Origin of the sequence: Arthrobacter sp. UNCCL28 (assembly GCF_900102805.1) — a bacterium.
Classification (GTDB): domain Bacteria; phylum Actinomycetota; class Actinomycetes; order Actinomycetales; family Micrococcaceae; genus Arthrobacter; species Arthrobacter nicotinovorans_A.
In genome coordinates, this window is the sequence record NZ_FMWE01000003.1 from 746,208 (window position 1) to 803,878 (window position 57,671).

General features: G+C 62.4%; 52 protein-coding genes (2 of these 52 cut by a window edge). 11 read left to right on the forward strand and 41 right to left on the reverse strand.

What is annotated here, in order from left to right:
* The 5 genes from BLQ01_RS11945 to BLQ01_RS11965 all read right to left on the reverse strand — a co-directional run.
* A protein-coding gene (locus BLQ01_RS11945; protein WP_026540768.1) for an LCP family protein crosses the window boundary here: on the reverse strand, window positions 1–1,296 show its 5' portion. Its footprint begins 264 nt before the window's first position; 1,296 of the gene's 1,560 nt are visible here — the first part of the coding sequence; it begins with the start codon at window positions 1,294–1,296; the stop codon falls past the left edge of the window.
* A 105-nt stretch (window positions 1,297–1,401) separates the two neighbouring features.
* Complete coding sequence (gene era / locus BLQ01_RS11950) at window positions 1,402–2,364, reverse strand: GTPase Era (RefSeq protein WP_026540769.1); 963 nt, start codon at window positions 2,362–2,364, stop codon at window positions 1,402–1,404.
* The gene (locus tag BLQ01_RS11955; RefSeq protein ID WP_026540770.1) at window positions 2,348–3,679 is read right to left on the reverse strand and encodes a hemolysin family protein; all 1,332 of its coding nucleotides are present in this window, start codon (window positions 3,677–3,679) and stop codon (window positions 2,348–2,350) included. The genes era and BLQ01_RS11955 overlap by 17 nt, the downstream gene beginning before the upstream one ends.
* Window positions 3,676–4,149, reverse strand: a complete 474-nt coding sequence (ybeY, locus tag BLQ01_RS11960) for an rRNA maturation RNase YbeY (protein WP_089595199.1) — start codon at window positions 4,147–4,149, stop codon at window positions 3,676–3,678. Before ybeY ends, BLQ01_RS11955 begins: the two co-directional genes overlap by 4 nt.
* The gene (locus BLQ01_RS11965) at window positions 4,146–5,228 is read right to left on the reverse strand and encodes a PhoH family protein (RefSeq protein ID WP_035760675.1); all 1,083 of its coding nucleotides are present in this window, start codon (window positions 5,226–5,228) and stop codon (window positions 4,146–4,148) included. The genes ybeY and BLQ01_RS11965 overlap by 4 nt, the downstream gene beginning before the upstream one ends.
* A 426-nt stretch (window positions 5,229–5,654) precedes the next feature.
* Between BLQ01_RS11965 and BLQ01_RS11970 the strand changes: the two genes are divergently transcribed.
* Window positions 5,655–6,527 carry a GerMN domain-containing protein gene (locus tag BLQ01_RS11970; RefSeq protein ID WP_091552007.1) on the forward strand — a complete coding sequence of 291 codons (873 nt, stop codon included), beginning with the start codon at window positions 5,655–5,657 and terminating at the stop codon, window positions 6,525–6,527.
* A gap of 18 nt (window positions 6,528–6,545) precedes the next feature.
* Here the strand turns inward: BLQ01_RS11970 and BLQ01_RS11975 are convergent, their stop codons facing one another.
* From BLQ01_RS11975 to hrcA, 3 genes are read right to left on the reverse strand one after another with little or no spacing between them, the layout of a single operon-like run.
* On the reverse strand, window positions 6,546–7,310 hold the full coding sequence (locus BLQ01_RS11975; RefSeq protein WP_026546864.1) for a 16S rRNA (uracil(1498)-N(3))-methyltransferase: 765 nt from the start codon (window positions 7,308–7,310) through the stop codon (window positions 6,546–6,548).
* 2 nt (window positions 7,311–7,312) lie between these two features.
* Window positions 7,313–8,440, reverse strand: coding sequence for a molecular chaperone DnaJ (gene dnaJ, locus BLQ01_RS11980; RefSeq protein ID WP_026540775.1), 1,128 nt, complete (start codon window positions 8,438–8,440; stop codon window positions 7,313–7,315).
* 50 nt (window positions 8,441–8,490) lie between these two features.
* Complete coding sequence (hrcA, locus tag BLQ01_RS11985; protein WP_026540776.1) at window positions 8,491–9,498, reverse strand: heat-inducible transcriptional repressor HrcA; 1,008 nt, start codon at window positions 9,496–9,498, stop codon at window positions 8,491–8,493.
* Between the two features lie 179 nt (window positions 9,499–9,677).
* Here hrcA and BLQ01_RS11990 point away from each other — a divergent pair, with 179 nt between their 5' ends.
* Complete coding sequence (locus tag BLQ01_RS11990) at window positions 9,678–10,529, forward strand: DUF3097 domain-containing protein (protein ID WP_091551884.1); 852 nt, start codon at window positions 9,678–9,680, stop codon at window positions 10,527–10,529.
* Window positions 10,530–10,649: 120 nt separating this feature from the next.
* Window positions 10,650–11,063, forward strand: coding sequence for a DUF4870 domain-containing protein (locus BLQ01_RS11995; protein ID WP_026540778.1), 414 nt, complete (start codon window positions 10,650–10,652; stop codon window positions 11,061–11,063).
* An 84-nt stretch (window positions 11,064–11,147) separates the two neighbouring features.
* Here BLQ01_RS11995 and hemW read toward each other — a convergent pair whose 3' ends face one another.
* Both hemW and lepA read right to left on the reverse strand, forming a co-directional pair.
* Complete coding sequence (gene hemW, locus BLQ01_RS12000; protein WP_091551886.1) at window positions 11,148–12,377, reverse strand: radical SAM family heme chaperone HemW; 1,230 nt, start codon at window positions 12,375–12,377, stop codon at window positions 11,148–11,150.
* Window positions 12,378–14,231 (reverse strand): translation elongation factor 4, encoded by a 1,854-nt coding sequence (gene lepA, locus BLQ01_RS12005; RefSeq protein ID WP_026540780.1) that lies wholly within the window; start codon window positions 14,229–14,231, stop codon window positions 12,378–12,380.
* A gap of 159 nt (window positions 14,232–14,390) precedes the next feature.
* On the opposite strand from lepA, the gene BLQ01_RS12010 reads away from it, so the two are divergent.
* Both BLQ01_RS12010 and rpsT read left to right on the forward strand, forming a co-directional pair.
* Window positions 14,391–14,918 carry a type II toxin-antitoxin system PemK/MazF family toxin gene (locus BLQ01_RS12010; protein ID WP_091551887.1) on the forward strand — a complete coding sequence of 176 codons (528 nt, stop codon included), beginning with the start codon at window positions 14,391–14,393 and terminating at the stop codon, window positions 14,916–14,918.
* Window positions 14,919–15,096: 178 nt separating this feature from the next.
* The gene (gene rpsT, locus BLQ01_RS12015; RefSeq protein ID WP_026540782.1) at window positions 15,097–15,357 is read left to right on the forward strand and encodes a 30S ribosomal protein S20; all 261 of its coding nucleotides are present in this window, start codon (window positions 15,097–15,099) and stop codon (window positions 15,355–15,357) included.
* 106 nt (window positions 15,358–15,463) lie between these two features.
* Here the strand turns inward: rpsT and holA are convergent, their stop codons facing one another.
* The 8 genes from holA to BLQ01_RS12055 form a co-directional block, all read right to left on the reverse strand.
* Window positions 15,464–16,480 carry a DNA polymerase III subunit delta gene (holA, locus tag BLQ01_RS12020; protein WP_091551889.1) on the reverse strand — a complete coding sequence of 339 codons (1,017 nt, stop codon included), beginning with the start codon at window positions 16,478–16,480 and terminating at the stop codon, window positions 15,464–15,466.
* Window positions 16,393–18,135, reverse strand: a complete 1,743-nt coding sequence (locus BLQ01_RS12025; RefSeq protein ID WP_254779389.1) for a ComEC/Rec2 family competence protein — start codon at window positions 18,133–18,135, stop codon at window positions 16,393–16,395. Before BLQ01_RS12025 ends, holA begins: the two co-directional genes overlap by 88 nt.
* Window positions 18,128–18,688: a helix-hairpin-helix domain-containing protein gene (locus BLQ01_RS12030; RefSeq protein ID WP_254779391.1), complete on the reverse strand. Its 561-nt coding sequence runs from the start codon at window positions 18,686–18,688 to the stop codon at window positions 18,128–18,130. Before BLQ01_RS12030 ends, BLQ01_RS12025 begins: the two co-directional genes overlap by 8 nt.
* Before the next feature lie 337 nt (window positions 18,689–19,025).
* On the reverse strand, window positions 19,026–20,060 hold the full coding sequence (locus BLQ01_RS12035) for a DegV family protein (RefSeq protein ID WP_043432214.1): 1,035 nt from the start codon (window positions 20,058–20,060) through the stop codon (window positions 19,026–19,028).
* Window positions 20,061–20,068: 8 nt separating this feature from the next.
* Complete coding sequence (gene leuS / locus BLQ01_RS12040) at window positions 20,069–22,597, reverse strand: leucine--tRNA ligase (protein ID WP_091551892.1); 2,529 nt, start codon at window positions 22,595–22,597, stop codon at window positions 20,069–20,071.
* Between the two features lie 304 nt (window positions 22,598–22,901).
* Window positions 22,902–24,416, reverse strand: a complete 1,515-nt coding sequence (glpK, locus tag BLQ01_RS12045; RefSeq protein WP_026540788.1) for a glycerol kinase GlpK — start codon at window positions 24,414–24,416, stop codon at window positions 22,902–22,904.
* 78 nt (window positions 24,417–24,494) lie between these two features.
* Window positions 24,495–25,247: an MIP/aquaporin family protein gene (locus tag BLQ01_RS12050; RefSeq protein WP_091551894.1), complete on the reverse strand. Its 753-nt coding sequence runs from the start codon at window positions 25,245–25,247 to the stop codon at window positions 24,495–24,497.
* A gap of 170 nt (window positions 25,248–25,417) precedes the next feature.
* Window positions 25,418–27,202 carry a glycerol-3-phosphate dehydrogenase/oxidase gene (locus BLQ01_RS12055; RefSeq protein WP_091551895.1) on the reverse strand — a complete coding sequence of 595 codons (1,785 nt, stop codon included), beginning with the start codon at window positions 27,200–27,202 and terminating at the stop codon, window positions 25,418–25,420.
* Window positions 27,203–27,324: 122 nt separating this feature from the next.
* Here BLQ01_RS12055 and BLQ01_RS12060 point away from each other — a divergent pair, with 122 nt between their 5' ends.
* The 4 genes from BLQ01_RS12060 to BLQ01_RS12075 are packed head-to-tail and all read left to right on the forward strand — an operon-like array spanning window position 27,325 to window position 31,252.
* The gene (locus BLQ01_RS12060; protein WP_026540791.1) at window positions 27,325–28,287 is read left to right on the forward strand and encodes a sugar-binding transcriptional regulator; all 963 of its coding nucleotides are present in this window, start codon (window positions 27,325–27,327) and stop codon (window positions 28,285–28,287) included.
* A gap of 34 nt (window positions 28,288–28,321) precedes the next feature.
* Complete coding sequence (locus BLQ01_RS12065; RefSeq protein ID WP_026546873.1) at window positions 28,322–29,218, forward strand: aldo/keto reductase; 897 nt, start codon at window positions 28,322–28,324, stop codon at window positions 29,216–29,218.
* A gap of 10 nt (window positions 29,219–29,228) precedes the next feature.
* On the forward strand, window positions 29,229–30,173 hold the full coding sequence (locus tag BLQ01_RS12070; RefSeq protein ID WP_091551897.1) for an alpha/beta fold hydrolase: 945 nt from the start codon (window positions 29,229–29,231) through the stop codon (window positions 30,171–30,173).
* Window positions 30,170–31,252 (forward strand): glycosyltransferase family 4 protein, encoded by a 1,083-nt coding sequence (locus tag BLQ01_RS12075; protein ID WP_091551898.1) that lies wholly within the window; start codon window positions 30,170–30,172, stop codon window positions 31,250–31,252. The genes BLQ01_RS12070 and BLQ01_RS12075 overlap by 4 nt, the downstream gene beginning before the upstream one ends.
* 9 nt (window positions 31,253–31,261) lie before the next feature.
* On the opposite strand, the gene BLQ01_RS12080 is transcribed toward BLQ01_RS12075, so the two are convergent.
* The 13 genes from BLQ01_RS12080 to pyrR all read right to left on the reverse strand — a co-directional run bounded on the left by BLQ01_RS12080 (window position 31,262) and on the right by pyrR (window position 46,327).
* Window positions 31,262–33,352, reverse strand: coding sequence for a primosomal protein N' (locus BLQ01_RS12080; RefSeq protein ID WP_091551900.1), 2,091 nt, complete (start codon window positions 33,350–33,352; stop codon window positions 31,262–31,264).
* A gap of 178 nt (window positions 33,353–33,530) precedes the next feature.
* Window positions 33,531–34,760 (reverse strand): methionine adenosyltransferase, encoded by a 1,230-nt coding sequence (gene metK / locus BLQ01_RS12085; protein WP_026540796.1) that lies wholly within the window; start codon window positions 34,758–34,760, stop codon window positions 33,531–33,533.
* 76 nt (window positions 34,761–34,836) lie between these two features.
* Window positions 34,837–36,087 (reverse strand): bifunctional phosphopantothenoylcysteine decarboxylase/phosphopantothenate--cysteine ligase CoaBC, encoded by a 1,251-nt coding sequence (gene coaBC, locus BLQ01_RS12090; protein WP_026546877.1) that lies wholly within the window; start codon window positions 36,085–36,087, stop codon window positions 34,837–34,839.
* Between the two features lie 26 nt (window positions 36,088–36,113).
* Window positions 36,114–36,374, reverse strand: coding sequence for a DNA-directed RNA polymerase subunit omega (rpoZ, locus tag BLQ01_RS12095; protein WP_017197559.1), 261 nt, complete (start codon window positions 36,372–36,374; stop codon window positions 36,114–36,116).
* A 39-nt stretch (window positions 36,375–36,413) separates the two neighbouring features.
* Window positions 36,414–36,986 carry a guanylate kinase gene (gene gmk, locus BLQ01_RS12100; protein ID WP_026540798.1) on the reverse strand — a complete coding sequence of 191 codons (573 nt, stop codon included), beginning with the start codon at window positions 36,984–36,986 and terminating at the stop codon, window positions 36,414–36,416.
* 21 nt (window positions 36,987–37,007) lie between these two features.
* Window positions 37,008–37,334 carry an integration host factor, actinobacterial type gene (gene mihF / locus BLQ01_RS12105; RefSeq protein ID WP_024816819.1) on the reverse strand — a complete coding sequence of 109 codons (327 nt, stop codon included), beginning with the start codon at window positions 37,332–37,334 and terminating at the stop codon, window positions 37,008–37,010.
* A 158-nt stretch (window positions 37,335–37,492) separates the two neighbouring features.
* The gene (gene pyrF, locus BLQ01_RS12110; protein WP_026546878.1) at window positions 37,493–38,365 is read right to left on the reverse strand and encodes an orotidine-5'-phosphate decarboxylase; all 873 of its coding nucleotides are present in this window, start codon (window positions 38,363–38,365) and stop codon (window positions 37,493–37,495) included.
* On the reverse strand, window positions 38,358–41,666 hold the full coding sequence (gene carB, locus BLQ01_RS12115; protein WP_026540800.1) for a carbamoyl-phosphate synthase large subunit: 3,309 nt from the start codon (window positions 41,664–41,666) through the stop codon (window positions 38,358–38,360). The genes pyrF and carB overlap by 8 nt, the downstream gene beginning before the upstream one ends.
* On the reverse strand, window positions 41,666–42,913 hold the full coding sequence (carA, locus tag BLQ01_RS12120) for a glutamine-hydrolyzing carbamoyl-phosphate synthase small subunit (RefSeq protein WP_026540801.1): 1,248 nt from the start codon (window positions 42,911–42,913) through the stop codon (window positions 41,666–41,668). The genes carB and carA overlap by 1 nt, the downstream gene beginning before the upstream one ends.
* The gene (locus BLQ01_RS12125) at window positions 42,894–43,415 is read right to left on the reverse strand and encodes a PH-like domain-containing protein (RefSeq protein WP_091551902.1); all 522 of its coding nucleotides are present in this window, start codon (window positions 43,413–43,415) and stop codon (window positions 42,894–42,896) included. The genes carA and BLQ01_RS12125 overlap by 20 nt, the downstream gene beginning before the upstream one ends.
* Window positions 43,408–44,739 carry a dihydroorotase gene (locus BLQ01_RS12130; RefSeq protein ID WP_026546879.1) on the reverse strand — a complete coding sequence of 444 codons (1,332 nt, stop codon included), beginning with the start codon at window positions 44,737–44,739 and terminating at the stop codon, window positions 43,408–43,410. The genes BLQ01_RS12125 and BLQ01_RS12130 overlap by 8 nt, the downstream gene beginning before the upstream one ends.
* Window positions 44,739–45,746, reverse strand: coding sequence for an aspartate carbamoyltransferase catalytic subunit (locus tag BLQ01_RS12135; RefSeq protein WP_026540804.1), 1,008 nt, complete (start codon window positions 45,744–45,746; stop codon window positions 44,739–44,741). Before BLQ01_RS12135 ends, BLQ01_RS12130 begins: the two co-directional genes overlap by 1 nt.
* Window positions 45,743–46,327, reverse strand: a complete 585-nt coding sequence (pyrR, locus tag BLQ01_RS12140; RefSeq protein WP_026540805.1) for a bifunctional pyr operon transcriptional regulator/uracil phosphoribosyltransferase PyrR — start codon at window positions 46,325–46,327, stop codon at window positions 45,743–45,745. Before pyrR ends, BLQ01_RS12135 begins: the two co-directional genes overlap by 4 nt.
* Before the next feature lie 110 nt (window positions 46,328–46,437).
* On the opposite strand from pyrR, the gene BLQ01_RS12145 reads away from it, so the two are divergent.
* Window positions 46,438–47,727 (forward strand): PrsW family intramembrane metalloprotease, encoded by a 1,290-nt coding sequence (locus BLQ01_RS12145; protein WP_026546881.1) that lies wholly within the window; start codon window positions 46,438–46,440, stop codon window positions 47,725–47,727.
* Between the two features lie 104 nt (window positions 47,728–47,831).
* Here BLQ01_RS12145 and nusB read toward each other — a convergent pair whose 3' ends face one another.
* The 8 genes from nusB to mltG form a co-directional block, all read right to left on the reverse strand.
* Window positions 47,832–48,242 (reverse strand): transcription antitermination factor NusB, encoded by a 411-nt coding sequence (gene nusB / locus BLQ01_RS12150; RefSeq protein ID WP_026540807.1) that lies wholly within the window; start codon window positions 48,240–48,242, stop codon window positions 47,832–47,834.
* The gene (gene efp, locus BLQ01_RS12155) at window positions 48,242–48,805 is read right to left on the reverse strand and encodes an elongation factor P (RefSeq protein WP_011774957.1); all 564 of its coding nucleotides are present in this window, start codon (window positions 48,803–48,805) and stop codon (window positions 48,242–48,244) included. The genes nusB and efp overlap by 1 nt, the downstream gene beginning before the upstream one ends.
* 153 nt (window positions 48,806–48,958) lie before the next feature.
* Window positions 48,959–49,480 (reverse strand): tetratricopeptide repeat protein, encoded by a 522-nt coding sequence (locus BLQ01_RS12160; protein ID WP_091551903.1) that lies wholly within the window; start codon window positions 49,478–49,480, stop codon window positions 48,959–48,961.
* Window positions 49,477–50,568, reverse strand: coding sequence for a 3-dehydroquinate synthase (gene aroB / locus BLQ01_RS12165; protein WP_091551905.1), 1,092 nt, complete (start codon window positions 50,566–50,568; stop codon window positions 49,477–49,479). Before aroB ends, BLQ01_RS12160 begins: the two co-directional genes overlap by 4 nt.
* Window positions 50,565–51,116 carry a shikimate kinase gene (locus BLQ01_RS12170; RefSeq protein ID WP_035760767.1) on the reverse strand — a complete coding sequence of 184 codons (552 nt, stop codon included), beginning with the start codon at window positions 51,114–51,116 and terminating at the stop codon, window positions 50,565–50,567. The genes aroB and BLQ01_RS12170 overlap by 4 nt, the downstream gene beginning before the upstream one ends.
* A gap of 14 nt (window positions 51,117–51,130) precedes the next feature.
* Window positions 51,131–52,330, reverse strand: a complete 1,200-nt coding sequence (gene aroC / locus BLQ01_RS12175; RefSeq protein WP_026540811.1) for a chorismate synthase — start codon at window positions 52,328–52,330, stop codon at window positions 51,131–51,133.
* A gap of 26 nt (window positions 52,331–52,356) precedes the next feature.
* Window positions 52,357–53,211: a shikimate dehydrogenase gene (locus BLQ01_RS12180; RefSeq protein WP_091551907.1), complete on the reverse strand. Its 855-nt coding sequence runs from the start codon at window positions 53,209–53,211 to the stop codon at window positions 52,357–52,359.
* Window positions 53,208–54,347, reverse strand: coding sequence for an endolytic transglycosylase MltG (mltG, locus tag BLQ01_RS22890; RefSeq protein ID WP_309803276.1), 1,140 nt, complete (start codon window positions 54,345–54,347; stop codon window positions 53,208–53,210). The genes BLQ01_RS12180 and mltG overlap by 4 nt, the downstream gene beginning before the upstream one ends.
* On the opposite strand from mltG, the gene BLQ01_RS22895 reads away from it, so the two are divergent.
* Window positions 54,330–54,668 carry a hypothetical protein gene (locus BLQ01_RS22895; protein WP_309803274.1) on the forward strand — a complete coding sequence of 113 codons (339 nt, stop codon included), beginning with the start codon at window positions 54,330–54,332 and terminating at the stop codon, window positions 54,666–54,668. The genes mltG and BLQ01_RS22895 overlap by 18 nt on opposite strands.
* A 386-nt stretch (window positions 54,669–55,054) precedes the next feature.
* Here BLQ01_RS22895 and ruvX read toward each other — a convergent pair whose 3' ends face one another.
* Window positions 55,055–55,645, reverse strand: a complete 591-nt coding sequence (ruvX, locus tag BLQ01_RS12190) for a Holliday junction resolvase RuvX (protein WP_026540815.1) — start codon at window positions 55,643–55,645, stop codon at window positions 55,055–55,057.
* Between the two features lie 2 nt (window positions 55,646–55,647).
* Window positions 55,648–57,671, reverse strand: partial view of an alanine--tRNA ligase gene (gene alaS / locus BLQ01_RS12195; protein ID WP_026546884.1) — the 3' portion only. It continues 655 nt past the right edge of the window; the window shows 2,024 of its 2,679 coding nt (coding positions 656–2,679); the start codon falls outside the window, past its right edge — the gene reads right to left on this strand; it ends in the stop codon at window positions 55,648–55,650.

Here is a 57,671-nt window from a genome sequence, read left to right on the forward strand (position 1 = left end):
GGACACAGCCTGGGTGAAGCCATTGCCCGTCAGTACGGCCATGATCTCCTGGGCACGTGCAGCAACGCCGCTGCCGTTGGCGACCGCCACAGGTTGGATGGCCTTGTCATAGGCGGGGGCCGCGGGGGTAGAGGCTGTGGGCTGCGCTCCGGGAGTTTCAGTGGCGGCAGGAGACGACGTCGCACCGGGTGTAGTCAGGTCAAGGTCGGCACGCAAGGCTGCAAACAACTGCGAAGCCTGTGGCTCAACAAGCTCAAGCCTGTTTGGATCCACTGCTGCGGCCTGGGTGGGTACGGCAACGAAGGCAACTTTGGACACATCGATGTCCTTCAGTCGTCCGCCAATGGTCAGCAACGAAGGCACCGACGCGAGGCCCTCATCAACGGTGAGGTTCTGGGTGACGACGTCGGCGATCTGCAGGAGTCGCTGCGGGTTGCCCAGCGTTCCTTCGCCCTTAAGCTTCCTCGTCAAGGATGAAAGGAAGGCCTGCTGTCCCTTGATGCGCCCAAGATCGCCACCATCGCCGAAAGCGTGGCGGGTCCGAAGGAAGGCCAGGGCCTGTTCGCCTTCGACCAAGGAATCACCCTTCGGCAAGCGAAGGCGTGAGTCCGGATCAAATACGGGGTCACTGACGCAGACATTGACACCGCCAACAGCGTGGGACAACTCCTTGACGGCATTGAAGTCAGCCATCATGAAGTGGTCGATTTCCAGGCCGGTCAGTTTGTTCACCGTGTCAACGGCGCAACCAATACCCGCTTCCGCCATGGCCTCGTTGATCATCACGCCGCTACGGGCGGGGAACGTCTGGTTGTTGGTCCGGTCCGTGCACTGGGGCACGTCCACCAGCAAGTCACGCGGGAAGCTCATGACGCTGACACGCTTGTTGTCTGCTGAAATATCCAGCATCATCATGACGTCCGAATGGCCGTAGCCGGTGGAGTCTTCCGTGCTTCCGTACTCCGAGTTCTTCCCGTCACGGGTATCGGAACCGAGGATAAGGATTTGCAGGCGATCGGATTTGTCGTTGGCAAGGGCATCCCCGCTGTCGCGGGTTTCACCTGCACTGAGCGGAGCCTTGGTGATATTGCTCTGCAACCGGATGAACCAAAATGCGGCAAAGGCAACACCTGCAACCAGAGCCACTGAGACTACGCCGGTGACGATCTTCAGCCACAACGGAAGGCCCTTGCGGGGCCTCATGTGGCGGGGAGTGCCTTCGGCATCCTCTCCATGGCGACCCGCAATGGAGTCAGCGGTGCCGGTGCCCTGCGGGCGGGCGTCACGACGTCGCACTATTCGGTTTACCTTTCCTCAAACACGTGGATTCCCGCAATCATAGTTGCCGAGTCTGGGAAGTTCCTTATCGCGTCTCCATGATGCCGGGGCGTGTCCCTGCCCCTAGAACCCCAGTTTGACCAATTGCTTGGGGTCGCGCTGCCAGTCCTTGGCCACCTTTACGTGAAGATCCAGATAGATCCGCGTGCCAAGAAGGGTCTCAATGCCCTTGCGGGCGTTGGTTCCAACTTCACGGAGCCGGCTTCCACCCTTACCAATGATGATGGCCTTCTGCGAGGGTCGCTCAACATAGAGGTTGACCCGAACATCCAGGAGGGGGTTGTCTTCGGTGCGGCCCTCACGCGGAACGATCTCTTCGACCACCACGGCCAGGGAATGGGGAAGTTCGTCCCGGACACCTTCCAGGGCGGCCTCCCGGATAAGTTCGGCAATCATGACGGCCTCGGGTTCGTCCGTCAGTTCACCATCCGGGTACAGCGGTGGCGACGACGGCATGTGGCTGATCAAGACGTCCGCGACTGTGGACACTTGGAAGCCGTCCGCAGCGGAAACGGGCACAATGTCGGCCCAGCCCTGCTCGCCCAGGACGTCCCGTCCCAGGGCAGCGACTGCGAGCAGCTGCTCCGTCAATGCCTGACGGTCTACAAGGTCGGTTTTGGTCACCAGGGCAACGATCGGCTTCCTGCCCACAGCAGCCAGCTGAGCTGCGATGTATTTGTCGCCGGGACCGATTTTCTCGTTGGCCGGCAGGCAGAATCCGATGGCGTCCACTTCGGCCAACGTGTCAGCCACGAGTTCGTTGAGGCGCTTACCCAGCAATGTGCGGGGCCTGTGCAGCCCAGGGGTGTCCACCAGGATCAGCTGCGCATCGTCGCGGTGGACGATGCCACGGATCGTATGCCGGGTGGTCTGCGGTTTGGCCGAGGTAATGGCCACCTTCTGGCCGACCAAGGCGTTGGTCAAAGTCGACTTGCCCGCGTTCGGCCGGCCCACCAGCACAGAGAAGCCTGCGTGGAAGCCACCGAAGTCACTATCGGCATCGAACATCTTATTTTGCTTGCTCACGTGGAACTCCCTGTTGCGTTGAGTCGGCGTCATCGAGTAGGTCTTCAAAGTCAGTGTCTTCCTTTGGCATGGCTGCCGCAATGATGTGGCTGACCCTGTTTCGGCGACCCTCAAGCCTATCGGCCCTGAGCGATATTCCATCCACATCAACGGAACTGCCCACAATCGGGACCTGCCCCAAGGCCTTGGCGAGGAGTCCGCCCACGGTGTCAACCTCGTCGTCGTCGAGATCGATGTCGAACAATTCGCCGAGGTCATCGATGCTCATGCGGGCGCTGACCCGGAATGTTCCATCGCCAAGGTCCACCGCTTCTTCCGCGGCAGCATCGTATTCGTCCACGATCTCGCCCACGATTTCCTCGATGAGGTCTTCAAGGGTCACCAGGCCGGCGGTACCACCGTACTCATCGATCACGATCGCCACGTGGGTTGATTCCTGCTGCAATTCGCGGAGGAGGTCACTGACGAGCTTTGACTCGGGGACGTACCGGACGTCCCTGGCGAGCGAGTCGACGTCGTGCGCTTGCAGCCCGGGCTCGCCCCGGTACATGGCCGCTGCCACGTCCTTCAGATAGAGGATTCCACGGATTTGGTCCGTATTTTCACCGATGACGGGAATCCTGGAATACCCGGACCGCAGAAAGAGGCCCATGGCCGTCTCCAGGTCCGAGCCCGTGCCGATGCTGACGATATCGGTGCGGGGAACCATGACGGAACGTACCAACGTGTCACCGAAATCAAAGACGGAATGGATGAGTTCGGCCTCATTGTCCTCGATCATGTCCGACTCGGCGGCGCGGTCCACGAATTCGCGGAACTCTTCTTCGCTGACGAATGCGTCGTCGCCGCTGGGGGCGCCGGGAGCTACTGCCTGGCCCAAAGCCACGAGCCAGCCGGGGATGGGTCCGAGAATCCAGCAGAGGAAACGGATCAGTGGTGCAGTGAACCGGACCACCGGGCCGGAATGTGCCCTGCCGAGTTGCCGTGGCGACACCCCGACCAACACAAAGCCAATCACGGCCATGATGCCGGTGGCTGCGAGCCCTGCAAGCCAGACGTTGTCCAGCAGGCTGTGCAGCACGACAGCCACGGCTACGGCAGCAGCCATTTCGAACCACACCCGCCAGAAACGCAGGGCGCGCATATGGGCAATGGGGGCCTTCAGTATCCCGCTGAGGGCTTTGCCCTTGCTGCGGACTATTGATTGCTCGGCTTCATGCCGGGGCAGGAAATTGAAAGCAGCCTCGGCGGCTGTCAGCAGGGCGACAAAGCTGAGGAAAACCAGCGCCATGCCGACCAGGATGATCCAGGTCACTGCATGGTCTCCATGGGGGCATCCTTGCCCAGGAATTCAGACAGCAGTTCCCGCTGCAAACCGAACATTTCTTCTTTTTCCTCAGGTTCGGCGTGGTCGAAGCCAAGGAGGTGAAGGATGCCATGCGTGGTCAGGAGCAGCATCTCATCCTGCGTGGGGTGGCCGGCGTTGCGTGCCTGGACTTCGGCCACCTGGGGACAGATGGCAATGTCCCCCAGCATTCCCTGCGGAGTGGGCTTATCCGGAGTTCCGGGGGTCAGTTCGTCCATGGGCACCGACAGAACGTCAGTGGCACCAGGCTCATCCATCAGCTCGATGTGGAGCTTCTCCATGGCAGGCTCATCGACCAGGAGAATGGAAAGCTCGGCCTGCGGATGGATGTAGAGCCTTTCGAAGATGAAGCGGGACAACGTCACCAGCTGGGCTTCGTCCACCGCCACACCGGACTCGTTGTTGACTTCAATACTCATTGACGTTCTCCACGTTTGTAATGGTTGGCTGGTGCGTCCTTGCGGTGCGCGTCATCCCAGGTGCTGTAGGCGGAGACGATGTCGGCCACGAGGCGGTGGCGAACGACGTCGGCCGCCTCCAGGATGGAGAAGTTGACGTCGTCTATGCCGGTCAGGATCTCCCGCACAATCCGAAGGCCCGACGTCGATCCCAGCGGAAGGTCGATCTGGGTGACATCCCCGGTGACCACCATCTTCGAACCGAAACCCAGACGGGTCAGGAACATCTTCATCTGTTCGGGTGTGGTGTTCTGCGCTTCATCAAGAATGATGAAGGCGTCATTAAGGGTGCGTCCACGCATGTACGCCAAAGGTGCCACCTCGATGGTGCCGGCAGCCATCAGCCTGGGGATGGATTCGGGATCCATCATGTCGTGGAGGGCGTCATAGAGCGGGCGAAGGTACGGATCGATCTTGTCGCTCAACGTACCTGGCAGGAATCCGAGGCGCTCCCCGGCCTCTACGGCCGGGCGCGTCAGGATGATCCTGCTGACTTCCTTCATCTGGAGCGCCTGCACAGCCTTGGCCATGGCAAGGTAGGTCTTGCCCGTGCCGGCCGGGCCGATGCCGAAAATCACCGTGTTGGCATCGATCGCATCCACGTAGTTCTTCTGGTTCAGCGTCTTGGGACGGATAGTCTTGCCCCGGCTGGAGAGAATGTTGTGCGTCAAAACATCGGCGGGATTCTGCACAGACTGGGTCCTCAACAGGGACACCAACTGTTGGAGAATATCGGGGGTCACCACAGTCCCCTTCGCCACCAACCCGCGCACTTCCTCAAGGAGGCGCATGATACGGGGAATCACCGTGGAGGGACCGGTCATGGAGAGCTCGTTGCCACGAACATGGAAATTGACGTCCTGGAACTGTTCCTCAATGAACCTCAGGGCTTCGTCGTGGCTGCCCAGCGAGTGAACCATCTGGTCGGAGTTGTCGAACGTGACGACTTCCGTGCGCGTGCCCGGTAAAGTGTGCGGGAACTCGTTGGGCTGCTGGTTGCCGTTGCCGGTCCTGAGCCGCCCGTTCAAAGATTCACTCATAGTGTTGGCCCTCAGGCCTTTTCTCCTCCGGTTGGTCCTTACTAACACCATCGATTCGACATTCGCTGCGGACTCTCGCAGAACGCTTTGATGCCGGAATCTCTTCAATCCTACGCCAGCCCGGCCCCGGGCGAACCTGTCTCCCCGGCCACATCCGGCACCCAGGGAGGAGGCGGACAGATTGTCTCAACTCGGCATCAAGCCGGTATCAATCATGTTTCAGTTGGCCTTCTCCCCCCTCAAACCCGGCTGACCGCCGTCGACGATGTGCCAAGCTGGCATAGCGGGTGGAATCAGATCCCCGCAACCCAGCCAAAGACGGCTGCAAAAAACCATGCAAGGCAGGACAGGAAACCCATCAGGAAAACAGCCAGCAACGCACCAGGCACCAACAAGCGGACCAAATCCGCCGTTGCCGTGCCTGCAATGCTTGCCGTCCTCCTCCTGACAGGTTGCATCGCCAACGGCGGCGGCTCCCAGGCCACCCCCACTCCCCCTCCGCTGACCGTTCAGGATGCCCCGGCCAGCAACGCACCGCTGGAAACCACCCAGGCGTCCACCAAGATTCCGGTCTACTGGATTGGACGGAGCAAGGAAGAGGTCTACCTCTACCGCGAGTTCAGGGACATTACGGGCGATGGAAATCCTGTGACAACGGCGCTGAAGATCATGATGGCGGAAAAGCCCTTGGATCATGACTTCTTCACACCGTGGCAGGAGCCCTCCAGCCTGGCGACTTCCATCTCGGGAAAAAACGTCATCACAGTCGATATTTCCCGCGATGCCTTCAACTCGAACCTGGACGCCGGAATGGCCCAGCGGGCCGTGCAACAACTCGTGTACACCGCGACCGCTGCAGCGTCATCGTCAGGGCTGATCAATTCGGGCCAACAGATCCAGGTGGTCGTCCTGGTGGACGGCCACAAGGACTACATGGCGTTCGGTCAAGTCCAGCTGGGCGAGCCCATGACCCGTGACGCATCCTTGGTGGCACCGCTGTGGATCATCGATCCCCAGGAAGACACCACCCTGCCCACCGGATTGGTCAAGTTCAACGGGCGGAGCACTGACAGCTCCAAACCGATCTCCTGGCAGGTCCTGCAGGACAACGGCAAGGGTGAGAAGACCAGCCTGCTCACCGGCCAAACGCAAGCCACTGGCGAACCCGGGCAATATGGCCTGTTCACCTTCGGCGCCACGTTGAAGGCGGGTCAGTACGAGGTACGCGTTTCCCAAGTGGACAATGCCGGCAACGCCATCGCGACAAGCACGGACACCCGGCTGTTCAGGGTCGGATAGCTGTTCAGGTCCGTCCGGCTACCAGCGGCCCAGGATGTCGCTCGCAAGAACGACGGCGGCCGGTCCCGCCGTCGAAGACCTCAAGACGTGATGTCCCAAGAGCGCGGTCACAGCACCGGCGTCACTGAGCCGCGTTACTTCCCGCGGTGAGATTCCCCCCTCAGGCCCGACGATCAAGAGCACTTCCCTGGGGACGGCAGCACCAGAGGCCGCCCAGGCCTCAAGGACGGTCCGCAACGGGTTCTTGGCGTCTTCGTGCAAAATGATGGCGAGGTCGCTGGCGGCAACGGCTTTGGCCAAGGACCCGGTGTCCACCATGGTCCTTACTTCAGGGATCCATGCCCGCCGTGCTTGCTTGGCCGCAGCCGCCACCACGGACTCCCACTTAGCATGGGCTTTTGCAGCACGGTCGGCCTTCCATCGAACAATGGAACGTTCTGACTGCCACGGAAGCACAGCATCTATTCCGAGTTCCGTAGCCGTCTCGATGGCCAGTTCGTCGCGATCGCCTTTGGCCAAAGCCTGGACCAGCACCAAACGGATGTCCGGCCTGTCTTCGAAGACTACGTCCGAGGCGGTGACTGTCAGGCCCGCGGGACCGGCCTCGGCCACCACACCGGTCAGCCTCGCGCCGGATCCGTCGGCTATGTCAACGGGTTCTCCCACCCCAAGGCGTTTGACCGTGACGGCGTGCCGCGCCTCCGGACCTTCCAGCACGAAGGTGCCTCCCGGGCGTACGTCGTCAAGGCTCCCGGCGGAGGTGAAGAAGACGGGGTTGCTCACCGCTACAGGTTACCGAGCTTGTCCCGAAGCTTGGCGAACATGCCGCCGCTGGCCACGAGCTTGCCTTCGGTGAACTGCTCCCCGCGAAGTTTCGCGAGCTGCTGCAAAAGCTCCTCCTGGGCAGGATCCAGCTTGCTGGGTGTTTCGACATGGAGGTGTACCTTGAGGTCGCCGCGTCCGTATCCCCGCAGGTGCGTCACACCCAGGCCCCGCAGGGTGATGATCTCGCCCGACTGGGTTCCGGCCTTGACGTCGATGTCCTGCGCGCCGTCGAACGTTTCGAGCTGCAACTCAGTGCCCAAGGCCGCCGCCGTCATAGGCACGCTGAGGGTGGCGTGGAGGTCGTCACCTTCGCGCATGAACATGGAATCGTTGTTGACGCGGATCTCCACGTAGAGGTCGCCGGAGGGCCCACCCGCGGGGCCGGCTTCACCTTGGCCGGACAACTGGATACGCGTGCCGGTGGCAACACCGGCGGGAACCTTGATGGTCAGGGAGCGGCGGCTGCGGATACGGCCCTGTCCGTTGCACTCGTTGCACGGGTCCTTGATGACCGTGCCGAAGCCCTCACAGGATCCGCAAGGAGCTGCGGTCATGACCTGGCCAAGGATGGAGCGGACGGCCCGCTGGACCTGACCACTGCCGCCACAAATGTCGCAGCGTTCCGGGTGGGTGCCGGGGCGGCAGCAACTGCCGTCACAGGTGGGACAGGTTACGGCCGTGTCCACTTCCAGCTTCTTGTTGACGCCAAAAACGGCGTCCTTAAGGTCAATCCGGACGCTGATGAGTGCGTCCTGGCCGCGTCGGACACGGGAGGCAGGCCCGCCATGACCACCGCCGCCCCCAAAGAAGGTGTCAAAGATGTCCTGGAACGCGAAGCCCTGGCCGGCGTAACCGCCACCATAGCCGTTGTCCGTTCCATTCTCGTTGCCGGTGGCATCGTAGACGCGGCGCTTCTGGGGATCGGACAGGACCTCATAAGCATGGGTCACGGCCTTGAACTGTTCCGCGACATCCTCTCCCGGGTTTACGTCCGGGTGGAGTTTCCGCGCCAACTTGCGGTACGCCTTTTTGATCTCTTCCCCGGTGGCTTCCGGCGAGACTCCCAAAACGTCATAGTGGCTGCTCAAAGTCGGTTTCTCTTCCTTGTTGTACTGCGGATGTTTCTTCGGACCGGCGTTCAGCCGCCGAGAATGCGTGAAAGGTAACGGGCCACGGCCCGGACTGCGGCCATGGTGGTTGGGTAATCCATGCGGGTCGGGCCCAGGATGCCCACTTTTGCACCGGATCCGTAACCGGTGGCCACCACGGATGCTTCCGCCAGTCCGTCGTAGGGATTCTCCCGGCCGATGCTCACGGTGACGCCGCGTGGATCATCTCCCATATCCGACAACAACCGGAGCATCACAACTTGTTCCTCGAGGGCTTCAAGCACCGGACCGATACTCAACGGGAAGTCCACATTGGACCTGGCGAGGTTGGCTGTACCGGCCATGAGGATACGTTCTTCGCGGCTGTTGTCACTGAGGGCCTGCAGCCCGTTCGCCAACGTTTGGGCCAGTCCCCGAAGCTCCGGCGGGCACAGGGCAACCACCGACGGCAGGACTTGCGGCAACAGGGCCAATTGCGTTCCGGCGATGCTTCCCAGGAAGCGCGACCTCAGTTGCATCAAAGCGTCGTCGCCCACGGCCGAACCGGTTTCAATGACCTTCTGGCCGACGCTGCCGGTATCGGCAATCAACACCACCAACACCTGTTGGGGGGCCAACAACACAAACTCTACGTGCCGCACCAGGGCGCGGTTCGAGTGGGGATACTGCACGACGGCGACCTGGTTGGTCAGTTGCGACAGGAGCCTGACTGTACGCTCCAGGATGTCGTCGACATCATCAGGGCCTTCAAGCAACGAATGGATGGCTCTCCGCTCGGCCGCTGAGAGGGGCTTGACCTGGGAGATGCGATCGACGAACAGTCGATAGCCCTTGTCGGTTGGAATGCGGCCGGCACTGGTATGGGGCGCTGCTATGAGGCCTTCTTCTTCAAGAACTGCCATGTCATTGCGGATGGTGGCGCTTGAAACACCAAGATGATGCCTTTCCACAAGGGCCTTTGATCCCACAGGCTCCCGCGAATGTACGTAATCTTCAACGATGGCACGCAGTACTTCCAATTTGCGCGGCTCACTCATTGCTCCACCTCCTGACAACTGCCATGGCCACCGGGGCCGGGTCCACTTAGCACTCAACATGCCCAAGTGCTAACCAGTCTAGTATGAGCCACCCCGTTGCTAGCATTGAACTTTCCCGGTCCAGCCCGATACAAAACAACGCGGCACAGAAATTAACCCAGCAAAAAGGTAGGAATTCCTTGGCATTCGACACGTGGGGTCCCCAGGACCTGTCAGCTCCTGCCAAACGTCAGCTGCCGGAAGTAGCAGTCCAGCGCGGGATGGTCCTTGAGGACGTCCAGTCGGGATGGGTGGGCGAAGTCACCCGCGTCGAAAAAACCGGCGGCACGCACATCGTGGCCCTTGAAGACAGGCGGGGCAAGACCAAGTCTTTCCAGCTTGGTTTCGGCTTCCTGCTTGAGGGGCAACCGATCCGGTTGATGCCCCCGGCTCCGCGCCAAGCGCCGTCGGCTGTCAGTAACGGGCGCACTGCTTCGGGTTCGGTACGGGTTCAGGGACACCGGGCACAGGTGGCCAAAGCCAGCCGTATCTGGGTGGAAGGCAAGCACGACGCCGAACTCGTCGAGAAGGTCTGGGGTGACGATCTCCGGGTAGAGGGCATAGTGGTGGAGCCCTTGCACGGTGTGGATGACCTCAAGTCTGCGATCTCCGCATTCAACCCCGGCCCCGGTCGACGCCTCGGCATCCTGGTGGACCACCTTGTGGACGGTTCCAAGGAATCACGGATCGCCGCGGACGCCATGGCGGTTCCCGGAGCAGCAGGCAACGTCCTCATTGTTGGACACCCCTACATCGATGTCTGGCAGGCCATCAGACCCAAAGTGCTGGGCATTGAGGCCTGGCCGTCAGTGCCCCGCGGGACTGACTGGAAGACCGGGATTCTCTCTGCGTTCGGCTGGCCCCACGAGAGCGCTGAGGACGTGGGCCTCGGCTGGCAGCGACTCCTTGGCGCCGTCCGAAGCTACGCCGATCTTGAAGCGTCACTACTGGGCCGGGTGGAGGAAGTCATCGACTTCCTCACTGTTCCGTGACGTTGCCCCCAAAGCAGCAGCAAGTAACGTGTCATCGAGGCGTTTGTCCCGTGAAGCTGGTCGGGGCCGGTATTCTGGGACAGCAACACCGCAGCATCTTTACAGTAAAGGGAACACACCGTGGCAGAGAACGCTCCTGAAGAACCGGGCAGCGCCGCAGGCCAGCCCCAGTACCATGGCGCGCCTGCAAACGCGCTGCCTTTGACTGCCAGCGAGGACAGGCAGTGGGCTACTTTGGCACACTTCGGCGGCATTCTGGGTTGCCTGCCCTCGCTGCTGATCTACCTGATCTTCCGCGACCGCGGACCGTTCACGGCGCAGGAATCCAAGGAAGCGTTGAACTTCACCCTGCCTCCAACCATCGCCGCCGTTGTGGCGAACATCCTGGTGCTGCTGCCGGTGGTGGGCAACATCTTCGCCGTGATCGCCACCGGCATCTGGGTAGCCTTGACCTGCTTCTCAGTCTCGGCCGGAATCAGGGTCAACCATGGCCAACCGCACCGCTACAAGATCAACCTGCGCTGGGTTAAGTAACCCACCACGCCGCTGCCCGGCCAGGAGCTGGCCGGGTGCGAAAGCGTCAGCCGGGCAAACAGGCATCAGCTGGGCAACCAGGCATCAGTCGGGAAGAATCCTGCGGACCACGGCGTCCGCCAAGAGGCGGCCCTTCAGCGTAAGGATCAGGCGGCCCTTGAAGGCCTGCACGGGATCCACCAGTCCGTCGGCGATCAGCCCGGCCATTGCATGGCGCCCCACCGCGTCCAGGGCATCTACTGACAACCCTGTGCCAAGTCGGGCTTCGAGCATGATCCGTTCGACTTCCCGGGTTTCGGCATCCAGTGTTTCCCGGCCCGCTGCCGGCGAGCTTCCGTTGCCCAAACGTCCGGCATACGCCGAAGGATGCTTCACGTTCCACCAGCGGACACCCCCAACGTGGGAGTGCGCTCCAGGGCCGACGCCCCACCAGTCGTCACCGCGCCAGTAGGCCAGGTTGTGCCTGCATGCCTGCTCCGGAGTCCGGGACCAGTTGCTGACCTCGTACCAGTCCAGGCCGGCTTTGGAAATCAATTCATCGGCCAACTCGTATTTGGCCGCGTGATCGTCGTCGTCGATTCCGGGTACCTCACCGCGGCGGATCTGGGCCGCGAGTTTGGTGCCGTCTTCGACGATCAATGCGTAGGCACTGATGTGATCGGGCTGATAGGAAAGAGCCGTCTCGAGGGACAACCGCCAGTCCTCCATGGACTCCCCCGGCGTACCGTAAATGAGGTCCAGACTCACTGCGAGCCCGGCCTCTCGGGCCCACTGGACCACCAGCGGCACCCGGCTGGGGCTGTGCGTGCGGTCAAGGACCTTCAGCACGTGCGGTACCGCTGACTGCATGCCGAAGGAGACCCGGGTGAAGCCGGCATCGGCCAGCACTTTCAAGGACTCAGGGGTCACCGAGTCGGGATTGGCTTCGGTGGTTACCTCGGCTCCGGGCTCAAGCCCCCAGTGGTTGACCGCGGAGCGCAGAATCAGGGCGAGGTCTTCGGCAGGGAGGAGCGTGGGCGTGCCCCCGCCAAAGAAAACGGTACTCATTGGGCGCCTTGGCAACCCTGATGACTCCAGCGCAACGGCCGCGAAGTCAAGCTCGGACACTGCTGTTGAAGCGTAGGCATCCTGCGAGGCCCCACCACCGAGCTCGGTGGCCGTGTAGGTGTTGAAGTCACAGTAGCCGCATCGAACGGCGCAAAACGGGATATGGACGTAGAGCCCGAACTTTCGGTGCTCGACGCCGGCCAGCACCTGCGGCGGAAGAAGTCCGTCCGCAGGTGCCGGATCGCCCAAAGGTAGGACGCTGGGCATCTACTTCTTGGCCTTGTCCTTGGACTCGTCGGTGGTCAGCGCTGCGATGAATGCCTCCTGGGGCACCTCGACGCGACCCACCATCTTCATGCGCTTCTTGCCTTCCTTCTGCTTTTCCAGAAGTTTGCGCTTACGGGTGATGTCACCGCCGTAGCACTTGGCAAGAACGTCCTTGCGGATGGCCCGGATGCTCTCGCGGGCAATAATGCGCGATCCGATGGCCGCCTGGATGGGAACCTCGAACTGCTGCCGTGGGATGAGCTCACGGAGCTTGCCGGTCATCATCACACCGTAGGCGTAAGCCTTGTCTCGGTGGGTGATGGCGCTGAAGGCATCGACTTGTTCACCCTGCAGCAGGATGTCCACCTTGACGAGGTCTGCAACCTGTTCGCCGTCGGCTTTCCAATCCAGCGAGGCGTAGCCGCGGGTCTTGGACTTCAGGAGGTCGAAGAAGTCGAACACAATCTCGGCCAACGGAATCCAGTATCGGAGCTCCACGCGGTCCTCGGAGAGGTAGTCCATGCCGCGCATCTGGCCGCGGCGGCTCTGGCACAGTTCCATGATGGACCCTACAAACTCGTTGGGTGCCAGGATGGTGGCCGAAACCATCGGCTCGCGAACCTCGGAGATCTTGCCCGTGGGGTACTCACTGGGGTTGGTGACGTGGATGACCTTTTTGTCTTCCAGGGTCACCTCGTACTCCACGTTGGGAGCTGTGGAGATAAGGTCCAGGTTGTATTCACGCTCAAGGCGCTCACGGGTAATTTCCAGGTGCAGCAAGCCGAGGAACCCCACGCGGAATCCGAAGCCCAGTGCCGCGGACGTCTCGGGCTCGTAGACCAGAGCGGCATCGTTGAGCATCAGCTTTTCAAGGGCGTCGCGAAGCACGGGGTAGTCGGTTCCATCCAGTGGATAGAGGCCGGAGAAGACCATCGGCTTTGCGTCAGCGTAACCGCTGAGTGACTCTGACGCCGGCTTGGCCAGATTGGTGACGGTATCTCCAACCTTGGACTGCCGGACATCCTTCACACCGGTGATCAGGTAACCGACTTCACCGACGCCAAGGCCCTTTGACGGAGTGGGCTCCGGGGAGCTAACGCCAATTTCCAGGAGCTCGTGCGTGGCCCTGGTTGACATCATCTGGATGCGCTCACGCGGGTGGAGCATGCCGTCCACCACGCGGACGTAGGTGACCACGCCGCGGTAGGTGTCATAAACGGAGTCGAAAATCATGGCGCGGGCCGGAGCATCGGGATCGCCCACGGGAGCAGGAAGATCGCGGACAATCTTATCCAGAAGGGCCTCAACGCCTACGCCGGTCTTACCCGAGACCTTGAGGACGTCCTCAGGGTCTCCGCCTATGAGATTGGCAAGTTCTGCCGCGTACTTCTCAGGCTGGGCAGCCGGAAGGTCGATCTTGTTCAGCACGGGAATGATGGTGAGGTTGTTTTCCATTGCCAGGTACAGGTTGGCAAGGGTCTGGGCCTCAATGCCCTGGGCAGCATCCACCAGCAGCACTGCGCCTTCACAAGCGGCGAGCGAGCGGGAAACCTCATAGGTGAAGTCGACGTGGCCGGGGGTATCAATCATGTTCAGGGCGTAGCTGTTGCCATCAAGTTCCCACGGCATGCGGACAGCCTGGGACTTGATGGTGATGCCGCGTTCACGTTCGATATCCATGCGGTCCAGATACTGGGCCTTCATGTCGCGTTGCTTAACGACGCCGGTGTACTGCAGCATGCGGTCGGCCAGGGTGGACTTACCGTGGTCAATGTGGGCAATGATGCAGAAGTTCCGGATGATGGCCGGATCTGTTGCGGCGGGCACCGGTGCGGTGCGGGCCATGGGAGACACGCAGGATCCTTACTGTCGACACTCACGCGGCAATTCCTGGAACCGGGCATAGGCCAGCCGGAACACGCCACGCATCTGATCCTCTAGTCTCCCATGAACCAGGGCTTCGCCGTACATTGCATGCCCGGCCTTGGCAGCACGCCGCTGTAGCGTGGTCACATGGCTTTCGACTTGCGCCCTTTGGGCAAACTTCTCCTGCGATCATTCAGGGCCCTCGGCGGCAACAGCACTAAAGCAGCCACTCCCCCAGGTGCCGGCAGGACGAAGGCCCTGCGGACCGACGTCGTACATCGGCAAAGCGCCTATCCCGGCGACTTCCGCGGTTCGCTCAAGGTCAGCTACTCCCCCAAACCCGATGGCCGGCCAGACCCCGGTGAGATTGTGTGGAGCTGGGTTCCCTACGAAGAGGACCACACCCAAGGCAAAGACCGTCCCGTCCTTTTGGTGGGGCGGGACAAGGAGTGGCTCCTGGGCCTGATGCTGACGTCCAAGGACCACGATAAAGGCGCGCGTTCGGACGACTACGTCGACATAGGAACCGGCCCTTGGGACCGGCAAGGGAGGCCGAGCGAGATCAACGTTGCGCGCGTCATCAGGCTGGATCCCGGTGCGATCCGGCGCGAAGGGGCCATCCTGGGGAAGTCCCGGTTCCGGGAGGTTGCCCGGGCCCTCCAGGCGCGACAATAGCTGGACTTGACCCGCGGTTCTGTGTTGAGTGCAACTTTCTGCTATCCTTTATAGCTGTGTGTCCGTGCAGGTCGACGGCCCCACATGGTTGGCTGCCATAGGTATCCCCACGCCGCTCAGTCGATGGCCAACCTGAAAACCCTCTAGACCATTTCCGCATTAAAAAGAGAGTTCATACGTGGCTAATATCAAGTCCCAGAAGAAGCGCATCCTCACCAACGAGAAGGCACGCCTGCGTAACAACGCAGTCAAGTCCGAGCTGAAGACGGCCATCCGCGCCGTAAGCACTGCCGTTGAGTCTGCTGACAAGGATGCTGCTGGAACTGCACTTGCTGCTGCCAGCCGCAAGCTGGACAAGGCTGTCAGCAAGGGCGTTATTCACAAGAACAACGCTGCAAACCGCAAGTCGGCGATCTCCAAGAAGGTCAACGCACTCTAAGGTTTTACAGTTCGACTGAGCTGATCAAAAGGCCGGCACCCATCGGGTGCCGGCCTTTGGGTTTAACCTGCCGTGGAAACGGCCGGGCTTCAATGCATGCCGGTCCTCAGCGGCGACTTGCCGAGGTCGCAATCACCGTCACGGCGTGTTCCACGGCGTACACGGGGTCCCGCGACTCGCCCTTCACCTGTGCGTCCGCTTCCGCGATGACCTGGATGGAGCGGATCAGACCCTCTGGGGTCCACCGCCGGACGTCCCGCTGTGCCTGCTCAACAAGCCAAGGCTGCATTCCCAAATTTTTTGCTATGGTCGCTGGCGAACCATTGGCCCCCGCAACTTTTGCCAACGTCCTCAGCTTGGCCGCCAGCGCTGCAACCAAGGGAACCGGGTCCACCCCCGTGGCAAGGGCATGCCTCAGGGTGGACAGTGCCACCGGTCCATTACCGGCCATCGCAGCATCCGCAACTTTGAATGCCGTTGCTTCGACCCTGCCGCCGTAGTAGCGTTCCACGGTCTCCGCCGTCACAGCGGTAGTGGCATCGGCGATCAACTGGTTGCACGCCGCTGCCAGCTCGGAAAGGTTGGCGCCCACAGCGTTCACCAGCGCCTGGACAGCTTCGCCCTCAATGCGGCGGCCTCCAGCCCTGAACTCCGAGACGACGAATGCTGTCTTGTCCGAGTCCTTCTTCAGCGGCTGGCAATCGATGACGGGCCAGCCGGCGGACTTCACGGCATCGAGCAACTTTTTGCCGCGCACCCCTCCGGCATGACGCAACACGAGGACGACGTCCTGGTCCGGATGCTGGAGATAGGCCAGCCCGTCCGCGAGGAAGGCGTCATTCATGGACTCGAGGCCCTCGACCTCAATCAGCTTGCCCTCACCGAAAAGGGACGGCGTGACGGTCATCGCCAGGGAACCGGCCTCGTAGGAGGCTGCGTTCAGCCGACTGAGCTCGACGTCAGGGGTGGTGCTTCGCACCTGGGTCCGGATGGCGTCGATGGCCCGGATACCGAGATAATCTTCCGGTCCCATGATCAGGACGACGGCGGCCGGTGCCGCATCCCGCCAACTGACGGTGTTCGCCGCGACGCTCTTGGCCCGGGTGTTTTGGGCAGCAGCCACAGGTGGTTCCTTCCGGACGTTTCTTTGCAGGATTCAAGTCTGCCATGTTTGGTAGTGCCCTGCTCCCGGGTTGCCAACAGAGCATCGAGTCGCGTTGCAACAACCCCGTGCAGTCCCATGACGCGACGCTTCACATCTGCAGGGTGCAGCGCCATCCAGACGGCCAGGAGTGTCACCACCGAGGAGAGCACCATTGCCGCTATCCCAACGGGCCCCTCGGCCCAGGCCAGAGCAGCTCCGGGTAATCCGGAAAAGAGCCGCGCCACTCCCGCAACCATCCCAGCGCAGGTCCCGGCGACAGCGATGGGCACCACCGCGAGCCAGGGCAGTGCAGTGGCCAGAGCCACGGCGATCGTACCGAAGATTGTTACCGGCGCTACCAAAGGACCGGCCACGACATTGGCAATCAGCGCGAACGTTGTGAACTGTGGTTGAAGAGCCACGATCACGGGGCCGCACAGCAGCTGCGCAGACAACGGCACGGCAATGCCGGCAGCCAACCACCGTGGTACCCAGTCAGGGATCCACGACGCGATGCGTGCCGCAAGCAGCACAATTCCGAGTGTCGCCAGGATCGAGAGCAGAAACCCCACGTTGGCGGCCATTGCTGGGTCCAGCAGTAGCAGGATGGTTGTGGCGAGGCAGAGGAAAGTCAAGGAGCGTCCACGCAGACCACCCGTCAAAGCAGCCAATCCCACCGCCCCCATGACTGCGGCCCGTAAGACGCTTGGATCCGGCCCCACCATCATGACAAAGGCAAAGAGGCCGCATGCTGCAAAGATCCCGGCTGCCGGGCGTGGAAGCCGAAAACACCGCGCCAACAAAATGAAGCCACCTAGGATAAGAGAACAGTTGGCTCCCGAAACGGCCGTTAGGTGCGTCATTCCCGTGGTCTGCATGGCCGTTTCCAGGCTTTCCGGCAAGGCGCTGGTGTCGCCTGTCACCATCCCGGGAAGCAAGCCCGCCGCATCCGGAGGCAGCCAGTCAGCAGCGGAGACAAACCGTTTCCTGACGTCGGCCGCAGTTTGCCTGGCATCGAACCCGGAGTCCGTCACGACAGGAGCAGAGGACGCGCTGAGAAGCGCTGCTTCTGGTTGCCCCTCCCGCACCTGCTTCAGCGTTCCGGTTGTTCTGACGCTCTGCCCCGCCCGCACATTCTGCCAGGCAGCACCACCCGTCACAACGATGTCGGCAGTTCCACGCACCACCCTCCCGTTGGACGTGAGATCTATCAGGCTCGCATCAACCGTCCACCTGCCGTCACTGGAATGCCCCGGTGCAGGCGCCGGCGCGGGGCTGCCCGTAATGAGTATGTGGATGACGATCCCGTCATCGGCTGCCATTGCCGGGGCCAGTGGTCCCTTCTCACGGTTGCCTGCAATGACGGCACAATGAACCGCAACAGCGGCGCCAAGCACACATGCGAGGGCGAGTGTGGCAAACAGCGTTCTGGGCCTTAGTCCGGAAGGCCTTTGTCGATGTCCCACAACCAGGAGCACCCCTCCCAGCAAGCCCAGGGCACCCGCCAACACAACAGACCAGACTGCATCACTGAAGCAACCCATCAGCGCAGCTGACCAGGTCATCACCGCCACCGGCACCAGCCTCAGGTCCAGGCGTTTTCCCGTTTCCGGACCTCCGGCAGACTCAGCCACCCTGCACCGTCACCAGCTCCTTCAGTGACTCCATGAGCTTGGGTCCGATCCCATCTATGGCGTCCAGTTCGTCCACCGACGCGAAGGCTCCGTGCTCTTTCCTCCAGTCGAGAATTCGCTGGGCAGTTACTGGACCCACCCGAGGCAAAGTCCCCAATTCCTCCAAGGTGGCTGTGTTGATATTGACCTTGGTTGTACTGCCGCTCGAGTTGCCGGTAGCGGCACCGCTGCCTTCAAGCGGGGAGGGGGCAGCATTCGGGGCCTCCCCCGCCACGGGAACAACCACCTTAACTCCATCGCTGAGAACCTCGGCAAGGTTCAGCCCGGAAAGTTCAGCCTCGGGAGTTGCACCCCCGGCGGCATCTATGGCTTGGAAGACGCGGCTACCGAGCGGCAACGAAACGACACCGGGCTTATTGACGGCTCCCGCGACATGAACAAGGAGACTCCCCCGGGGCTCTGTGGCTGCTGACTGCGTTGGTTCTGAGGAATCCGGAACAGCAGGGCCAACAGATGCAGAAGGATCCAGCGGTTCTGATGATGGCCGGTCCATTGACGACTGCCATATAGACCACGCAATGAGCCCTGCCCCTACGATGGCCAGGAGTACGGCCACTCGCCAGGGTGTCCGCCACCGAAGGCGGGGACCGCGAACCGAGGCGTCCTGCTCTTCCTCTTCACGAGCGGAAAAAAGCAGATCAGTGCCTGGCAGTTCCAACAAGGGAGAACTTGGACTGCCGCCCGCCATTCGGGAAGTAAAGCGCTGCCGTGCTGCCTGGGCTGCGGCATCTGGGGACGCATCCCGGTTCCGGCGTGGCATACAACGAGCCTATTGCCGGCAATCCGATGACTGCCGGGGCCAAAGGCGCTATGTGGATAAGAGGGACGAATCAGTCCGACGGCGTGCTGCTCTCCCCCACAATGACCGCCAGAACGCCCAAGCCCGCATGCGCAGCCAGTACAGCCGGAAGGGCACTGATCTGGGGCGGCGGGCACGTGGGACATTTCTCATTGAGCCTTGCAGCCAGGGCTTCGGCCTCCACCTGATTGCCAAAGTGGTGAACTGCCAGGCGTTGCTGCCCAGCCGGACGTGATGCGACATCCGCAGCAACGATCTCTTCCAACCGGGCAATGGCGCGCACAGCGGAACGGACCTTTTCCAACGGAACGATCTTGCCGCCGTCGACCGCCAATATAGGTTTGATCGCCAGAACCGTACCGAAAAGAGATGCAGCGGCACCGATTCGGCCTCCACGGCGCAACTGTTCAAGGCTGGGAACGTAGAAATAGACCTTGGTGCGCTCCATGCGCCGCTCGGCGAACCCTCGGACTTCCCCTGATTCCTGCCCATCAGCTGCGGCAACCACCGCGCTCTGGACCCCCATGCCCTGCGCCATACCCACGGTTCGGGAATCCACCACCTCAACGGGAATGCCGACACGGGCTGCAGCCAGGCGGGCGGCATCGGCGGTTCCGGAGAGTTCGGAGGAGATGTGAATGGACACCACGGATGCAAAACCGCGGCGCTGGGCTGCAAGGTAGGCCTGTTCAAACTGCCCGGGTGATGGCCGCGACGTCTTGACCGAGGCGCCCGAGGCGAGAGCCAAGGACAGGGTTTGGGTGATGTCGTCCTCGCCCTCACCGTAAATTTCGTTGCCCACCATGACCGGCATGGGAACCACTGCAAGGCGTCCGTCAGCGGTAAAGGCCGATACCCAGTCCGGCGGCAGGGCAGCGGCGGAGTCAGTGACGACTGCAGTCTTGACGACGGCAGCCAGCGGCACGTCAGCCACTGGAGCCGGCGCTGTGGGCTGCCTGAGGCGCGCCACTCTTTCCTTGAGCCATATCCATGCGGGTGGTTCTCGCTCAGGCACGCAACCTCCAAAGATGATGGCCGGCCGCCGGCACAGTGCCGGCGGCCGCACAATCCCCGCTAGGCAGGGACGATGTTCACCAGTTTAGGTGCCCGAACGATCACGGTGCGGATGCCGCGGCCGTCCATGGCCCGCTGAACGTTTTCGGAGGCCAAAGCGAGCTCACGGAGCTCGTCCTCTGTGATGTCCGGCGAAACTTCCAGGCGGTCGCGAACCTTGCCTTGGACCTGAACCACAGCGGTAACGGTGTCCTGCACCAGCAGCGCGTCGTCGTGGGTGGGCCAGCCTGCGTTGGCTACTGAAGCCGGGTGGCCGAGGGTGTTCCAGAGGTCTTCGGCCGTGTATGGCGCAAAGAGGCTCAGGATCACTGCAACGGCTTCCACCGCTTCGCGAACGGCGGGGTCCGCTGCACCTGCACCTGAGTCGATGGTCTTGCGGGTAGCGTTGACCAGCTCCATGAGACGGGCCACCACAACGTTGAACTTGTTGTTGTCCAACAGTTCCGCGGCATCGGCAATGGTCTTGTGCGTGACTGTGCGCAGGGCACGGTCACCAGTTGCCGGGTCTACTCCTGGCTCACTGCTGACGTCCTGGCCCAGCCGCCAGGCCCGGGCCAGGAACTTTGCCGAGCCCGACGGCGAGACGTCCGCCCAGTCGACGTCGTCCTCCGGTGGGGAGGCGAAGACCATGGTGAGGCGCACGGCGTCGACGCCGAACTTGTCCAGCTGCTCCCCCAGGTCCACACCGTTGCCCAAGGACTTGCTCATGGCTTTGCCGCCATTGAGCACCTGGCCCTGGTTGAGCAGGGCCGTGAACGGTTCGTTGGCTTCGATCAGGCCAATGTCCTTGATGACCTTGGTGAAGAAGCGCGCGTACAGCAAGTGCAGGATGGCGTGCTCGACGCCGCCCACGTACTGTCCCACCGGCATCCAGTTGTTGATCTTTTCGGGATCGAAAGGGCCTTCGGTGTAGTCAGGAGAGACGAAGCGCAGGAAGTACCAGGACGAGTCCACGAACGTGTCCATGGTGTCGGTATCGCGCTGGGCAGCACGGCCACAATTGGGGCACTCAACGTTGACCCACTCGACGGCGGCGGCCAACGGGGAGGTTCCCTTCGGCGACAACGCCTCACCGCGCAGGTTATCGGGCAACCTGACCGGCAGCTGGTCATCGGGGACGGGCACTTCTCCACATTCACCGCAGTGGATGATGGGGATGGGGGTGCCCCAGAAACGCTGGCGGCTCAGCAGCCAGTCCCGCAACCGGAAGTTGACAAACTTCTCGCCCGTTCCGAGCTTCTCCAGGATCTGGATCGCAGCCGGAATTGCCTCGGACTTGGACAAGCCATCCAGGTCACCGGAATTCTTCAGGGTGCCTTCGCCAGCAGTGGCTACGCCAGTCTCTGCAGGATCCTCGGCACCGGTCTCCAGCACTGCCCGGACAGGCAGGTTGAAGGCCTTGGCGAAGTCCAGGTCACGCTGGTCGTGCGCAGGCACGGCCATGATGGCACCCGTGCCGTAGTCGGCCAGCACATAATCAGCGGCCCATACCGGGAGCTTCTCGCCGTTGAGGGGGTTGATGGCGTAGCGGCCGGTAAAGACGCCGGTCTTCTCACGTTCAGTGGACTGGCGCTCAATTTCGGAGAGTGCCTTGACCTTCTCGCGGTAGGCCATGAGTTCGTCGTGCTGTTCCGGGGTGACCAGGTCCAAAGCCAAATGCGCATCAGCTGCGACCACGAAGAACGTAGCACCGTAGAGGGTGTCCGGACGGGTGGTGAAGACAGTAACTTCGCGCTCGGCCCGGTCTTGGGTGGCTTCGATGACGAACCGCACGTGGGCGCCTTCGGAGCGGCCGATCCAGTTGCGCTGCATCGCCAGAACGCGTTCAGGCCAGTGGCCCTGCAGCTGGTCCATGTCCTCCAGCAAGCGGTCTGCGTAGTCGGTGATCTTGAAGTACCACTGGTTCAGGGACTTCTTGGTAACAGGCGTGCCGCAGCGCTCACAAGCGCCGTTGACAACTTGCTCGTTTGCCAGAACCGTGAGGTCCTTGGGGCACCAGTTGACCGGTGAATCCTTGCGGTAGGCGAGGCCACGCTCGTAGAAGCGCTTGAACAGCCACTGGGTCCACCGGTAATACTCGGGATCCGAGGTGTGGATGCGGCGTGACCAGTCGGCAGAGATGGCGTAGCGCTTGAACGAGGCCGCCTGGGTATCAATGTTGGCGTAGGTCCACTCACTGGGGTGCGCGTTGCGCTTGATCGCAGCATTCTCAGCCGGCAGGCCAAAAGAGTCCCAGCCAATGGGGTGCAGGACGTCAAAGCCCTTCTGGCGCAAGTAGCGGGCAACCACATCGCCCATGGCAAAGGCTTCGGCGTGGCCCATGTGAAGGTCGCCGGAAGGGTAGGGGAACATGTCAAGCACGTAGCGGCGCTCCCGCGAACCGTCGTCGGCCGGCGTGAAGACTTTGAGGTCTTCCCAGACCTGCGGCCACTTGGCTTCCATCGCAGCGAAGCTGTAGACGCCCTCTTCAGGCGTTTCAGCTGCGGCTGCCTGTGCTGTTCCGGTCTCTGTCTCCGGCTGAACGCTCACTGCTGCCCTCTTCTGTTCTTTGGTGGCGGTTTTGACTCCTGCTATGGGACCGGAAGGTCCCGGACACACAAAAGCCCCTCAACAATGGAGGGGCGGCCGCACGGCTAAATAAAGCCGGGCGGCTAGCTAAGCAGAAGGATCGCACGCATAGATCTACAATAGCGCACGATTATCCATCCACTCACCGGCAAATCATGGTTGGCGGCGCATCGCCAAACGTCGAAAAAGGGGCCGATGACTCCCCGCCATGGTGTGGTGGGCACCGCGAAGCGGGCAGGCGGGAGTCATCGGCCCCTTTTTTGAACTACTTAACGTCCTCGTCGACCCAATCCATGGATTTGGTTACGGCCTTCTTCCAGAGCCGCAGCTGGCGCTCCTGCTCCTCTGCCGGCAGCTGCGGTTCCCAACGCTTGTCCTCGTTCCAGTTGGCGCTGAGCTCGCCCAGGTCCTTCCAGAATCCGACGGCCAGGCCGGCTGCGTAGGCCGCGCCAAGGGCAGTGGTTTCCACGACCTTCGGCCGGACCACCGGTACACCAAGGATGTCGGCCTGGAACTGCATGAGGGCCTCGTTGGCGACCATGCCGCCGTCGACCTTCAACTCGGTGAGCGGAACGCCGGAGTCCGCGTTGACGGCGTCCAGCACCTCCCGGGTCTGGAAGGCAGTTGCTTCCAAGGCTGCCCGGGCAATGTGCCCCTTGTTCGCGAAACGGGTCAGTCCAACGATGGCGCCGCGGGCGTCTGCGCGCCAGTACGGTGCGAACAGGCCCGAGAAGGCGGGGACAATGTAAACGCCGCCGTTGTCCTTCACACCGGCAGCCAATTCCTCGACTTCCGGGGCGGAGCTGATCATGCCAAGGTTGTCGCGGAGCCATTGGATCAAGGAGCCGGTGACCGCGATGGAGCCTTCAAGCGCGTAGTGCGGTTTGGCGTCTCCGAGCTTGTATCCCAGCGTGGTGAGGAGTCCGTTCTTGGAGTGAACGATTTCCTCGCCCGTGTTGAAGATCAGGAAACAGCCAGTGCCGTAGGTGTTCTTCGCTTCGCCGGCCTGGAATGCCGCCTGGCCGAACGTTGCGGCCTGCTGGTCTCCCAGGATGCCGGCCACGGGTGTTTCGCGCAGAAGCTGCGATGTGTGGACCTGGCCGTAGACCTCGGAGGAGGACTTGATGGTTGGCATCATGGAGGCAGGAACGCCGAAGACATCCAGGATTTCCTGGTCCCATTGGAGCGTCTCAAGGTCCATGAAGAGGGTGCGGGACGCGTTGGTGACATCGGTGACGTGGACGCCGCCGTCCACTCCGCCGGTCAGATTCCACAGGACCCAGGCGTCGGTGTTGCCAAACAGGAGGTCACCGGCTTCGGCGCGTTCGCGGGCGCCATCGACGTTGTCCAGGATCCATTTGATCTTGGTGCCGGAGAAGTAGGTGGCCAGCGGGAGGCCGACCTTCTGCTTGAACCGTTCGAGCCCGCCATCCTGGGCCAGCTGGTCAACGATCGGCTGGGTACGGGTGTCCTGCCAAACAATGGCATTGTAGACAGCCTCGCCGGTGTTCTTGTCCCACACCACAGCAGTTTCGCGCTGGTTGGTGATTCCGACAGCGGCGATGTCGTGCCGGGTCAGGTTCGCCTTGGACAGCGCCGAGGCGATGACCTCACGGGTGTTGTTCCAGATTTCGGCGGGGTTGTGCTCAACCCATCCGGCCTGGGGGAAGATCTGCTCGTGTTCCATCTGGCCGGTGGAGACGATGTTGCCGGAGTGGTCGAAGACGATTGCGCGGGAGCTTGTGGTGCCCTGATCAATGGCGATGACGTATTGATTCATGGTGACGTCCTTGTCTGGGTTCTAATCGTTACTGGTTGCTGGTGGTGAATGAGGGTGTGTGCGGTCGAGTGGGGCGGATCAGCCGGCGATCGCGGGCATGATGTCGGGAACCCACATGGCCACGAGGCCTGCAAGTGCGCCACCAACCAGCGGTCCCACGACAGGGATCCAGGAGTAGGCCCAGTCACTGCTGCCCTTGCCCTTGATGGGAAGGAGGGCATGTGCAATGCGGGGGCCGAGGTCACGGGCAGGGTTGATGGCGTAGCCGGTGGGTCCACCGAGGGAAACACCAATACCAACCACGAGCAGCGCTACTGCCAGCGGCCCGAGGCCCGAAGGGGTGCCGCCGAAGGTCAGGATGACGAAGACCAGGACGAACGTGCCGATGATTTCGGTGACGAGGTTCCAGGGGGTGGAACGGATGGCCGGACCGGTGGAGAAGGTTCCGAGCTTGTTCGCTGCCAGGGGTTCATCATCGAAGTGCTGCTTGTAAGCGAGCCAGCAAACTACGGCGCCCAGGAAGGCGCCCAGCAATTCAGCGCCGAAATAGGTCAGGGTGGAAGCGAAGGTGACGGCCACGTCCGGGGCATACTCTGCCTTGCCGTTGACCAGCAGGCCCAACGTCACGGCCGGGTTCAGGTGCGCGCCGGACTTTGCAGCCACAAAAACGCCCGCGAAGACCGCAATACCCCAGCCCCACGTCACCATCAGGAACCCGGCGTTGTTGCCCTTGGTGCCTTTGAGCGCGACGTTTGCCACGACACCGCAACCCAGCAGGGTCAGCATCATGGTTCCGAATACTTCGGAAAGGAAAACAATTCCAAGAGACATCTTTGACTCCTCATTTTTCTGTTGTCGGCCCCCTCGCGGGTGACGAGGCCGTTTGGGACGGTTCCGGTGTGGGGAACCGTCCCGGTGCAGTGGTCCCCCGTCGGGACCACTTGCCCTCTTCCGTCCCTGCCGCACGCAGGGACGGTCAAGCTGTTAAGCGCTGTTGCGGCTCAGGCTACGAGACTGTGAACGTCAACCTTGTGGAAGCGCTTCAGTACGTCCTGGGCGTGGCGGATTTCGGCTTCCCGGGCAGCAGCGTCCCAGCCCAGCGGTTCGGCCAGTACAGCAGCAATCTCGTTGAGCAGCTCGCCGGTAACCAGGCCACGGAACGCCAGGGATGTCCGGCGGATCAGAACATCAATGAGGTGCCCGATCTGCTCATGCTCTGCCATGAATGCCAGCTCACGGACGCTCAGTTCGCGCGTGGAACGCAACGGCTGGTCCTGTCCTGCGTTGAGGTATTCAATGACCGCCTCGGCCCTGGTTCCGTAACGTGTCAGCAGCCCGGCAACCCGGTCTGCGTCCAGGCCCGGACCCATGTGCTTCTTGATCCATTCCTGCTCGCCCTGTTCAGTGGCAGGGAAGCCGGCGCCTCCACCGATGGCGAGTTTCGCCGTCGAGACTTTGCGCTCCATGCCCAGTTCGCGCAGGACGTCGTTGGTCATGTGCTCGGCCAAGGCGCGGAACGTCGTCCACTTGCCGCCTACCAGGCTGAGTACGACGGCGGCCTTGCCGCCTGGCGTTGCCACCGCACCGTCACCGGTGCGGACGCTGCGCTCAATGCGGTAGTCACGCGAGACGAAGCCCGGCTGGGTTTCGTCGTGGCGGGGCAGCGGACGGACGCCTGCGAAGCTGTAGACGATCTGGTCCCGCTCCACCTTGATGGTGGGGAACACATGCCCGACGAGGTCAAAGAAGTAGTCGATCTCTTCTTCGGTGCAGACGGCGTCTTCGGACATATCTGCGTCCACATCCGTGGTGCCTACCAGCACGCGGTCCCCCATGGGGTAGATCAGGACGATGCGACCGTCAGTGTGCTCGAAGAAGATTTCCCGGCCGTTACAGGCGGCAAGTAGTTCCGGATGGTCCAGGACGATGTGCGAGCCCTTGGTGCCGCCCATGAACTTGCTGACTGCGCCCATGGCCTGGTTGGTGAGGTCCACCCAGGCACCGGTGGTGTTGACGATCACATCTGCCTGGAATTCGAACTCCCTGCCGGTGAGTTCATCACGGAGCAGGACCCCGTCCTGCCCCATGGAAACGAGGGAGACGTAGTTGCTGGCGCGGGCACTTCCACCGGGAAGGCCGCCGCCAAGACCTGCCTTCTCGCCATCCTGGAGGACATCGAGGGTCAGGCGCTCAGGGTTGTGGACCGAGGCATCGAAGTAGGTGGCCGCATACTTGATCCCCGAGTGAAGCTTGGGAAGCTCCGCGAGGGCCCTGGTCCGTCCGCGGAACTGGTGGCGGGGTACGCTACCGCCGTCACGGGAGAAGAAGTCATACATACTCAGGCCCACCTTGATGAGGAAGGCACCGCGTTCCTTGGGCTTGCCCTGCTTGTGGGTCAGGAAACGCATGGGCGCGGAGAGGATTCCGGAGAAGGTGCTGAAGATGGGGATGGTGGTCTGCAGTGGCTTGACGTAGTGCGGGGCGATCCGCAGGAGCCTGTTGCGCTCAACCACGGATTCCTGGACCAGGCGGAATTCACCGTTTTCGAGGTAGCGGATGCCACCGTGGATCATGTGGGAAGAGGCGCCACTGGCACCTTGGCAGTAGTCGCCACGTTCAACAAGGGCGACATCCACACCTTGCAGGGCAAGATCGCGGAACGTTCCCACGCCGTTGATGCCTCCGCCGATGATGAGTACCTTTGCCGTGGGCCGCTCCTGCAGTGCAACGACGGAGTCGCGCTGCTGTGCGTGTTGTGAGGTACCGGAAATCCTGTTGTGTCCCAAAACTGCTCCCTTGGGCTTGGTTCGTGCGCCGCGCCTATCGCTGCTGCACCGTTCACCACTAATCTTGCGAAGGTGGAAAATGGAGTCAAGCTATTTGCACAAACGTGCAGGAAGGAAATGAGATGGCGCGATCACGTGACTCGGATGCGCTCCGGGCTGCACAGATGTATTACTTGCAGGATCTGACCATGGATGCCATTGCACGCGAACTGAGGACCTCCCGATCCACCGTCTCCCGGCTGCTGTCCTCCGCCCGCGAAACCGGCCTGGTGCAGGTCCAGATCAGGAGCCCCTTCGATACCGGACCCGAGCTGGAAAGCCAGATCCGGAACCAATATGGAGTCGATGTCCATGTGGTCCCGGTGCTTGACACCCTGAATGAAGCAGAGACCCTGGACCGCGTGGCCATGCAGGCTGCCCGCACTATTGGGCCATTGGTGGACTCGAACGCCATCATCGGCGTTGCGTGGGGTGCCACCCTCAGCGCGGTCAGCCGCCACCTCACCCGCAAGGTCACCCACGACAGCATTGTGGTCCAGCTCAACGGCGCCGGAAACATGCAAACCACCGGAATCACCTACGCCAGTGACATCATGCGGCGCTTCGGCAGCGCCTACGGCGCCCGGGTGGAGCAGTTCCCGGTTCCCGCATTTTTCGATCACGCCTCCACCAAAACGGCCATGTGGAATGAGCGCAGCGTTCAACGCATCCTTGATCTGCAGGCCCGCATGAGCATCGCGATCTTCGGCGTCGGTTCGGTGGATTCGGACTATCCCAGCCACGTCTATGCCGGCGGATACCTTGATGAACACGATCTCACCGTCCTGGCCGCCGATGACGTGGTGGGGGACGTCGCCACAGTGTTTTTTCGAAGCGACGGGTCCTCGGACGGCATCACGCTGAACGCGAGGTCCACCGGGCCCAGCCACGACCAGTTGCGGCAGGTCAGGCGCCGCATCTGCGTCGTTTCAGGGGCCTCCAAAATCAATGGCCTCCAAGGCGCACTGGCCGCCGGGCTGGCTACGGACCTCATCCTGGACGAAGCCTCGGCACGGCGACTTGTCAGTTTCAACGGCCACTCCTGAAGCATTCGTGCAAGGAATGGGTAGAGTCGTTGCTATGAGATCCCCCTCCACGCCGGCATCGAACAGGCTGGCACTAAACAACGGCGTACAGATGGATCGCTTGGGATACGGCCTCTACAAAGTTCCCGCGAAGGACGCTGAGGCCTTGGTTGCCACGGCCTTGGGCGAGGGCTATCGCCGGTTCGATACCGCCGCTATGTACGGCAACGAAGTAGGAGTGGGCCGCGCCCTCGGAGGTGCCATCGGCGATGCCGCGGAAGCCAACAGAGGTACCGGCGGCTCCGGCGAATCGGTACACGCACTGGCCCGCGAAGATCTCTTCGTCACCACCAAGGTCTGGAACGATGACCAGGGCTACGATGCCACACTGCGGGCCTTTGATACCTCCATGGCAAACCTTGGCCTTGACTACGTGGACCTCTACCTCATCCACTGGCCGTGTGCCGGGCGGGGACTCTTCGTGGAAAGCTACAAAGCGATGGAAACCCTCTACAGGGAGGGTAAGGTGCGGGCCATTGGCGTCTCCAACTTCCAGCCCGGCCACCTTGAAGAGCTGATGGGCAAGGCAGAAGTAGTCCCCGCAGTGAACCAGATCGAGCTGCACCCATGGTTGCAGCAAACCAGGCTGCGGACCCTCCACGAACAACTGGGCATCCGCACTGAGGCGTGGAGTCCCCTCGGCCGTGGACAGGTGTTGGCTGATCCGGCCATCATCGCGCTGGCCGAAAAGTACGGCAGGACCCCGGCGCAGGTTATTCTCCGCTGGCATCTCCAGATAGGGAACCTGGTGATTCCGAAAGCGAGTTCAGCCGGGCGCATCAAGGAAAACCTGGCCGTCTTCGATTTTGACTTGGACGCATCCGATATGGACGGCATCGCCGGCCTCGAGCGCCACCACCGAACCGGGTCACACCCGGACAACGTGAACTAGGAACAATTGCATGGCGAAAATGGACACCGCAAACTCCCCCGACGGGACGCAAGCAGCCGGCGCGTTCTTCAGCGCTGCCCTGCCAGGACGGACTGTGGCTTCAGAGGTGGACGTCGATGGCAGCAAGGTGGCGTTTTGGACCTACGAACCGGTCATTGTCACCCCTGAAACCCGCACCATCCTAGTGATTCACGGATTCCGTGGAGATCACCACGGATTGCTCCGTGTGGCGGACCAGCTCCCGGAAATGCGGATCATCATGCCGGACTTGCCCGCTTTCGGGAGCTCGGAGCCCTTCATCGAGGACGAACACAGCGTTGAGCGTTATGGGAAGTTCATCTCCGGTTTCATGGCCGCACTCGCCCTGGACAGCAAAACTGTCCTGCTGGGCCACTCCTTCGGATCAATAGTCACCAGCCACTTCGCCGCCGCGAATCCCGGTACTGTCTACCCGCTGATCCTGATCAACCCCATTGCTGCGCCGGCATTGGAGGGGCCGAAGGGCATCATGACCAAACTAGCGGTGCTGTACTACCAAGCATCCGCCAAGTTTCCGGCCCGCCTCGGACTGGCGATTCTTCGCAACAGGGTGATCGTTCGGATCATGAGCATCACTATGGCCAAAACCAAGGACAAAGCCCTTCGCCGTTTCATCCATGGCCAACACGATGCCTACTTCAGTGCCTTCTCAGACAGGAAAAGCCTGCTTGAATCATTCAAGGCCTCCGTCTCCGGCAACGTGGCCGAGGTCGCGGAACAGCTCACTCTCCCCGTACTCCTTGTCGCCGGCGAAAAAGATGAGATCGCTACTCTTCCCAACCAGCACAAACTCATGAAGCGGCTCCCTGATGCAAAGCTGGAAGTGATTCCCGGCGTCGGGCATCTGATCCACTACGAAACGCCGGTTCCGGCGGCTGAAGCAATCCGCACCTTCCTGGAGGAACACCCCGCGTGAAAATTGTCATCGACGCACGTTTTACCCGAACGGACCACCACGATGGCATCAGCCGCTACGGTTCCAGCCTGATAGCGGCAACATCCAAAATAGCCGATGTCACCATGCTGATCAGCGACAAACGCCAACTGGCACTCCTGCCGGAAGTCCCCTATGTAATGGTCAACAGCCCTTTGTCGCCGCTGGAGCTGTTCGTGGCCCGTAAGGTCAATCCGTTGGGTGCCGATGTTGTTGTGTGCCCCATGCAGACCATGGGTACCCTTGGACGCCGCTACGGACTGGTCCTCACGCTCCATGACCTCATCTACTATGAACACCCGGCTCCCCCCGGCTTCCTCCCCGCACCGGTACGACTGCTGTGGAGGCTCTACCACAAGGCGTTCTGGCCCCAGCGGCTCCTGTTGAACCGGGCGGACATCGTGGCCACGATCAGCCGCACCACCGAAGCCCTCATGGCCAAGTACGCCTTGACCAAACGCCCGGTGCGGATTGTGGGAAATGCCCCCCAACCCGGACAGCAGCCCCGGGACCCCGAGGCCGGCGCCGACGAGGCACTGCTCTACATGGGCTCCTTCATGCCCTACAAGAACGTGGAAACCATGATCCGGGGCATGGCCGGACTGGAGGATTACACGCTGCACCTGCTCAGCCGGATCACCCCCGATCGGAAGGCTGAATTGGAGGCCATTGTTCCCGCGGGAGCCAAAGTCATCTTCCACAATGGCGTTACGGATGCCGAATACGACAAACTCCTTCTGCGGGCGACGGCGTTGATCAGCCTTTCACGCGCCGAAGGTTATGGTTTGCCGCTGGTGGAGTCCATGGCCTTGGGAACACCGGTCATCGCCAGCGACATCCCGATCTTCCGGGAAGTGGGTGGGGACGCCGTCAGCTACGTCGACCCCGAATCACCCGAAGAATTCGCCGCCGCCGTGACAGCACTTGGCCATGACGGGTTGTGGCAGCGCCGGTCCCGGGCATCAGCCGCACGCGCGTCAGAATTCAACTGGGACGAATCGGCGCGGCAACTATTGGCCGCAGCCGAGGAAGTGGTGGCCCTGCGCCGGAGCCGGACGTAACTTCCCAGGTCAGAGAACGTCCACGCCATCGAGCCGCAACTGCACCGGACCGGACGTGCGCTTGGCGGCGTTGGCTGCCTTCAAGGCCCGCATGGCCCGGGTGGTTTCAGCGGCGTCGGCATATGGAATGAAGTACAGCATCCTGACCTCGGCCTCGGGGGCAGCCACCGGGGATTGGCTGCCGCTGAACAGCTGCACCGGGGCCGGCCCTGCGCTGCGAAGCTTGGTTCCCGGCGAAGTGCTGGCGTCGAATGCTTCGGCAAAATGCGCGACGTCGGCCCTGGCACCGGTCACTGAGGCCACCCTGACAGCCGGCGGTAGCTGAAGTTCCTTACGCAGCGCCAATTCCCTGGAAGCGAAACCGGGCGCATCCCACCGCAGTAACGCCCCGGTGGCTGCTGTGTCATCAGCGGTGATGACCACAAGGCCTCCCTCACGGGCCGGCTTTACCAAGGCAGCGGCATTGAACCACCGCCGGACGGTGTCCTCGCCGGCCCTGAGGTTTTCCCTTCGGAGCAGCGAATTGCCATCCAGCAGCAAGGCGGCAGCATAGCCATGGGGTGCGATGGGTTCGGCGCCCACAGTTGCCACCACCAAGGCAGGGGCGTCAGGCACGGTTGCCTTGATGTGCTCACCGGAGGATGTCACCACAGCCTTGCCGGGGAAGGCGCGCCCCAGTTCCTCCGCAGTCCGCATGACACCCGTAGCTCCCTTTCGCAGCCGGGTTCCACTGCAGTGGTTGCACCGCCACTGGGGAGCCGGAGTGGAACACCACTTGCAAGCCGGTATTGCGGTGCCGCTGGATATTGCCAGTGGTCCCTGGCAGGCGTTGCAGCGTGCCAATTCGCGGCAGGTCTCACAGACCAAGGAGGGAGCGTATCCGGCCCTCGCTACCTGTACCAGGACCGGTCCGCGCTCCAAGGCCTCTTTTGCCGCACGCCAGGCAGCACCTGGCAAGCGGGCGATCTTTGCCAGGGGATCGCGTTCCTGCTCAAAACTGTCAGCGGTGTTCAGGACCCGGGGAACTATGGAACGGGCAACCGTCCGGGGCGCTTCAATGGGCACCGCCCACTGCATTTCCACCAGCCGCTGGAGTTCGGTGCTGCGGCTGTGCGAGGCCATCAGGCCCGCCGCGTTCGCCTGCTCGGCGCGCAGCAGCAGGACCTCCCGGGTGTGCGCGTAGGGAGCCCGTTGTTCAATGTGGAGGTCGTCGCCGTCGTCCCAGCAGACCACCAGCCCAAGATCCTGGACGGGTGCGTAGGCAGCCGAACGGGTTCCAACAGCAACACCGGCGGAGCCGCTCAAGAGCCGGAGAAAATTCCTGTACCGGGGCGTCTGGCCGTCATCGGCAGCCAGCCGCGCGATGTCGCTTGACGGAAGAACCTTGGCCAAGGCATTTTCCAGTTGCTCAAGGTCGCGGTAGTCGGGCACGACCACCACTGCGCCACGCCCCGAGGACCTGACAGTGGCCACGGCGGAGGCCACCAGGGCCGGCCAGCCACCTGGACCGAAACCCTGGAGTGCGGTGAGGACAGCCTTCGGTGAACCACCACCGGCCAGGTGTTGCAGATAGGACGGACCGTTGGAGTAGTTGGCCCAGGCCCGCCCATCGGCCAATGGCTTCAGCTCAGCGACCCCGGAAGCCAGTTCTCCTGCCAGTAATTCCTTCTCCACTTTGGCAACGCGTGGCGGGATGGCGGTGCGCAGGACATCGCTCAGCGTTCCGGCGTATCGGGCAGCAACGGTACTGGCCAGTTCCGAGACCGCGGGCGTCAGTACAGCTACCGGTGAAACCACTTTGTGCAAAGTGCTTAGGGGCCCCGCAGCGTCCGAGTCTGCCCGCCGTTCCAGGATGTAGCCGTTGAGTTCCTGGCCGTTGAACTTGACCTTCACACGGACCCCCGGTGAAGCATCTTCGCTCAGCTCTGCTGGAACGCTGTAATCGAAGGGCCGGTCCAAGTGGGGCAATGAGGACTCAAGGATCACCCTTGCCACCGGATTTTCCGCTGCAAGTGGCGGCCCGTTGACCGGTGCACGGTCCGGAAAACCCTGCAACAACGAGGGTTGAAGCAGCGAGGACTGGGCTTCGTGTCCTGCCATTGATTTCACCTCCCGCTCCTGGACGCAGTATTAACCCTGGATGCCCAATTAACCCTGAATGCCCGCAGCGGGAATGACCCGCTGCGGGCATCTCTCTGGCACCAGCCAACCACAGGCCACTGACAAAACTGCAACATCCTGGATTGATGCGTCCGGCGCCGGACGATCCTCCAAGGAATCAGGCGTTGAAGTATTCCTTCAAGTCCGCCACACGATCCAGCCGCTCCCAGGTAAAGTCCGGCTCCTCGCGACCGAAGTGCCCATGGGCTGCTGTCCTGGCGTAGATGGGCCGCTTCAGGTCGAGTGCATCGATGATGGCACGGGGACGCAGGTCAAAGAGTTCGTTGATCGCTTCGCTGATGCGTGCCGGATCCACGGTCTCCGTGCCGAAGGTTTCGACGTAGGTTCCCACCGGACGTGCTTGCCCGATGGCGTACGCGATCTGGATTTCGGCACGCTTGGCAAGTCCGGCTGCCACGACGTTCTTGGCAACCCATCGCATGGCATAGGCAGCTGAACGGTCAACCTTGGACGGATCCTTGCCGGAGAAAGCTCCGCCACCGTGGCGGGAGAACCCACCATAGGTGTCCACAATGATCTTGCGACCGGTGAGGCCGGCGTCGCCGACAGGGCCGCCAATGACGAACGCGCCGGCAGGGTTCAGGATGTTCGCCGTCCGCGAGAGGTCCAGGTTGGATGCCGCCAGCACGGGCTCGATGACGTAGCTGGCGAGATCTGCCCGAAGCTGCTCCAGGCTGGCTTCCTCGGCGTGCTGGCTGGAGATGACCACGGTTTCAACCGAAACCGGACGGTCGCCGTCGTATCCTACGGTGACCTGCGTCTTCCCATCCGGGCGGAGGTACGCCAACTCGCCGTTCTTGCGGACTTCAGTCAGCCGCTCCGACAAACGGTGCGCAAGCCAGATGGGGGTGGGCATGTAGGAGGCCGTTTCATCACTGGCGTAGCCGAACATGATGCCCTGGTCCCCTGCGCCCTGGAGGTCGTAGTCGTCCTCCTGGCGGCCTTCACGGGCCTCCAGCGAATTGAAGACTCCACCGGCGATGTCGTTGGACTGTTGGCCAATGGATACCGAGACACCACAGCGCGCGCCGTCGAAGCCATTCGCGGATGAGTCATAACCGATACCAAGGATGGTCTCGCGGACAATCTGGGGAATCTCGACGTAAGCGTCAGTCGTGACTTCACCGGCCACATGCACCAAGCCCGTAGTGGCCATGGTTTCAACGGCCACACGGGACTCGGGATCGGCAGCCAGGAGCGCATCAAGGATGGCATCACTGATCTGGTCGCAGATTTTGTCCGGGTGCCCTTCGGTAACCGACTCTGAAGTGAAGAGCCGGAGCTTGGACGGGGTGCCATGGTGTTCATGGTGCAGCGGTAAAGTCACTCGACCACCTTACTGGGTTGCGGGACAGCGGTTTCTGCCGTGTGTCCCTTTGCTAAGAATCCGGGTGTGGGCTCGGTTACAACGCCGGGTAGACACGCGTGAGCTCGACGCCCACCCGGTCTACCACAGCAGCGGCCACGTCAGCCTTGGAGCCGGCGGCCGACTGCGGTTCGGCCCCGTGACCGGAGAGGACCACCACGGAATTGTCATCCTGGCCGAACACGCGGCCTATGCCCACCTGATTAACCACCAGGAGGTCGCAGCCTTTGCGTTTGAGTTTGGCCGTTGCGTGCTCCAGGACGTCGCCTTGGGCATCGCCGGTCTCAGCCGCGAAACCAACGATCAGCTGACGTCCGCCCTCGGCGTTCCGCCGCTCCACGAGCTCCTGCAGGATGTCCGGGTTGCGGACCAGCCGCACAACGGGCGCATCCTCGCCATCGACCTTTTTGATCTTGGTGTCCGAGACCTCTGCCGGACGGAAATCCGCTACGGCGGCAGCCATGATGACGACGTCGGAACCAACTGCCGCTTTCAACGCTGCCTCGCGCAGCTCCAAGGCTGATTCAACGCGGACAAGCTCGACGCCGGCCGGCGGCTCGACGTCCATATGCGCGGCAAGGAACCGAACCGTTGCACCGGCAGCCAAAGCAGCCGAAGCAAGGGCAGCTCCCTGCTTGCCGGAGGAACGGTTGCCCAGGAAGCGGACAGGGTCCAGCGCCTCCCGAGTGCCGCCGGCGGAGATCGTTACGGTCCGGCCAGCCAAGGGCAGCTCCGCCGAAGTCGACAAAGTCTCTGCGGCCGGGGCATCGACCAACGCCATGGCCGCAGCAAAAATTGCCTCGGGCTCCGGCAGGCGGCCAGGACCCGAGTCTGATCCAGTGAGACGGCCGGAAGCAGGCTCCAGGACTGTCACCCCACGGCGCCGCAATGTTTCGACGTTTCCCTGGGTAGCGGCATGCAGCCACATTTCCGTGTGCATCGCCGGGGCGAAAAGAACCGGCCCGTGTGCCATGAGCAGGGTGTTGGTGAGGAGGTCGCCCGCTTGTCCTGTTGCGGCTTTGGCAAGAAGGTCCGCTGTAGCGGGCGCAACCACGATCAGGTCGGCTTCATGGCCCAAACGCACATGGTTGACCTTCTCGACGTCATCGAAGACGCTGTTGCTCACGGGGTTCCCCGAGAGGGCTTCCCACGTGGCCACGCCAACAAACCGGGTGGCAGCTTCCGTGGGGATGACCGTGACCCTGTGGCCGGCTTCAGTAAAAAGCCGGAGGAGCGATGCAACCTTGTAGGCTGCTATCCCTCCCCCGACTCCGAGGACTATGCGCACGTGACCTCCGTCAACAGGCAGCCTGTTTATTCTGCGGGCTCGATCGGTGTGGACACCAAAAGGCCTTCGTTGATCTCGCGCAGGGCGATCGAGAGCGACTTCTCGTTCAGCTTGGTGTCAACCAGGGGGCCGACGTACTCGAAAAGGCCCTCGTGGAGCTGTGCGTAGTAGGCGTTGATCTGGCGGGCGCGCTTGGCGCCGAAGATGACCAGGCCGTACTTGGAATCAGCAGCCTCAAGCAGCGAATCGATCGGCGGGTTGATGATGCCTTCAAGGTTCGTGGACACGAATTCTCCAAATTTTAGCGGGCCAACAAATGCAAGCGCTTAGCGCTGGTGCGGGGTAAGCCCCATGAGTGAAACAAGCTCGTCCGCTGCCCGGCGAACGTCGTCATTGATGACGGTGTGGTCAAACTCCGGTTCAGCAGCAAGTTCCAGTTTAGCGGTTTCCAGCCTGCGCTGCTGTTCCTCGGGAGTTTCCGTGCCGCGGCCCACCAGGCGGCGGACCATTTCGTCCCAGGTGGGCGGAGCCAGGAACACGAAATTGGCGTCCGGAACGGCCTCCTTGACCTGGCGCGCGCCTTGGAGGTCAATCTCCAGAAGGACCGACTTTCCTTCGGCAATTGCTGCGTTGACGGTGCTGCGAAGGGTCCCGTAGCGGTTCTGCCCGTGGACCACAGCCCACTCCAGCAGCTCACCATCGGCCACCAGGGAATCAAACTCCTCGGCGGATTTGAAGAAGTAGTGGACGCCATCCTGCTCACCCGGACGTGCAGCCCGCGTGGTTGCCGAGACGGAGAGCCAGACCTCTGGATAGTTGTCCCTGATGTAGGTGGAAACGGTTCCCTTGCCAACGGCAGTGGGGCCTGCAAGGACAGTCAGTCCGGGTTTCTTGCTCACGGATTCCTTCGGGGAGATGCGTCAAACGCTTTGCTGGGTATCCATAAAATCTACCAGCGCCCGGGCCTGGTGAATTCCCAGGCCCCTGATGCGGCGGGACCCGGCGATGCCAATCTCCGCCATGATCCCCGCCGCCCGGACCGGACCGATGCCCGGCAGGGCCTCCAGGAGTTCCACCACACGCATGCGGGCGATCGCCTCGTCCGTAGTGCCGGAGGAGATCAACTCCGCGATACTCACCTCGCCGCGCTTAAGCCTTTCCTTGGCGGCGGCACGGACTGCCCTCGCCTTGGCCGCCTTCTCCAGCGCATCGGAACGCTCCTGTGGTGTCAGCTCTTTAAGGCCCACTGCCAAACCCCTGTCAGATCGCAATTGTGATCCAGATCACGCGGACTGATCCTGAACCTACCGGCAGGGGCGCTGTTGCGCAATGAGTTGAATCAACGCGGGGTCACTTATGGCCCTTTCAGGAGCCTGAAGGGGCCACAAGTGACCCCGCGTTGGCCTCAGGAGCGGAGCTCCCTCAGGGTCGCTTCGGTGGCCGCACGCAGGCCCTCCACGGTGGGACCCGCGGCCAGGATGCCCCGGCTGGACGTAGCCAGGACCGTGGGATACGCGGCACCGAACGTGGCCCGAAGGTCAGCAGGGGTGGCGCCCTGGGCGCCAAGCCCGGGAGCCAGGATCGCTCCGCGGACCTGTCCAAGATCGATACCCAGGTCATCCAAAGCAGAGCCGATGGTTGCCCCCACTACCAGTCCAACCGAACCAAGGGCCCCGCTGTAACGCTGATTCTCGACGCCGGCCGCCAAGGCAATCCTGCGGGCAACTGACTCGCTTCCACCAACATGCTGGACGGACTTCCCCTCAGGGTTGGACGTCAAAGCCAGGACGAACACTCCCCTGCCGTATTGCGCAGCAAGATCCAACGCAGGGCGCAATGACTCAAAGCCAAGGTAAGGGCTCAGTGTCACTGAGTCAGCGGCCAAGGATGAACCATCACGAAGCCAGGCATCGGCATAAGCGGCCATGGTGGACCCAATATCCCCGCGCTTGGCGTCAGCGATACTGAGTACCCCTGCCTCCGCGGATGCAGCCAAGGTGCGTTCAAGGACCGCCATTCCGGCGGAACCGTGACGCTCATAGAGCGCCACTTGCGGCTTGACCGCGGCAGCGAGGGAAGACACCGCCTCCACCACCGTCAGCGAAAAACGCTCCAGCCCTGCGGCGTCGTCGTTCAATCCCCAGTCGGCCAACAGCTGCGGGTGCGGATCAATTCCGACGCAGAGCGGGCCACGGGACGCCATGGCCGCAGCCAGCCGGGAGCCAAAGGACTCCCGGGCCGGCTGCTGACCCTGCTGGGGTGAAGCAGACTCAGGCATTGGCTGCTTCCATTGCTGCGGAGAGGTTGGCTGCGTGCTCCTGCAGGCTGGTCACCGACCATTCGTAGGTCCGCAGTGCCTCGATAGCCTGCACCGCGGCGTTGAATTCAGCCACGGTGGTGATGCAGGGGATGCCGATGGACGTTGCTGCGGCCCGGAGTTCGTATCCATCGCTGCGGGCTTCGCCACCCGAGGGGGTGTTGAAGACCATGTCGATCTCACCGGCGATCACGAGGTCGGCAATGGTGCCCTCGCCCTCGGCGCTGCTGCCTTCGGCCACCTTGCGGACCGGAGTGGCCTGGATGCCGTTGCGGCGCAGGACATCAGCGGTGCCACCGGTGGAGACGATCTCGAAACCGAGGTCCGAGAGGCGCTTGACGCCCATGATGACCGAACGCTTGTCACGGTTGGCCACCGATACGAAGATCTTGCCTTCGGTGGGCAGCGCGTTGTTCGCGGCAGCCTGGCTCTTGGCGAAAGCGGTATCGAAGTGCTTGTCGATGCCCATGACTTCACCGGTGGAACGCATTTCCGGGCCGAGGAGGGAGTCCACAACCTTGCCTTCGGGCGTACGGAAGCGGCTGAACGGCAGCACAGCTTCCTTCACGGCAACCGGTGCATCCAACGGCAAGGTGGAGCCGTCACCGGTTTCCGGCAGCATCTTGTAGGCGCCGCGGAGCTGGTTGATGGTCACGCCGGTGCCGATCAGGGCTGCCGCCTTGGCCATCTGCACACCCGTTGCCTTGGAGACGAAGGGGACCGTGCGGGAAGCACGCGGGTTGGCTTCGAGCACGTACAGGACGTCTGAGGCCAGCGCGAACTGGATGTTGATCAGGCCACGGACGCCCACGCCTTCGGCAATGGCCCGGGTTGCGGTGCGCACGCGCTCGATCACGTTGTTGCCCAGGGTGATCGGGGGAAGGACGCACGCGGAGTCACCGGAGTGGATACCGGCTTCTTCGATGTGTTCCATGATGCCGCCGAGGTACATGTCAGTGCCGTCGAAGAGCGCGTCAACATCGATTTCGACGGCGTCCTCGAGGAAGCGGTCGATCAGCACGGGGTGGTCCGGCGTGATTTCCGTGGCGTTGGCGATGTAGCGGGAAAGGTTGGCTTCGTCATAGACGATCTCCATGCCGCGGCCGCCCAGTACGTAGGACGGACGGACCAGGACCGGGTAGCCGATTTCATCGGCAATCTTCTTGGCGTCCTCGAAGGAAACGGCAGTGCCGTTCTTCGGGGAGGTCAATCCGGCCTCGTCCAATACGCGGGCGAACGCGCCCCGGTGCTCTGCGAGGTCGATGGCTTCGGGCGAAGTGCCGAGGATGGGGACGCCGGCGTCGGCGAGCTGCTGCGCCAGCTTCAGCGGAGTCTGGCCACCGAGCTGGACGAACACGCCCATGACGCCACCGGTGCGCTCTTCGGCGGCGATGACCTCAAGGACGTCCTCAAGGGTCAACGGCTCAAAGTAGAGGCGGGTGGAGACATCGTAGTCGGTGGAGACGGTCTCGGGGTTGCAGTTGACCATCACGGTCTCATAGCCGGCCTTGCGCAGCGCCATGGACGCATGGACGCAGGAGTAGTCAAACTCGATGCCCTGGCCGATGCGGTTCGGTCCCGAGCCCAGGATGATGACAGAGGGCTTGGCGTGCAGGCCCACTTCGTCTTCCTCGTCGTAGGAGGAGTAGTGGTACGGGGTGTAGGCGGCGAACTCAGCGGCGCAGGTATCCACGGTCTTGTAGACCGGACGAATGCCCAGGGCCTGGCGGACGCCGCGGACCACGGCCTCGTTGTTGTGCGTCAGGGCACCGATCTGCTCGTCGGAGAAACCGTGGCGTTTGGCGTTGCGCAGCATTTCCTCGGTCAGCACACCGGCCTTGCGGATTTCCTGGGCGGTCTCATTGAGCAGCTGCAACTGGTCCAGGAACCAGGGATCGATCTTGGTTGCTTCGAAGACGTCCTCGATGCTTGCCCCGCCCAGCAATGCGCGCTGGACCTGGTGAAGGCGCTCAGTGGTGGGCCGCTTGGCCTTCTCCAGGAGCTCGGCCACTTCGTATTCAGGTACTGAACTGAAGTCCAGCTGCGAGCCCTTCTGTTCCAGGGAGCGCAGGGCCTTCTGCAGTGCCTCGGTGAAGTTGCGGCCCATCGCCATGGCTTCGCCAACAGACTTCATGGTGGTGGTCAGGGTGTTGTCGGCAGCCGGGAACTTCTCGAAGGCGAAGCGCGGAACCTTGACCACTACGTAGTCCAGGGTCGGCTCGAAGGAAGCCGGGGTCTTCTGGGTGATGTCGTTGGGGATCTCATCCAGGGTGTAACCAAGGGACAGCTTGGTAGCGATCTTGGCGATGGCGAATCCGGTGGCCTTCGATGCCAGCGCGGACGAGCGCGAAACACGCGGGTTCATTTCGATGACCACTACGCGGCCCGTAGCGGGGTCGATCGCGAACTGGATGTTGCAGCCGCCGGTGTCCACGCCGACTTCGCGGATGACGGCGATGGAGACATCGCGCAGCTTCTGGTACTCGCGGTCCGTGAGGGTCAGTGCCGGGGCAACCGTGATGGAGTCACCGGTGTGGACACCTACGGGATCGAAGTTCTCGATGGAGCAGACAACAACGACGTTGTCGTTCTTGTCGCGCATCATTTCCAGCTCGTATTCCTTCCAGCCGAGGATGCTCTCTTCGAGCAGGACCTCGGTGGTGGGGCTGTACTGGAGGCCCTGGCCGACGATGCGGCGGAGGTCGTCCTCGTTGTAAGCCAAGCCTGAGCCCAAGCCACCCATGGTGAAGGACGGGCGGACCACCATGGGGTAGCCAAGATCCTCGGCAGCTGCGAAGGCCTCATCCATGGTGTGGATAATGTGGCTGCGGGCAGACTCTGCACCACAACGCTCCACCACGCCCTTGAACTTCTCCCGGTCTTCGCCGAGCTCAATGGCGGCAATGTTGGCGCCGATGAGTTCCACGTTGTACTTCTCCAGTACGCCGTTCTTGTCCAACGCAATGGCGGTGTTCAAAGCGGTCTGGCCACCCAGGGTGGGCAGGATGGCGTCCGGACGCTCCTTGGCGATGATCTTCTCAACCACCTCGGGGGTGATGGGCTCCACGTAGGTGGCATCGGCAAACTCGGGGTCCGTCATGATGGTGGCCGGGTTGGAGTTGACCAGGATGACCCGCAGGCCCTCCTCTTTCAGGACACGGAGTGCCTGGGTGCCGGAGTAGTCGAACTCAGCCGCCTGGCCGATGACAATGGGGCCGGATCCGATGACAAGGACGCTCTTGAGATCTGTACGCTTGGGCATTACTTCGTGTCCTCAGTCTTGGAGTCGGTGGAGGCCGCAGCTGTGGCCTTGGACTTGGTATCGGCCATGAGGTCGATGAAGCGGTCAAAGAGGTAGGCGGCATCGTGCGGGCCGGCAGCAGCCTCCGGGTGGTACTGGACGGAGAACGCGGGGATATCGAGGCAGGCGAGTCCTTCAACGACGTCGTCGTTCAATGACACGTGGCTGACCTCGACGCGTCCGAAGCGCTCTTCGGGGGCCACAGTGGAACCGTTCAGCGGCGCATCCACGGCGAAGCCGTGGTTCTGCGATGTGATTTCGACCTTCCCGGTCCGGCGGTCCATGACGGGCTGGTTGATGCCACGGTGCCCGTAGCGGAGCTTGTAGGTGCCAAAGCCCAGGGCGCGGCCCAGGATCTGGTTGCCGAAGCAGATGCCGAAGTACGGCAGCTTCTCATCCAGCACCGAGCGCAGCAGCGAGACCTGGTGGTCTGCCGTAGCCGGGTCCCCGGGTCCGTTGGACATGAAGAAACCGTCCGGCTTGACCGCGTTGACATCCTCCAGCGTGGACGTTGCAGGCAGGACGTGGACGCGCACTCCACGCTCTGCGAAGCGGACCGGAGTCATGGCCTTGATGCCAAGGTCAACAGCAGCGATGGAGAAGCGTGGCTCGCCTTCCCAGCCGTGGTCCTTTGGTTCCACAACGTAGGCCTCATCGATGGAGACTTCCTCAGCCAGCGCCGCACCTTCCATGGGCTCACTGGCCAGGACGGTCTCCAGCAGTTCCTTGTCAGTGGCCTGGGCCGCCTCGCCGGAGAAAATGCCAGCACGCATGGTCTTGTGCTCGCGGAGGTGGCGGGTGATGGCCCGGGTGTCGACGCCCTGGATGCCAACAATGCCCTGCTCTACCAGTTCATCGTCAAGGCTTCGCTCTGAGCGCCAGTTGGAGGGGCGGCGGGCGGCGTCCCGGACAATGTATCCGGCAACCCAGATACGGCGGGATTCAGCGTCTTCGCTGTTGACGCCGGTGTTGCCGATGTGCGGCGCTGTCTGGACCACCAGCTGGCGCGCGTAGGAGGGGTCGGTAATGGTCTCCTGGTAGCCGGTCATGCCGGTGGCGAAGACGGCCTCACCGAGAGCGGTTCCCTGCGCTCCGTAGCTGCGGCCGCGGAACATGCGGCCGTCTTCGAGCACGAGTACTGCTGCTGAGGGGGTGGGTGTGGTGGCTGCTTTACTATCCGTCACTTTATTACTTTCCACTATCGGCATCTGCCTGAGGGGCTGCGGAGATCAATTCCTGGAGGGCTTCAAGGAGGAGCTTTTTGTCGGCTGCGTGCCGGGTCCGGAACCCGGTATCGAGTTCACGGCCGCCGAGTTTCCAACTGATGACCAGGAGTCCGTCTTTCTCGACGAACTTCCCTGCCATGCCGTTGGACTCCCGGCCGTCAGTCACTGCCTCGCGGGGTATGAAGACAGGGGCGGCACCGGAGCGGTCGAACAACACACCTTCGGCGTGGATGCTCAGTTCCGCGTTGGTCCGGATACCCAGGCCTTGGACCGCGATACGGTCAAGCCAATCCCCCGCCGTGGTGGTGGCAACGTACTGGCCATCAGCGACGACGGTGGCCGGCGTCAGCTGCTCCGGCAGGGCCGGAAGGCGTTCGACGTCGGACTGGCGCCTGAGCCTGTTCCGCCACCCCAGCCAGATCATCGCCAGGACGGCGAGGATCAGCGGCACCGTGATGAGCACGGTCAGTGTCTGGTTATCCATTAATGCTGCTGACTGCCGGGTACCGGTACGGCGTGTTGAGTTTGCCGTCAAGGACCGTGGGGTGGCCCTTGAAGAAGGTTGCCACCACGGATCCGGGCAGCTCCTTGCCCTTGAACGGTGAATTGCGGCCCATGGTTGCCATTTTATGGGGGTCGACCGTCCAACGCGCAGCCGGGTCCACCAGGATGACGTTGGCAGGTTCGCCAACCTCCAGCGGACGGCCTTGGTCAGCGACCCGCCCGATGACCGCAGGCGTGAACGAGGTGACCCTGGCGAAATCCGCCCAGGTCATCAAGCCGGTCTCGATCATGGTCTCCTGGACTACCGACAACGCAGTTTCGAGGCCGGTCATACCCATGGCCGCCTGCGCCCACTCGCATTCCTTGTGCTCGCTGGGGTGCGGGGCATGGTCGGTTCCCACGACGTCGATGGTGCCGTCGGCCAGGCCCTCACGGAGCGCCTGGACATCAGCATCGGTTCGCAGCGGCGGATTGACCTTGTAGACGGGATCGTAGCTGCGGACCAGTTCATCGGTCAGGAGCAGGTGGTGGGGCGTCACTTCGGCTGTGACGTTGATCCCGCGCGCCTTGGCCCAGCGCACGATTTCGACTGATCCGGCGGTGGAGACATGGCAGACGTGGAGCCTGGAACCAACATGCTGGGCCAGCAGGACGTCACGGGCGATGATGCTTTCCTCAGCTACAGCCGGCCAGCCGGTCAGTCCAAGTACGGCAGAGACCGTGCCTTCGTTCATCTGTGCCCCGGCGGTCAGGCGCGGTTCCTGCGCGTGCTGGGCCACCACGCCGTCGAACGCCTTTACGTACTCCAGCGCGCGGCGCATGAGGACGGGATCGTGAACGCAGATTCCGTCATCGGAGAACATGCGGACCTGCGCGCGGGAATCGGCCATGGCGCCAAGCTCGGCAAGTTGCTCACCGGCCAACCCCACCGTGACTGCACCAACGGGGCGCACATCCACCCAGCCCGATGCACGGCCCAGGCTGTGGACCTGTTCCACGACTCCGGCGGTGTCCGCCACGGGGTTGCTGTTGGCCATCGCGTGGACAGCCGTGAATCCGCCCAAAGCCGCGGCCCGGGTACCGGTTTCCACCGTTTCGGCGTCTTCGCGGCCCGGCTCGCGCAGGTGGGTGTGCACGTCAACCATGCCGGGCAGCGCCACGAGTCCGGCGGCGTCGATGACAGTGGCACCTTCAGCGGCGAGGTCCTTGCCGCGTGCTTCGATGACGCCGTCGCGGATCAGCAGGTCCTCAGCTTCGCCGCCGAGGATGGCGGCACCACGAATCAGGTAGGTGTTCTCGGCCATCAGTTGGTCTCCTTGCTGGACTGGCTTACGTTCTGGGCTGCTTCCCGGGAGTCTCCTGAGAGCAGCAGGTACAGGGCGGCCATGCGGACCGAGACACCGTTGCGGACTTGGGCAAGCACAGTGGAGCGCGGTGAATCAGCAGCTGCCGAAGAAATCTCCAGGCCGCGGTTCATGGGACCGGGGTGCATGATGATGGTGTCCTTCATGCCCAGGTCATCCAAGGCACGGAGCCTGGCGTCGTCGAATCCCCAGCGGCGGGAGTACTCACGGGTCGAGGGGAAGAACGAGGCGTTCATCCGCTCACCCTGGACGCGGAGCATCATCATGGCGTCGATACCCGCTTCCAGGGTCTCGTCCAGGTTGTAGCTGACCTTGCAAGGCCAGTGCTCGACGCCGATGGGCAGCAGCGTAGGTGGCGCCACCAGAGTGACCTCGGCGCCAAGGGTTTTCAACAACCAGACGTTGGACCGGGCAACACGGGAGTGGAGTACATCGCCGGCAATCGCAACGCGCATGCCCGACAGGTCCGCCCCCGTTGACTCGATGCCGTTGATCCTGGACCAGTGCCGGCGCATGGTGAAAGCGTCCAGCAGGGCCTGGGTGGGGTGCTCGTGGGTGCCGTCACCGGCGTTGATCACAGCAGCGTCAATCCAGTCCGTGGCAGCGAGCCGGTGCGGGGCGCCGGACGCCCAGTGACGAATGACCACGGCGTCCGCACCCATGGCGGCCAGGGTCTGTGCGGTGTCCTTGAGGGATTCCCCCTTGGACACCGAGGACCCTTTGGCGGCGAAGTTGATGACGTCGGCGGAAAGTCGCTTGGCGGCAGCCTCGAACGAGATCCGCGTCCGGGTGGAGTCTTCGAAGAAGAGGTTCACTACTGTCCGGCCACGCAGGGCAGGCAGCTTTTTCACTTCACGCTCGCCCACGGCAGACATTTCTTCTGCCGTGTCCAGGACGCGGATGGCGTCGAAAGCGCTGAGGTTTTCAGTGGAAAGAAGGTGCTTCACTTCCCCGCCTCGATAACTACTTCATTGACGGGAACGCCGTCAACAGAGTCGATTTCCTCCAGGTGGACACGGACTTTCTCCGAGGAAGAGGTGGGCAGGTTCTTGCCGACGTGGTCCGCGCGGATGGGGAGCTCACGGTGGCCCCGGTCCACCAGCACGGCCAAGCGGACAATCCGGGGACGGCCAAGGTCCACCAAAGCATCCAGTGCTGCCCGGATGGTGCGGCCCGAGTACAGGACGTCGTCGATCAGGACAACTACTTTGTTGTCGATCCCTGACAACGGCAAGCGGGTGTGGCGCGGAGGCCGGGTGGGCTGGTGCGAGAGATCGTCACGGAACATGGTGACATCGAGCTGACCCACGATCGTTTCAGCATTGACCGTCGGGTCAGCTGCTGCGATTTTGTGGGCAAGGCGGACCGCCAGGGGATAGCCGCGGCTGGGAATGCCTAAGAGAACCAGGTCCTGGGAGCCCTTGTTGGCTTCGAGGATCTCGTGGGCGATACGAGTGAGCGCACGATCAATGTCCGCCTGGTTGAGTACAACCCTGGACGGCACGTGCGCTGAAGTGACTTCAGTCATCGCTCGTCTCCCCTTTCCCCGCCTCACGGGACGGAATTAAAAAAGGAATATGTGCTTTTCCAAGCTACCACAGCACCTCTTTGCCACCTCACCGGCGGGGAAAGCGACGGGTGAGTTTAAGCTCACACTCCATGCCGTGGAATAGGCTTTTGCCCATGACCATGAACCACCACGGGCAACCCGGCGGGCAACAGTATCCACGGCCTTACCTGGAACCCGGGGCCAACCCTACGTGGATCGGACGGGTACAGCCGGGAAATTACCAGCCCGCGCCGGGCAATCCCGCCACGCTCCCCCGGCAAACCTGGGCCGGCCCGCCGGCCCAGCGAAGCCGCACGGGCACACTCCCCTTGCTGATTGTCGGTGGAATCCTGGTCCTCGCCAGTTTGATACTGGTGTTGCCGTTCCTGCTGGGAAACACCGGTGTCACCGGCTTCGTCATCGGATTCATTGCGTCCCTGGTTCCGCTGACCGTGGTGCTGCTGACCGTTCGCCTGATCGACCGCTGGGAGCCCGAGCCAAAACGACTCCTCTGGTTCGCCTTTACCTGGGGCGCCGCAGTGTCCATCGCCGGGACACTGCTGATCCAGCCCCTCTTCGCCCTGGCCGCGCCGACCAGCAGCGAAGAAGCTTTTACCTACTTCATGGCAACAGTCCAAGCACCCATCGTCGAAGAATTCACCAAGTCACTGGGATTGCTGGTGCTGATCCTGGCCGCCCGGAAGTACTTTGACGGCCCGGTGGACGGGGTGGTGTTCGCCTTCACCATTGCCGCCGGTTTCGCCTTTACCGAAAACATCCTCTATTTCGGACGCGAAATTGCCTCCTCCACCGACCCGGGGACTGACCTCGTCCGCATCTTCATCCTTCGTGGCGTCATGTCGCCTTTCGCCCATGCCGTCTTCACCGGAACCACCGGCCTGATCATGGGTTTCGCGGCACGCCGCTGGCACACCGGCTACGCCGTACTGGCATTCTTCATCGGTTTGCTCCCTGCCATGTTCCTGCACAACCGCTGGAACAGCATGGGCCAGAACTTCCTGGTGGAATACTTCGTTGTCCAGGTCCCGATCTTCCTGGTTGCAGCTGTGGGCATCATCCTGCTCCGGCTCGCCGAAGGAAAGCTCACCCGGCAGCGGCTCCTTGAGTACGCCCGCGCAGGCTGGTTCACACCGGCAGAGGTGGAGATGCTGGCCACCTCCCGGGGAAGGCGGCAGGCTGTCCGTTGGGCATCCACGCGCGGCCGCAGGGATGCGATGAAATCCTTCATCAAAGGGGCTACGGCTTTGGCCTTTACCCGCCAACGGATACTCAGCGGGCGGGACGTCCACCTTCACCAGCAGGACGAACTTGACCATCTCCGAAGTATTCCGGGCCTGCGGGCCGCGGTTCTCCAGTAGGGGCAATGGCGCAAATGGCGCAAATGGGCCAAATCGGGCAAAAAGAACCCGCCCCACAGTTTCCTGTGAGGCGGGTTCCTTGTACGTTCAGGCCAGGCCTGCGCCTATGCCAAAAGTGATGGTTTGAGCTTCTGGAGCCGGCCCAGGAGTCCATTGATGAACGCCGGGGAGTCATCCGTGGACATCGTCTTGGCGAGGGCTACCGCTTCGCTGACGGCTACGCCGTCGGGAACCTCGTCATTGTAGAGAAGTTCCCACGCGCCGATCCGGAGGATGATGCGGTCTACCGACGGCATCCGTTCCAGGGTCCAGCCCTGGGCATAAGTCTCCAGGAACTCATCAATGGTTGCCTGCATGGCCACAACGCCCTCAACGATTTCCACCGTATAGGGGTTGATGACCAGGTCAGTCTTCTCCCGCCGCGCCCTCATGGCGTCGAAAGCCGAAACCGAGCGCTGCTCCGCTTCGAAGAGTACTTCAAGAGCCCTGCTACGGGCTTTACCGCGTGCGCTCACTAGTCGTTGACCCGGCCCAGGTAGCTGCCATCGCGGGTGTCGACCTTGACCTTGGTGCCCTGCTCAACGAACAGCGGAACCTGGATCTCATAGCCGGTTTCGACGGTGGCCGGCTTGGTGCCTGCCGAGGAGCGGTCGCCCTGGAGGCCAGGCTCGGTGTAGGTGATTTCGAGGACCACGCTCGGGGGCAGTTCGATGTACAACGGGGTGCCCTCATGGATGGCAATGTTGACCATCTGGTTTTCGAGCATGAAGTTGGTGGCGTCGCCCACTGTGGCACCGGAGACGGTGATCTGGTCGTAGTCCTGGGTGTCCATGAAAACGAAGTCTTCGCCATCCTGGTACAGGTACTGGTAGTCGCGGCGGTCGACCGTAGCGGTTTCAATCTTCAGGCCGGCGTTGAAGGTCTTGTCGACCACCTTGCCGGACATGACGTTGCGCATCTTGGTGCGCACAAACGCGCCGCCCTTGCCAGGCTTGACGTGCTGGAACTCAATGATGTTCCAGAGCTGGCCCTCGAGCTTCAGTACGGTCCCGTTCTTGATGTCGTTTGTGGTTGCCACTCGTATCCTCTGGTTATCGCACTGGTTCTAGCTGCCAGCTATCTATGCCAAGCAGGCGTACCAATCGGCCCGCCAGCGCGTATTTATCAAAAATCCAAGAACCATTCTACCGGCAAATGAGCCAAAGGCTTGCGGGGACTGTCCTCAGGGGTATCAGGAAGCGAGTTCCAGTACGTTCCGGGCCCGCTGCAGGGCAACGGTAGAGGAGTAGATCAACGCCGCATCGGCGGCCATGGCGACACGGAGGTCCAAAGCCTTGGCAAACTCCTCGGATGCAGCCAAAGCGTTCCCGCTGACAAAGTAGGCCCGACCCAAGTACTGGTGGACGATCGCTTCTTTCGAGCTGCCCTGGACATCCTGCAGCAGATGCCGGAACAGCTGGATGGCCCTGTCCAGCCGATTGGTGGCGCGGTGGACTTCAGCTTCAAAAATCCTGAGCCGGAACGACTCGGGATCCTTGTACCGTGCCTCTGCCAGCAGTTCTGCTGCTTCGTTGGCGTGGTTTTCCAGCAGCAGGGCCATGATGCGATCAGCGGGATCCTCCGACGCTGCAAGCGCCGTCTCCATGACTTCCTCGTTGACGATGACCGGAAGGAGGGTATCGGGATTGGTCCGGACACCCGGGAAGCCCGCTGTTGGCCAATCGCTGACGCCTTCCCTCACGTCGACACTCATGACGCGATCTCCTGGTAGGCGGCAAACAGGAGGGAGGTATCGGGGACGTCCAGGATGCCCGGCTTGGCCACACCGTCAAGGACAACAAACCGCAGGAGGTCGCCACGGGACTTCTTATCCCGGCGCATGCCGTCCAGCAACCCCTGCCAGCGGTCACGCCGGTAGGTGATCGGCAGGCCGAGGCTTTCCAGGATGGTGCGGTGGCGGTCTGCGTCGGCATCGGACAACCGCCCAACGCTGCGCGACAATTCTGCGGCAAACATCATGCCCACCGAAACGGCCGCGCCGTGCCGCCATGAGTAGCGCTCCACCAGTTCAATGGCATGTCCCAGGGTATGGCCATAGTTCAGGATCTCACGGAGCCCGGATTCTTTCAGGTCCTGCGAAACGACATCGGCCTTGACAGTGATGGCCCGCTCGATCAATTCGCGGACAACGTCCGACGCCGGGTCCATCACGGCGTCAGTGTTCTTCTCGATCAGATCCAGGATGGTGGGGTCGGCAATGAAACCGCACTTGATGACCTCGGCCATGCCGGAAATGAGCTCATTCCTGGGCAGGGTCTGAAGGGTGTCCAGATCAGCCAAAACGGCTGCCGGCGGGTGGAAGGAACCTACGAGGTTCTTCCCTTCGGCGGTGTTGATTCCGGTCTTTCCGCCCACTGAAGCATCCACCATGCCCAACAGGCTGGTGGGCATGTGGATGACCTTGACGCCCCGCAGCCAGGTGGCCGCCACAAAGCCTGCAAGGTCAGTTACCGCGCCGCCACCGACCGCCACGATGGCGTCCGAACGTGTGAAGTCGTTCTGGCCAAGGACCTGCCAGCAGAATGCGGCTACCTGGATGTGCTTGCCTTCTTCGGCATCCGGAATTTCGGCCGTCAGCGCGGTGAAGCCGGCTGTTTCAAGCTCATCGCGGACCGTATCGCCCGTCAGGCGGAGGGCACGGGGATGGATGACCAGGACACGCCTGACACGCTCCCCAAGCTTCTCCGGAAGGTTCGCCAGAAGGCCACGCCCCACTACGACGTCGTAGTTTTCAATGGCGGAACCGCCGGTCACCTTGATGACAGTTGCTTCGTTGCTCACTTTTCAACTTCCTCTTTCAAGGCTGCATGCTGGCGCAGCCGCTCCTCCAGTTGGAGGCCGATTTCCGCCACGGATCCTGACCGGACGTCCATGACGATGTCCGCGAGGCGCTCATAAACAGGACGCCTCGTAGCAAACAACGCTTCCCACCGGGTCATGGCATCGCCTTTGAGCAGCGGCCTGCCGGTGTTCCGCGCAATCCTGTCGGCAACCGTTTCTGCGTCGCACTCGAGGTAGACCACCGTGCAATCCCCCAGCAACTGCTGGGTTCCGGAGTCAAGCACCGCTCCCCCGCCCAGGGAAATGATGGCGGGCTGGACCTTGGCATGCTCGATGGATTTCGCCACGGCCCGGGCTTCGATCTCGCGGAAGGCGTGCTCTCCGCGTCCTGCAAAAATATCTGCGATGCTGCCATGGGCAGCCACCACCACTGCGTCGGTGTCCACGAACGGGAGCCCCAACTGCTGGGCCAACTGCTGGCCAATGGCTGATTTGCCGACGGCCATTGGCCCCACCAGAACAACGGGACGGTCACGAAGTCCGTCCATGATGAGGCGGACCACTACCGGCCGACCGAGTCCAGGGTGGCCGGGATGCTCTCAAGGTAGCTCTGGAGGTTTCGCTGGGTCTCAGCTACGGAGTCGCCACCGAACTTCTCGGCAACGGCCTCGGCCAGGACCAGGGCAACCATCGCTTCGGCCACAACACCGGCCGCTGGCACCGCACATACATCTGAACGCTGGTGGTGGGCCTTTGCGGGCTCACCAGTACTGACGTCAATGGTCCGCAGGGCACGGGGAACGGTGGCGATTGGCTTCATGGCCGCACGGACGCGGAGGACCTCGCCGATGCTCATGCCACCTTCGATGCCACCAGCCCGGTTGGTCTGCCGAACGATCTTGCCTGCCTCATCCTTGAGGATCTCGTCATGGGCTGCCGAGCCGCGGCGGGCAGCAGTGAGGAAGCCGTCGCCAACTTCCACACCCTTGATGGCCTGGATGCCCATCAATGCAGCTGCCAGGCGGGAATCAAGGCGGCGGTCCCAGTGGACGTAGCTGCCAAGTCCCGGCGGAAGTCCATAGGCCAGGACCTCAACGACGCCGCCGAGGGTTTCGCCTTCCTTGTGGGCCGCATCCACTTCAGCAACCATGGCATCGGAGGTTTCACGGTCGAAGCAGCGCAGGGGGTCCGCGTCGAGAGCCAGGACGTCCTGCGGCAGGGGCAAGGGACGCCCTTCGGGAACAGTCACACTGGCAATGGAAACGGTGTGGCTGACCAACTCCACACCCAACTGCTTCAGGAACTGAGCAGCCACGGTTCCAAGTGCCACACGCGTGGCGGTCTCCCGTGCACTGGCGCGCTCAAGGACAGGACGGGCTTCGTCAAAGCCGTATTTCTGCATGCCGGTGAAATCTGCGTGGCCCGGCCGTGGACGGGTCAGCGGGGCATTGCGCGCCTGGTCGGCGAGGACCTCGGGATCCACGGGGTCAGCAGACATGATCTGCTCCCACTTGGGCCACTCTGTATTGCCAACCTGAATGGCCACGGGTCCGCCTTGGGTGAGGCCGTGCCGGACACCACCCATGATGGTGACCTCGTCCTGCTCGAACTTCATGCGGGCACCGCGTCCGTAGCCCAGACGACGACGCGCCAGCGCATCGCGGATCTGCGCGCTGGTGAGCTCAACACCGGCGGGCACGCCTTCAATAATTCCGATCAGGGCCGGACCATGGGATTCACCGGCAGTCAACCAACGCAACATATAACCAATCCTGCCATGTAAGGCTTCTAGAACACTCGCCGGGGAAGCCCAACTGAGTCGCACATCACATCTATGACGGCGGCGTCCACGTCACAACCGCTGAAGCGCCTGATCTGCTCGGCCGCCTGGTACATCAACATCTCCAAGCCCGGTACCACAGCTCCCCCATGGCCATGCCACACCTCAGCGAGGCGGCTGGGCCAGGGATCATAGGCAACGTCCAGAAGGACGCCGGCTCCTGTTCCCGGCAAGCCTGCAAGCTCCTCCGCCAAGGCATCGGCTGCCCGCGGCGGGAAGGTGGAGATCACCAGGTCCGTGCCCGCCACAGCAGTGGCGGCTTCGGTCAGCGGCCTGACGCTGAGGGAAATTCCGACGGCGGCAGCCGCCGCCTCCGCGTCGCCGGCACGCCCTGCATCCCTGACGAAGACATCGACGTGGCCGGCACCGAGTTCCTTGACCGCTGCAACTGCAGCGGCAGAGGTACCTCCACCGCCAAGTACAGCGGCGTGCGGCGTAGAGGCAACCCCTGCATACCTGACTGCTTCGACAATCCCGGCAACATCGGTGTTGTACCCCACGCGCCGGACCAGTCCGCCGTCGGGCTCGAAGACCACCGTGTTGATGACGCCCAAGTGGGCGCCTGCGCCACGGACTTCGTCGACTTCCTTGACCATGGCCGACTTCAGCGGCATGGTCACTGAAAGACCGCACCAGGAGTGGTCCCCACGAAGTGATTCCATGAATGCGGGAAGGGCATCCACCGTGACATCGATTGCCGAATATTCAATGTCTACGCCCAGCTTGGCGTAGGCGGCAGTGTGCAGGGCCGGGGATTTCGAATGCGAGATAGGGTGCCCCAGGACTGCGGCACGACGAATCACACACACCGTCCCGGGTTGGCCGTGCACCAGGCGTTGTATTGCTCAACATACGTGTTGTGTTCAGCCAGTGTCTTGGAGAACTTGGTCTCTTTGGTGTCCAGGTTGATGGTCACCCAGTAGAGGTAATCATTCGGGGTGGGTTTGGCAGCGGCATCAATGGCGGTCTTGCCCGGTGAGCCGATCGGCCCGGCGGGCAGTCCCACGTTGGCGTACGTGTTGTACGTGTTGGACTTGTCAGCTTTCTCTTCCTCCGTAAGGTGGAAGGATTTCTTGCCGAGTCCGTACGTCACCGTGGCATCTGATTGGATCAGGCCACTGGTTTCCACGTTGTTGGGCTTGAGCCTGTTGTAGATGGCGCCGGCCACGTTGCCGTAATCGGCCTGGCCGCCCTCAGCTTGGACAATGCTGGCAATGGTGACGGTGTCGTACTGCTTTGCCGGTTCCGTGATTCCCTGGGACTTGAGTTCATCAACCGTAGTGGTGACCAACTTCTGGATGATGTCCTTCGCTGGCGTGCCGAGGGGGAAACGGTACTCCCCCGGCGCCAGGAAACCTTCGAGGTTCTTGGCCTTGGAAGGCACGCCGAACTGTGCCGGCGCCTGGTTCAAGGCATTGAGTTCCTGCAGGGAGATTCCGGAGCCCTTGGAGATGGCTTCGAGGGATTCGTTGATGCGGAGGCCGGCACTCAGGGCGAAATACATCACCTTTGATGAGTCTTTGTTGACCAGCACATCCACGGCATCGGAATTTTTCATCTCGGTCCGGAAGGTGAACTCGCCCGGGGACAGCTCCCCGCCGTCGTTAAGGAATTCCTTCACGAACGCGTCGGCGTCGGCCACTACCTTGTTCTCCACCAGGGCGACGGCCACAGCCTTCGGTCCGGAGCCTTCGGGGACGGTGATACTGACCGACCCCGTTCCCGGACCCGGGTAGTCCGTAACTTTGTCCATTCCCAGCAGGGGCTTGAGGAACTGGGCACCAATGGCGATGGCGGCTACGAAGACTCCCAGCGTGATCAGCAGCGCAAGGACTCGACGGCGACGCCGGGCCTTCTTGGCCGCGGCCTTGGTTGAGGCTGATTGCTCGATTGGCGCGATGAGGTCGTGGTGTTGATCGTCATGGTGAAGTTCGTCCACGTGGTGTTCGTCGTGGTGAAGTTCGTCCACGTGGTGTTCGTCGTGGTGAAGATCGTCGTGGTGGATCCCGTCGTGGTGGATCCCTTCCAGGGGGTGTCCATCATGGTGAAGTTCATCGTGGTGGATCCCATCGTGGTGGATCCCTTCCAGGGGGGTTTCATCATGGTGAAGCCCATCAGCAGGATGCCCAGCATGGTCATCAGCGTGCGCTGTAGATCCGTGATGTTCCCCCGCCGCGTCCTGGTGAACCCCACCGTGCCCGGGGTCAGCAGCGTGAGTCTCCCCCGGAACCTCATCGGACGGCTGGATCGCAACACCTGAATCGTCAGCGGATGGTTCATGGCCGACCGACTCGTGACCGGACTGCGCGGCGGGCACGTCAGCAGGAATCGTTGCAGCCGAAGCGGGCTCCGCTGTGGGAACGGGAGGCGTGGCAGGTTTTGCAGCGGGAACGGGAGGAGCGGCAGGCACCGGTGGAGCGGCCGAAACTGGTGGCGCAACCGGCGCGGGTGTCACGGCGGGAACTGGACGGGGCAGTTCAGTCCCACCTTCTGCGGAGGCAGCGGCCTCTCCAGGTGTCGCTTCGGGAACGGGTACGACGTTGTGGTTCTGCGTGGCGAGGAATCGTTCCCGCGCCCGCAGCTCTTTGCGGGTCAGCGGCATGCCGCCGCCGGCGGTACCGCTGGAGGGGTCGTTGTTGACCGGGCTCACAGTTGCAGTCCCCTCGTAGAAGAATCGGGTTCACTGCCGGAGGCAGCCCGCAGCGTTGGGGCACTGCTGGGCTTTTCGGATTGTGCCGGTGCCTGCACTCGGCGGCCAACGTCCGTTCCTCTGGCTTTTTGCATGTCGATTGCGTGCTGAAGTATTCCAGCAGCGGCAACCTGATCAACCACTTTACGGTGGTTCCTGCTGCTCATGCCAGCTTCGTGCAGGTTGCGGTGCGCCGTCACGGTCGATAACCGCTCATCTACGAGGCTCACAGGGATGTCCAAACCGACCCGCTGAAGCTCGTCGGCGAGGAGTCCGGCATACGAAACCGCCATGTCGGCTGAAGCACGTTCCTCACCCTTCATGGTGCGGGGAAGGCCTACGAAGATTTGCACGGCAGGCAGTTCAGCGGCGTGCTTGACCACAACACGGACGTCCGAGTTCTTCTTGGAATCGCGTGCAACGGTCTTGAAGGGTGTTGCCAGGATCCCGTCGGGGTCGCAGATCGCCACGCCCACACGCACGGTTCCGACGTCTACCCCCAGTTTGATGCCCCGGGGGTAGACGCCACCGTCAGTACTTTCAGCCACCGTCAGCGCTTGGCTATCGCATCCACCACCGCTGTGAGGGCCTCAGAGACCTTCCCAGCGTCGGCGCCGCCGCCTTGGGCAACGTCGTCCTTGCCACCTCCGCCACCGCCGAGGATGCCGGCAGCCAGGCGAACCAGCGCACCGGCCTTCACTCCGGCTTCGCGGGCGGCCTCATTGGTGGCAATGAGGATCACGGGGCGGTCATTGCTGACGCCGGCAACGGCTACTGTGGCAGCTTCGGAGCCGAGGCGGCTGCGGAGGTCCAAGGCAAGGTTGCGGAGATCGTCGGCCCCACCGACCTGGCCGGCATCGTGGGCAACAACGCGCACGCCGGCAGCATCCTTGGCGGTGCCCACCAGGTTTGCCGCAGCAGCGGTCAGTTGCTCCTTGCGCAGGCGGTCGAGTTCCTTCTCCGTGGCCTTCAGCTTGCTCAGTGTGCTGGAGATACGATCCGCCAGTTGCCCCGAGGGAACCTTCAGAAGTTCTGTCAGCTCGGTCACCAGCGCGCGCTCAGCCGCCAGGTGACGGAAAGCGTCCAGGCCGACGAAGGCCTCCACGCGGCGGTTTCCGGAGCCAACGGACTGCTCGCCCAGCAGTGAAAGGCTGCCGATAAGGGAAGTGTTGGACACGTGGGTGCCACCGCACAGCTCACGGGACCACGCGCCGTCGATCTCTACGACGCGGACTTCGCTTCCGTAGTTTTCACCGAACAGTGCCATGGCGCCCAGGGCCTTGGCCTCGGCCAGGCCCATGACCTTGGTATCCACCCGGTAGTTGTTCCGGATGGCAATGTTGGAGACCTCTTCGATTTCCGAACGCGTGGCAGTGCTCAGCCCCTCACCCCAGGCGAAGTCGAAGCGGAGGTAACCGGCCTTGTTGTAGGAACCGCGCTGGGTGGCTTCAGGGCCAAGGATCTGGTGCAAGGCAGCATGCACAATGTGCGTGCCGGTGTGGGCTTGTTCGGCTGCATGGCGTCGTTCACGGTCGACAGCGGCGCGCACCAGGGCATCGGAGGCAATCTCGCCTTCGCGGACTATCGCTTTGTGCACACTCAGGCCCTTGATGGGCCGCTGGACGTCCAGGACTTCGACCACGAAACCGTCGCCGGTGATAAGGCCTGTATCAGCGGACTGGCCACCAGCCTCGGCGTAGAACGGGGTTTCGTTGAGGACCAACTCAATTTCATCGCCCGTTGAGGCGTGCGCAACCGGTCGTCCACCGCTGACGATTCCGCGGACAGTGGACTCACCCTCAAGTTCGTCGTAGCCCGTGAAGACGGTCTCGCCCTTGCCCAGGAGTTCCTGGTAGGCGCTGAGATCGGCGTGGCCGCCCTTTTTGCCCTTGGCATCGGCCTGTGCACGCTGGCGCTGCTCGAGCATGAGGGCACGGAAGCCTGCCTCGTCCACCTTGAGTCCGGCCTCTTCAGCCATTTCGAGGGTCAGGTCGATCGGGAAGCCGTAGGTGTCGTGCAGGGCGAAGGCATCGGCGCCGGAAAGCGGAACACCGGCAGCCTTCGATTCGGTGACGGCATCCTCAAGACGGGCGGTGCCCGAAGCGATGGTGCGCAGGAACGCCTTTTCTTCGGCGTAGGCAATGCGGCTGATCCTGGCGAAATCCGTCTCGACCACCGGGTAGACGCCCTTCATGGCGTCGCGGGATGCGGGAAGCAGGTCCGGCAAGCAGGCCTTTTCGACGCCGAGCAGGCGCATGGCCCGGACAGCACGTCGAATGAGGCGGCGCAGCACGTAGCCGCGGCCCTCGTTGGAGGGTGAAACGCCATCGGCGATCAGCATCAGGGCAGAGCGGATGTGGTCGCCCACCACACGCATGCGGACATCGTCCGTGTGGTGCGGATCTTCAGGCGACTCGGCCGAGGTGTACTCACGGCCGGACAGTTCGGCAGCCTTGTCGATGACCGGGCGGACCTGGTCGGTCTCGTACATGTTCTCGACGCCCTGGAGGATCATCGCCAGGCGCTCCATGCCAAGGCCGGTGTCGATGTTCTTCTGCGGGAGCTCGCCAACGA

Coding starts and splice junctions, on each gene's coding strand:
- pyrR (WP_026540805.1), bottom strand. CDS start 46,327: ATGACTGAAGTCACTTCAGCGCACGTGCCGTCCAGGGTTGTACTCAAC.
- BLQ01_RS22895 (WP_309803274.1), top strand. CDS start 54,330: ATGGTGAAGTTCGTCCACGTGGTGTTCGTCGTGGTGAAGTTCGTCCAC.
- BLQ01_RS12170 (WP_035760767.1), bottom strand. CDS start 51,116: ATGGACGGACTTCGTGACCGTCCCGTTGTTCTGGTGGGGCCAATGGCC.
- BLQ01_RS12065 (WP_026546873.1), top strand. CDS start 28,322: ATGAGATCCCCCTCCACGCCGGCATCGAACAGGCTGGCACTAAACAAC.
- BLQ01_RS12080 (WP_091551900.1), bottom strand. CDS start 33,352: ATGGCAGGACACGAAGCCCAGTCCTCGCTGCTTCAACCCTCGTTGTTG.
- hrcA (WP_026540776.1), bottom strand. CDS start 9,498: ATGAGTGAGCCGCGCAAATTGGAAGTACTGCGTGCCATCGTTGAAGAT.
- BLQ01_RS12130 (WP_026546879.1), bottom strand. CDS start 44,739: ATGGCCGAGAACACCTACCTGATTCGTGGTGCCGCCATCCTCGGCGGC.
- BLQ01_RS11970 (WP_091552007.1), top strand. CDS start 5,655: ATGCTTGCCGTCCTCCTCCTGACAGGTTGCATCGCCAACGGCGGCGGC.
- hemW (WP_091551886.1), bottom strand. CDS start 12,377: ATGCCCAGCGTCCTACCTTTGGGCGATCCGGCACCTGCGGACGGACTT.
- pyrF (WP_026546878.1), bottom strand. CDS start 38,365: ATGCCTGAGTCTGCTTCACCCCAGCAGGGTCAGCAGCCGGCCCGGGAG.
- BLQ01_RS12050 (WP_091551894.1), bottom strand. CDS start 25,247: ATGTCTCTTGGAATTGTTTTCCTTTCCGAAGTATTCGGAACCATGATG.
- carB (WP_026540800.1), bottom strand. CDS start 41,666: ATGCCCAAGCGTACAGATCTCAAGAGCGTCCTTGTCATCGGATCCGGC.
- BLQ01_RS12070 (WP_091551897.1), top strand. CDS start 29,229: ATGGCGAAAATGGACACCGCAAACTCCCCCGACGGGACGCAAGCAGCC.
- ybeY (WP_089595199.1), bottom strand. CDS start 4,149: ATGAGTATTGAAGTCAACAACGAGTCCGGTGTGGCGGTGGACGAAGCC.
- BLQ01_RS12010 (WP_091551887.1), top strand. CDS start 14,391: ATGGCTTTCGACTTGCGCCCTTTGGGCAAACTTCTCCTGCGATCATTC.
- carA (WP_026540801.1), bottom strand. CDS start 42,913: ATGCCGATAGTGGAAAGTAATAAAGTGACGGATAGTAAAGCAGCCACC.
- glpK (WP_026540788.1), bottom strand. CDS start 24,416: ATGAATCAATACGTCATCGCCATTGATCAGGGCACCACAAGCTCCCGC.
- BLQ01_RS12060 (WP_026540791.1), top strand. CDS start 27,325: ATGGCGCGATCACGTGACTCGGATGCGCTCCGGGCTGCACAGATGTAT.
- BLQ01_RS12160 (WP_091551903.1), bottom strand. CDS start 49,480: ATGAGTGTCGACGTGAGGGAAGGCGTCAGCGATTGGCCAACAGCGGGC.
- aroC (WP_026540811.1), bottom strand. CDS start 52,330: ATGTTGCGTTGGTTGACTGCCGGTGAATCCCATGGTCCGGCCCTGATC.
- BLQ01_RS11965 (WP_035760675.1), bottom strand. CDS start 5,228: ATGAGTGAATCTTTGAACGGGCGGCTCAGGACCGGCAACGGCAACCAG.
- BLQ01_RS12030 (WP_254779391.1), bottom strand. CDS start 18,688: ATGGACCGGCCATCATCAGAACCGCTGGATCCTTCTGCATCTGTTGGC.
- BLQ01_RS12125 (WP_091551902.1), bottom strand. CDS start 43,415: ATGGATAACCAGACACTGACCGTGCTCATCACGGTGCCGCTGATCCTC.